We start from the raw sequence: 57,129 nt of genomic DNA on the forward strand, positions 1-57,129 counted from the left end.
TTTTACTTTCAGAGCTTCTGCGGTTCGAAGCTCTGAAAGTAAAAGCAGAATGTCCCCATTTAATTCGGTAGCTGTCCCCTTATTGTTCTAGGGCTTCGGGGGCGCCTTCTTGACCGGCACCTGGCGATGATCGCCGGCCGCTGCGGGAGGTACGTTCGCCGCCGCCTGAGCCGGGGGCGCGAACGACGGATCGAGGATGGAGATCCTCGCGGTCTTGCTCAGCTCCTGGACCTTCGCGTTGACGACGTTCTGCTCGAACATCTGCCCCATCTCGAGCATGAGCTGCGTCTTGATCTCGTCGAACGGCCGGACACCCGGCGGCTTCAACTCGACGAGCTTGAGCACGTTCCACCCGGTCGGCGTCTGGAAGACCTGCGAGACCTCGCCCGGCTTGAGCGCGAAGGCGATCTCCTCGAACTTGGGGAACATGACGCCGCGCGGGAAGAAGCCGATGTCGCCCCCGCGGGAAGCGGTGCCGTCCTGCGAGTACTGCTTCGCGAGCGCGCCGAAGTCCTCGCCCGCCGTGGCCTTCTTCTGGGCCTCTTCGGCGCGGCTCTTCGCGTCCGCACGCACGCTCTCGGGATCGCGGTCGGTGCACTTCAAGAGGATGTACTGCGCGTGCGCCTGCTCGGGAACCTTGAAGACGTCGGGATTCTTCGCGTAGTAGTCCTTCGCCTGCTCCTCGGTGACCCCCTGGCCGGCCGCGAGCGACTTGCGGTACTTCGTCGTGATGAAGTTCCGCTCGAGCTCGTGCCGGATGTCGGCCTCGGTGAATCCGGAGGTCTTGAGGAAGCTCTTGTAGTTGTCGTCGGAGCCGACGCGCGTGCGCCACTGCTTGAATTCGGCGTCGACGTCGGCGGGTGTGGCGGTGATGTGCTGGGCCGTCGCCGTCTGGTAGAGCAGCTCGTCGGCGACGACGACCTGGAGGCTCTGCGCCTTGAGCATCTGGTCTTCCTGCGGGTTCAAGGTGCGGCCGCGCTGCTGGAGCATCATCTTGTTCATCTGCCAGACCGAGTAGACCTTCTCGGCCTGGATCGGCTTGCCGTTGACCATCGCGACCGGCTTCTTCGGATCGACGCCGGGGGGAACCGGGCTGTCGGGGGGCGCGGCCTGCGCGCGCTGCGAGGGCGGCGGCGCCTCGCCGGCGGCGGGCGGCGGTGCCTGAGGAGGAGCGCTCGACGGCGCCTGCGCAGCGGCGGCCGGGGCTGGAGACGCCGATTCCGGGGCCTTGTCCTTCGGGGAACCGCCGCACCCGGCGGCTACGCCCAGCAGGGCGGCGGTCGCGATCGTCATCGTGAGGCGCGCGGACGTCGGCAAACGCATCGAATCTCCTCGTCGGGAAACCTGAAAACAGAAGAACGCATTGTAGCAGCGAGGGAAAGGACGGGATCACAGTCGACCTTCTTACAGCACCACCCTCCGTGCCCCCCGTTTCGCCAAAAACGCGACGCGCGCCAGCAGGATCGCCGCGACGACGGCGAGACCGAGGACGAGACCGCTCCACACGCCGCCGACCCCTCGATCCAGCGTGAACGCGAGGATCCAGCCCGCCGGGAGTCCCAGGACCCAGTAGCCGATCACGTTCGCCGCGGCGGGAAGATGCGTATCTCCGGCGCCGCGCAGCACGCCGAAGGCGACCGCCTGGATGCCGTCGAAGAGCTGGAACGCCCCGGCCAGCGGGAGGATGATCGCGGCCGCCGCGAGCACGGCGGCGTCGCCCGTATAGAAGGATGCGAGCGCCCGCGGAGCGAAGATGAAGAGTGCCGCGGGCACGATCATGACGAGCGCACCGAGCCCGATGCCGAGCGCCGCGGAGCGCGGCCACGCGTTTCCCGAGCCGACGAGGTGTCCGATCCGGGTCGCCGCCGCGGCGCCGATCCCCGCCGGGACCATGAACGAGATCGTCGCGAGGTTGATCGCGATCGCGTGCGCGGCGAACGCGGTCGTCCCGAGGCGCCCCATCATGAATCCGGCGGCGTGGAACGCCCACACTTCGAGCGCGAATTGCGCGCCGAGGGTCACGCCCAGGCGCGTGATCCGGCGGAGCGGCCCCGCGTCGAAGGCGCCCGCCCATCCCGGCCAGTACGTCTTGAGCGTACGCCGCGAGAAGAAGACGAGCAGGCCGAGCATCAGCCACTCGTTGATCGACGTGGAGATCGCGCAGCCGGTGACACCGAGAGCGGGGAGACCGAGCTTGCCGAACATGAGGACGTAGTCCAGGCCGGCGTTGGCGAGGTTCGCGATGAGGATCGCGTAGCTCGCCGGCCTCACGACGCCGACGGCCTGGAGGAAGTTGCGGAGCACGATGAACGCGAAGATCGCCGGCAGACCGGGGATGAGCCCGAGGCAGAACGCCCGCGCCATCGGGACCAGCTCGCCGGGCTGGCCGAGGGCGCGGAGCACCGGCCCCGCGAACGCGTAGAGACCGGCGACCGGGATCGCGAGGACCGCCGTCATCGCGAGACCTCGCGTGAGCCCGAGCCCGGCCCCGCGCACATCTCCCGCCCCTTGAGCCTGCGCGACGACAGGATCGAGCGCACGACCGGCGCCCCACACGAAGATCGCGGCGGTCACGCTCCAGGTATGGCCGAGCGCCGCCGCCGCGAGCGCCTGAGCCCCGAGGAGACCCGCCATCTTCATGTCGACGGTTCCCATCGAGATGGTCCCCAGGTAGGCGATCATCACGGGCCCGGCGAGCTTGAGGAGGCGGCCCGTCTCTGCCCGCAGCCCGGCGACCGGCGCGATCGGAGTGGGCGTGGCGGAGGTCACGGCTTCGCGCATGATACCAAGCGTGAGCGACGAGGAAGTCCGCCTCCCGATCGAGGACTCGATCGATCTCCACGCCTTCGCGCCCAGGGACGTCCACGACGTCGTCCTGTCCTACCTCGAGGCGGCGCACGAGGCCGGGTTCTCCGAGGTGCGCATCATCCACGGACGCGGGATCGGCGCGCAGCGCGAGATCGTCCGCGCTCTCCTCGCGCGCCACCCGCTCGTGCGCTCGTTCGCCGATGCGGACCCGGCGCGTGGAGGATGGGGCGCGACGATCGCGATCTTCGAAGGGCCGCATCCGCGCGGTTGATTCGAATCTCCCGGCGCGCGACAATGGTCGCGTGAGCGGCCCTGGGAAGAACGTCCTCGTCGACTGCCCCTGCTGCGGCACGAAGCTCGTCGTCGACGCCGGTACGGGAACGATCCTCTCGGAAGAGAGGCCGAAGACCGACCCGGGGGCGTCGTTCGAGCAAGCGATGACCGAGGTGAAATCGGGCGCGGCGCGCCGCGAAGATGCGTTCTCGAAGGCCTTCGAGCGGACCAAGAATCTCGACGACCTCCTCCAGAGGAAGTTCGAGGAGGCGAAGAAGAAGGCCGCGAGCGATCCCGGCAAGAAGCCCCGCAATCCCCTCGACTTCGACTGAGTCCCGACCTAACTTCTTGATGGCTTCATGAACCTTCCAGGAGCACTGCTTTGACCTTGACCGGACGTCGTCTCGCCCTCGCCCTCCTGATCGCCCTCGCCTTCGTCCATCCCTCGGAAGCCGCCGCGCCCGCGCGGCCCGCGAAGAACACCCGGCACGCCACGCACCGCGCGGTGAAGCCGCCCGCGATGGTGTGGCACGTCGAGTCGATCGACGGCACGGTCCTCGACTCGCGCGACGCCGACGCGCCGATCAACCCGGCGTCGGTCATGAAGGTGGCCACGTCCTGGTGGGCGCTCGAGAAGCTGGGCCCGGACTACCGCTTCACGACGAGCTTCTACGCCCGCGGCACTCTCGAGCCCGAGAAGGGCCAGCTCCGCGGCGACCTCGTGGTGAAGAGCAACGGCGATCCGGACTTCCAGGCCGAGAACGCGTTCCTCGTCGCGCAGTCGCTCAACAAGATGGGGATCAAGCGCATCACGGGGTCGGTCGTCGTCGACGCGTCGTTCTGGATGGGCTGGGAGAACGGCTCCGAGGGACGGAACCCCGACGAGGACGCGCGCGCCGAGACGATGGCGGCGCGCCTCCGCTCGGTCCTCGACGTCCGCCGCTGGACGCGCCACACACGCTCGGCCTGGATCGACTACGTCGCCCGCACCGGCACGCCGCGCAATCCCGTCCCGAGCGTCCAGGTCATCGGCGGGATCAAGTACGAGCGCGAGCCGGCGACCACGACGCTCCTCTTCGAGCACCGCAGCAAGGCCTTGGCGGACACCCTCCGGCGCTTCAATTGCTTCTCGAACAACGACATCGAGCGCGTGGGGATGTCGATCGGCTCGCCGAGCGATCTCGCCGTGATGCTCGCCGACCGTCTCGTGGCGGCGAATGCCCCCGTCCTCGTCGACACGACCTCGGGGCTCGGCGAGAACCGCCTGTCGCCCCGGCAGATCGTCGCGATGCTCCGCGGATTCCGCGCGACGGCTTCGGGAATCGGCCTCCCGGTCGAGCAGCTCCTCCCGGTGTCCGGATGCGATCCGGGAACCGTCACCGGCGCGTTCCCGCGGCTCGCGTCGCCGCCGTACGCCAAGGCGCTCGTCGCCAAGACGGGGACGCTGACGTCGACCGACGGCGGGATCACGGTGCTCGCCGGGTTCCTCAATACCGCCCAGGGCGAGGTGGTCTTCTGTGTCGCGGTGCCGCACGCGGCCGGACGCATCCACCAGGCGCGCCGGACCGAAGAGAGCTTCGTGCTCGACCTCATCGCGCAGCACGGCGGAGCGATGCCGCGCACGTGCGGGCCGCCGCTGCTCGCCCCCGACGAGCAGGCGACGATCATCACCGCCGCCTCCGCGTCGTCGCACGGCTCCGGCAACGTGACCTCCGCGCGCTGATTCCGTTCTCGTATTTGACAGGTCGCGTGACGGCCAGCACAATGCCGTCGCTCCACGAACGGACCCGCTGCCCGGCTTCGCTCCGCGGCTCCAACCAGCCCTCGCTCGACATGAAAGGGAAACTCATGCGTCTGTTGAATCCCCCCCGTTGTGCCGTCGTCCTCGCCGCCGCTCTCGCCGCCTCCGCGGCCGCCGCTCAAACGACCCCGGCCGCGTCGCAGCGGAACGGCACCACCGACCGCCTCTTCCTCTCGTTCGCGCAGGAGGCGGCGATCGTCCCCTCGCAGTGGTGGGAGGGCCAGATCGAGTACCTGAACGGAGGCGACAAGCTGCCTTTCGACGCCCTGCTCTTCCGCGGCGTCGTCGCCTTCCAGCCGGTCAAGAACCTCGAGCTCGGCGGCAACTTCGGCCTCGCCAACACGAACGCGGACCCCGGGATCGACGACGGGACCGGCGCGACCGATCTCGAGGTTTACGGTAAGTACTTCTTCCCGAACGTGAGCGACGGCCTCGATTTCGCCGCCGGTGTCCTGGCGACGATCCCGACCGGCGACGACAGCATCGGCCTCGGCTTCAACTCGTTCGGCGCGCAGGCGTTCGGGTCGATGCGCTACAAGATGGACAGCATGTCGGTCGGCGGCAACGTCGGCGTGCGCTTCAACGGCACGGGCCGGGTCTTCGGCGCCGATCTCAGCGGCAAGACCTCGTTCCAGCTCGGTGTCAACGCTCTCTTCCACTTGGCGAACTCGGTCACGATGACCGCGGAAGCCCAGGTCGAGACCGAGCGCTTCGATGGGATGGACTCGGTCGCTCAGCTCGTCGGCGGCGTCGATTGGCACGCTTGGCAGCGCGGCCAGCTCCGTGCATCGCTCTCCGCGGGCCTCACCGACGCGGCGCCGAACTTCACGATCCTCGTGGGATACGCCTACGCGTTTTGATGCGGACGGGGGCGAATGCGCGCTGGCCTCTCCTCGTCGCCTTCGCCGCCCTCCTCGTCAATCTCGGCACGCTCGGCAACGGATTCGCCCTCGACGACGTCGCGCTCGTCCGTGACAACCCGGCGGTCGCGACACTCGAGGGGGTCCCTCGCCTCTTCGTTCAGCCCTACGGCGCCAGCTCCGGGGAGAATTCCGGCCTCTACCGCCCGCTGACCCTCGCGAGCTTCGCTGTGAACCGCGCGGTGGCCGGCGCTGGTCCGCGCGGCTACCACGCCGTGAACATCGTGTTGAACGCCGCGGTCGCGGCGCTCGTCTGGTTCGTGCTGCGCCGCGCAGGCACGCACTACGGGACGGCTCTCCTCGGCGGGGCGCTCTTCGCCGTGCATCCGCTCCACGCGGAGGCGGTGGCGAATGTGGCCGGCCGCGCCGAGCTTCTCGCCGCGCTCTTCGTCCTCGGCGCGTGGCTCGCGCACGGCTCCGGGCGGCGCGTCGCCGCGGCCCTCCTCTTCCTCGCGGCGGTTCTGTCGAAGGAAGGGGTCGTGCTCGCGCCGGTTCTGTTCTGGGCCGACGACCGCCTCCGGGGCGAGCGACGACCATGGTCGTCCTACGCCGGCTTGGCGGGAGCGATCGCGGTGCTCTTGGTGCTGCGCGTCATCGCGCTCGGGCCGCACCAGGGCGCCGGGTCGGCGATCCCGCTCGACAATCCTGCCGCGGCGGCGGGAGTCATCCCCCGCCTTTTCACCGCGACGTGGGTCCAGTTGAAGTACGCGCTCCTCGCCGTATGGCCACACCCCCTGTCGTGCGACTACTCGTTCGACGTCATCCCGGTCGTGCGCTCCGTGGTCGACCCGCGCTTGCTCGGCGGCCTCGCCTTCCTCGCTGCCGTCGTCTTCGCCGTCATGCGGCGGAACCGGCCGGTGGCCCTGGCGGCCGCTCTGTGGCTCGTCTTCTTCCTTCCAGCGTCGAACCTCCTGTTCCCGACCGGCACGATCATGGCCGAGCGCCTCGCCTATCTGCCGTCTCTCGGCGTCTGCCTGCTCGCGGGGCACATCGGCGCGTCGTTCGCCTCGCGCAAGACGATCGTGGTCGCGGCCTCGATCGTGGCGGCTGCCTCGCTGGCGACCCTGACGTGGCAGCGAAACTCCGTCTGGAAGGACAACCTCACCCTGGCGACGACCGACGTCGGGACTTACCCGTCGTCCGCGAAGCTGCAGGCGGGCGCCGGGATCTTCCTCGCGGCCGCCGGCCGCGACGCGGAGGGCGAGGACCACATGCGCCGCGCGCTCGAGATCTACCCCGACTACGCGCAGATCCACTACAACCTCGCGGTCCTTCTGGTGAAGCGCGGTGCGCGCGACGAGGCGACCTTGCATCTCGAGCGGGCTTCGGCGCTGGCGCCGGACAACCCGCGGCCGAGGAAGCTCCTCGAGCAGCTCCGGAAGAACTAGAGCGACTGGACCATCCCCGGGAAGTCGCGGATGGACGTGACGCGCCTGGCTGTCGCGTCGGCGTAGAGGTCGTGCCGGTCGAGGAGGACGGCGCGAAGGCCCGCGGCTTCCGCGCCTGCGACGTCGACCGCGGGGACGTCGCCGAGGAAGAGCGCCGTTTCCGCCGGCGCCTTCAGCCGCTCGAGCGCGATGTGGAAGATCTTCGGGTCGGGTTTCTCCACGCCGACGAGGTGCGAGTCGACGACCGTCTCGAATAGACCCGCGAAGCCGGCGCCGGAGAGATCGCGCTCGACCCGGCCTTCCGCGTTGCTGACGACGCCGAGGCGGTACCCCGCGCGCTTCAGCTTTGACACGGCGTCCACCGCGCCGTCGATCGCGACGGTCCAGAGACCGACGCGCTCGTGGGCCTCGGCGAGGGTGTCGATGATCTCCTCGGTCCATTCCGGCGGGACGCCGACGCGGGCGAGGAGGATGCGGAAGTAGTCGCGCCACGCATCCGAAGTCCGCCCGCCTTCACGTACGCGGCGGTCGATCGCCGTGCGTGCGATCGACTCGGCGAGCGACAGCTCGCCCACCGCCGTCTTCACGTGACGTGCGTCGAGCAGTCTCTGAAGAAACGCGTAGTCGAGATCGAGCAGCACGCCGCCGGCATCGAGAAGGACGGTCTCGATCCGGCGCGGGCTCATTCCTCGAAGCTCAGGCCGCACCCCGGGCACTGGGCGTCGCTCGCGTGCACCGTCGCGCCACAGGCCGAGCAGTTGAACGTGTCGTCGTCGGTCGATACGGGCTGCGGCGGCTCGTAGCCGATGAGCTCGGCGACGGCGCGAAGGTCCTTGGGGGCGACGCGCAGCCAGTATTCCTCTTTCAACGGCTCGCTGAGCTTCGCGCCCGGCGCCTCGCAGATCACGATCTCGGCGCGCCGGTTCGAGGCGCGCACGGAATCGCGTGCCGCCCGGGCCTCCTCGAGATTCATGAAGCCGCAGAAGTTCGTCATCCCCTCGTCGGCGGCGACCTCGGCGATCACGGCCGCCGGCGGCTTCGCGCGGGGCGTCGCCCCCTGCGACTCGACGAGGTCGACGTCGCAGGTCGCGCAGCGTGTGAACCCGGGGCGGTATTCGTCTCGGCAAACGGGGCAGATCATCGGCTCAGGATAACAGGGTGCGCCGCACGTGGCGGAGCGCCGGAAGCTCGCGGCGGATCTCGGCCTGGCGATCGAGGTCGATGCTCGCCACGACGACGCCGTCCCCGCGTGCCTTCTCCGCGACGACCTCCCCCCACGGATCGACGATCGCCGTGTGGCCGTAGGAGACGCGGCCCGGATGGTGCGTGCCCCACTGCGCCGGGGCGATGACCCACGCGAGGTTCTCGATCGCACGAGCGCGGAGGAGCGCGGTCCAATGGAAGCGGCCCGTGTAGGCGGTGAACGCCGAGGGGACGAGGAGCACCGTCGCCCCGCGCAGCGTGAGGCGCCGGTACAGCTCCGGAAAGCGAAGGTCGTAGCAGATCGAGAGGCCGAGCGGGCCGAGGGGAGTGCGCGCCACCACCGGGCGCTCGCCGGCCTGAACGAACGCCGACTCACGGAAGACCGCCTGGTCGCCGATCGCGACGTCGAAGAGGTGCATCTTCCGGTACGCGGCCGCGGCGCGGCCGTCGGGGCCGAAGAGGACGGACGTGTTGTAGACGCGGCCACGGCGCCCTCCCCGTTCCGCGATCGAGCCCGCGAGCACGTGAACGCCGTGCTTCTTCGCCATCGCGGCGAACCGCCTGAACGTCGGACCGGACCGAGGCTCGGCCGGCGGCGCGGCTTCGCCCTCACGGCGGAGATAGGCGACGTTCTCGGGGAACGCGATCAGCTCGGCCCCGGCCGCGGCGGCACGCGCGGCCAGGCGCTCGGCCAGGGCGAGATTCCGCTCACGATCGGTCGTCGAGCGCATCTGCACCGCCGCGGCCGTGAAGACCTGGCGCCGCCTCGGGCTCAACGCAGGTGGCCGAGCTTGGCGATCGCGGTCGCGACGCGCTTCTTGTACGTCTTGAGGTCGCCGCCGGAGAGCGCGGTGCGTGCCTCGCCGACGATCGAGGCGACCTCGTCGTGACCGAGCCCCTCGAGCACGCTCTCGGCCTCGGCGAGTCGCGCGCGGATCGCGTCGAGGTCGCCGAGGGTCAGAGCATTGAGGAGGGCGATGAGCTGGGAGGGCGTCGTCACGGACGCAGGGCCCCCTCGGCGACCGCGCGGACGAGGTCGAGCGAAGAAACCATGCCGACGAAGCGCCCGTCGCTCACGATCGGGATCCGGTGGATCCGCATCCCCCACATGAGGCGGCACAGCTCGACGACGTCGGTGTCGCCCGTCGCGCAGACCGCGGGGGACGTCATGATGTCCCGGACGAGGAGCGCGGGGTGGCCGTCGCCGTTGTCCCCTCCCATGGTGCCGTAGAGGACGTCCTGCTCGGTGACGATCCCGACCAGCTCGCCCCCGTCGTTCAGGACCGGCAGGCCGTTGACGTGCGCCGCCTGAAGGACGTCGCAGAGGTCCTCGACCGGCAGGTCGTCTTTGACGGTCGCGATATGGGTCACCATGAGGCTTTTCGCTAGCATGACGATGAAAACATACCGAAGCGGAGGCGGCCGTTCAACGGAAAGACGCCTCGGAATGCTTTGACGGTCCCGCCGGGGCAACGTACCTTCCCGACGATGCCTCGCGCGCTGCGCGTCCTCGCCGTCGGCCTGTCGATCGGCCTCGCCGCCGCCACCCGGGGCTTCGCGTCGGAACCGATCCTCGAGCGGTTCGCAGTGGACGTGTCGATCGATCCCCAGGCCGGCACGCTTCACGAGACGGCCGCGGTGACGGTGCGCGCGCCGGGGGCGACGCACCTCGTGTTCGCGATCGACGAGGGGCTCGCCGTCAAGCGCTCGTCGGCGAGCGAAGGGGTCATCGAGCATCGCCAGGCGGGGCCCGAGATCATCGTCGACGTCGATCCGCCGATCGCGGAGACCCGCACGCTGACCTTCGCGATCGCCGGCGCCCCGGGCGGCCACTCCGACTCCGAGATCGGGGAGCGCCGCGCCGTGCTCGCCCCGGCAACACCGTGGTATCCGTCGCTCCCGTCCACGTGGGCGACCGGCACGCTCGCGGTCCATCTGCCGAAGGGCTGGCGCTCGGTGGCGACCTCCGCCGCGAAGCCGGTGCGCTCGCTCGCGGTGGCCGCCGCGCCCGATCTCGCCATCAAGGAGGGTGCGATCCCGGGGACCCGGTTCGTCCTCGCGGGGGCGGGACCGCTCGCCCTCGAGCGGGTCCAGTCGTCGGTCGCGCCCGCACTGAGCTGGCTCTCGGGCGCGCTGTCGCCGTACCCGTTCTCGGAGCTCGCGCTCGCCGTCCTCCCCGGATACACGGGGCGCGTCGAGGCGAGCGGAATCGTGATCGTCGGATCGGAAGCGCCGCTCGCCGGCCCGTCGGATGCCGCCGACCTCCTCGCCGGTCAGTGGTGGGGCCAGCTCATCGCCGGCGACGGCGCGTGGGTCGACGCCTTTGCGGCGTGGGAGGCGTGCGTCTTCGCCCGCGACCGCGATCTTCCCGTCCCCGGAGCGATCACCGCCGCGCGGGCCGAGTACTTCGCGCTCCGGTCGGGGGACGTGCCGATCGCGACGGCCCGGCACGACGCTCCCGCCCCGCTCCTCCGCGGGAAGGGCTCCGCAGTTCCCGACATGATCCGCCTGACGGCCGGCGACCGCGCCATGTTCGACGCCGTGAGGGAGCTCGTCGCGCACGCGGGACCCTCGCCCCTCTCGCTCGCCGCGGTGCGCGCCGTGATGGAAAAGCACGCGGGCCGGTCGCTCGAACGCGCGTTCGACGAGTGGTTCGGGCGGGCCGGGGCGCCGGAAATCGCCGCGACCCTGAGCGCCTTCCCGGCATCGTCCGGCGGCTACCGCGCCGACCTCCAGCTCGTGCAGAAGCGCGGCGTCTTTGCGCTGCCCGTCGAGGTCGTCCTCTACGGTCCCGGCGGCGAGCAGCGCGAGACCGTCGAGATCGACGACGCCTCGACGTCGGTCTTCTACATCGTTCCGTTCGAGCCGAAACGGGTCGAGATCGACCCGCTCGATAGGATCTTCCGATGGAAATGAACTGCTCCCCGCTGGGCTATAGTTTCGTCGCATGGTTCTGAAGAAGATCCGGGCGCTCCTGGGCCGCAAGCCCGGGCGAGCGGCGGCCGCCGCGGCCGAGGCCGCGCCCGCCGCGCCCGCTGCAAACGTACCGGCCGTCGTGCCGGTCCACCGCGGCCCGGAAGTCGTACACCACCCCGTCGCCCTCCAGGACCTCGACGCCGACGCCGTGCGGATCGTGAAGCGCCTCGCTCGGTTCGACCACACCGCGTATCTCGTGGGCGGCTGCGTGCGGGACCTGCTCCTCGAGCGGAAGCCGAAGGATTTCGACATCGGCACTTCGGCGACGCCGCGCCAGATCAAGCGCCTCTTCTCGAACTGCCGGATCATCGGCCGCCGGTTCCGGCTTGCGCACATCTATTTCCAGAACGGCAAGATCATCGAGGTCGCGACCTTCCGGGCGAAGGATAACGGCGCCGAGGCGGACGAAGCCGCTGCCGCGGCGACGGCAGCGCCGGCGGTCGAGGCCGACGACATTCTCATCCGCGACGACAACGTCTTCGGCACCCCCGAAGAAGACGCCCTCAGGCGCGACTTCACCATCAACGCGCTCTTCTACGACGTCAACGCGGAGACGGTCATCGACCACGCCGACGGTCTCTCCGACCTCCGCCGCAAGCTCGTCCGGACGATCGGCGACCCGGCGGTGCGGTTCCGCGAGGATCCGATCCGCATCCTCCGCGCCATCAAGTTCGCCGCGCGCCTCGACTTCGCGATCGAGAGCGGGACCCTGGCGGCGCTCACGGCGACGCGCGGCGAGATCCCCAAGGCGGCGCCGCCGCGCGTGCTCGAGGAATTCAACCGGTTCTGCCGCGGGGGCGCCGGGCGCCGCTCGTTCGAGCTGTGCTTCGAGACCGGCGTCTTCGAGATCATCCTCCCCGAGGTCGCCTCCCTCTACGCGGAGAACGGCGCGGAGCGACGGGCGCTCCTGGCCCTGCTCGATGCGATCGACCGGCGCTGGGCGGCGGGCGCCGCGGTCGGCACCGCCGAGATCTTCTCCGCTCTGCTCTTCGCCGCGGCGGCGCCGCAGCTCGGTTGGCCGCTCGGCGGTGAAGAGCGGCGAGAGCCGCGCGGCGACGTGCGCGGCATCATCGAAGCGGTGCTCCGGCCGATCGCCCTGAGGCTGCGGCTCTCGCGGCGCGACCAGGAGCACACGCGGCAGACCCTCATCATCCTTCAACGGATGGTCCCCTGGAAGCCGCTCCGCCGCGGGACGCGTCATACGCTCATGCGGCGGCCGGCGTTCGCCGACGCGCTCGCCATGCTCGACGCCCTGGGCCCGGTCCTGGGAGGGATCTTCGCGGAGTCGGCGACGGCGTGGCGCGAGTCGCTCGACGAGCCCGGCGCGCAGGCGGTGCCCGCGCACGAGGCCGCACACGAGGCCGCACACGAGAGGCCGGCCGAGGGAACGAACGGCGGCGAGCGCCGGCGACGCGGGCGGCGCGGCGGGAGACGCCGGCATCGCGAGCGCGAGGAATCGCCGTCGGCGCCGGCATCGTCTCCCGCACCGGCGCCGGTGCGCGCCGCGACGATGCCGCCGGTGTGGGACGACAACTATTTCTTCGCGGCGCTCCCGTCGGTCCCCAAGCGCCACACCGAATCGAGCGACGGCGACACCGATCGCTACGGCGCAGACGTCGTGGCGGCGAGTCCGACGCCGGTGGAACCGCATACGAATCCGTCCCCACGCAAGGCGAGGCGGCGCCGCGGCGGGCGGGGCCGTCGCAAGCCGGGGCCTATACTCCCTGATGGCGATTCTTCCTCGCCGGATGGAGGCGAATCATGAACAGCGCGCGCGTGGCGTCTCGCGTCGCTCTCGCCGCTCTCATCACGGGATCCTTGTGGGCCTTGGGGTGCGGCGGAAGCAGCGGCAGCTCCGGTATCGGCGGAGGCTTCACCGCCAGCTCGACCGCGACATCCCCCGGTCTCATCAAGCTCGTCAAGAAGTCGTCGAGCGGCTCGCACGTCGTCGTCTCGGCCGTTCTCTACGGCCCGGTCTCGGCCGATCTCTACTCGTTCGCGTTCGACGTCGTCGTCGGCAACACGACGACCGCAAAGTTCGTTCCGAGCTCCGCGTCGCCGGGCGACACGCTGATGGCATCGGGCGGGCAGACGATCCAGGCCGAGGCCGACGTGTCGGGTAGCGATGCGACGCACGTCGTCGTCGGCGTGTCGAAGCTCGGAGGCGGTACCGGGAACAGCACCACGGCCAACACGACGATCGTCAACCTGACGTTCGCCCTGCAGGCGGCGGGGACCACCTCGCTCGCGATCGCGACGAGCCCGGCGCCCCAGGCCCTGGACAGCACCGGCACGCCGATCGGCGGCGTCACGTTCGACTCGGCGGCGGGTTCCCTGAGCGGCACTTCGAGCGGCGGCGGGGGCTATTGACGGTGCGATAAACTGCGGGCTCCTCTTTCGGGGGTCCCCGGTGAAAGCGCTCCTGCCCCTCGCCCTCAAGGTCAACGGAGAGGCGGTCGAGGCGGCCGTCGCTCCGTACAAGACGCTCCTCGAGGTCCTCCGCGAGGACCTCGGCCTGACCGGAACGAAGCACGGCTGCGAGCTGGGCGAATGCGGCGCCTGCGCCGTGCTCCTCGACGGCACGCCGGTGCTCTCGTGCCTGGTGGTCGCGGCGGCGTGCGACGGCCGATCGGTCGAGACGGTCGAGGGGATGGCGGGCCGCGACGGCGCGCTCCACCCCCTGCAGGCGGCGTTCGCGGATCTCGGCGCCGCCCAGTGCGGCTATTGCACGCCCGGCTTCCTGCTGACCGCGAAGCATCTCCTCGAGGCGAACCCGAGCCCGACCAGGGACGAGATCGCCGACGCGCTCTCGGGGAACCTCTGCCGCTGCACCGGCTACAACCAGATCTTCGAGGCGGTCGAGGAAGCGGCGGCGCGCTTGCGGGGCGAGCGCACCGAGGCCGGGTCCGAGCGCTGGGCGAAGACCGGCGACCCGCTCGCGGCCGAAGTGCGCAAGCGATGAGCAACACGATCGGGAAGCCCCGCCGCCGCGTCGATGGGCGCGCGAAGGTGATCGGTGCGACACGCTTCGCCGACGACGTCGTGCTCCCTCGCACCGTCGTCTGCAAGCTGCTCCGGTCGAGCGTCCCCCACGCGGTCCTGCGATCGGTCGACGCGTCGCGCGCCGCGAAGCTGCCGGGCGTCCTGCTCACGCTGACCGGCCGGGACTTTCCGATCTCGTTCGGCATCCTGCCGGTCTCGCAGGACGAAGACCCGCTCTGCCGCGACCGCGCGCGCTTCGTCGGCGACCCGATCGCCGCCGTCGTCGCGAAGGACGAGGCGACCGCCGCCGAGGCGCTCGGCGCGATCGACATCGACTACGAGGTCCTCCCCGCGCGCGCGACGCCGGAGGAGGCGTACGCCCACCCGGCTCCGCGCATCCACGAGTACGGCGAGGAAGGCAACGTCCACAAGCGGGTCTCGTTCCGCTTCGGCGACACCGACGAGGCGTTCGCGTCGTCCGACCGCGTCTTCGAGGACGTCTTCTTCTTCCAGGGCAACACGCACCTGCCGATCGAGCAGCACGCCGCGATCGCGGCGCCGGACGGCGACGGCAAGCTCACGATCTGGTCCTCGACGCAGGTGCCGCATTACCTGCACCGCGCGCTCGCGCGCGCGCTCGACATGCCCGCCGCGCACATCCGCGTCATCGCCTGCCCGAACGGCGGCGGGTTCGGCGGGAAGACCGATCCGTTTAGCCACGAGATCGTCGTCGCGAAGGCGGCGATGATCCTCGGCAGGCCGGTCAAGATCACGCTCACCCGTGAAGAGGTCTTCTACTGCCACCGCGGCCGCCACCCGGTGCTCATGCGATTCAAGACCGGTGTCAAGAACGACGGCACGATCACCGCGATGCACCTGAAGACGCTCATCGACGGCGGCGCCTACGGCTCGTACGGCGTCGCCTCGACCTTCTACACCGGGGCCTTGCAGACCGTGACCTACCGGATCCCGCGCTACCGCTTCGAGGCGTGCCGGATGTTCACGAACAAACCGCCGTGCGGGCCGAAGCGCGGCCACGGGACGCCGCAGCCGCGGTTCGGACAGGAGGTCCAGCTCGACAAGATCGCGGAGGCGCTCGCGCTCGACCCGGCCGCGCTCCGCCTCAAGATCGTGGAGACCGAGAACACCGTCACCGCGAACTACATGCACGTCCAGACGATCGGCCTCGCCGATTGCATCAAGTCGGTCGTCAAGCGCTCGGACTGGGCGAACCGGTTCAAGAAGCTCCCGCACGGCAAGGGGCTGGGGCTCGCCTGCTCGTCCTACCTCTCGGGCGCGGGGCTGCCGATCTACTGGAACAAGCTCCCGCACTCGGGGGTCCAGCTCAAGCTCGACCGGAGCGGCGGCGTCACCGCCTTCTGCGGCGCGACGGAGGTCGGCCAGGGCTCGGACGACGTGCTCGTCAACATCGTCGCGGAGATCCTCGGCATCCATCCGTTCGACGTCCGCTACGTGACCGGCGACACCGATCTCACGCCGGTCGATCTCGGGAGCTATTCGAGCCGCGTCACCTTGATGATGGGGAACGCGGCGATCCAGGCGGCCGAGCGCGCGCGCGATCTCCTCGCGCAGGCGGTCGCGAAGAAGCTCGAGGTCCCGAAGGAACGTCTCGTCTTCGCCGAGCGCCGCGTGTTCGACACCGAGAATCCGGACAAGGGAGTCACCTTCCAGGAAGCGGTGATCCTCGCCGAGGCGGAGTTCGGCACGCTCGGGACGACGGGGTCGTACACGCCGCCGCGGTCGCCGGCGCGCTACAAGGGGGGCGGCGTCGGTCCGTCGCCGACCTACTCGTACACCGCGTGCGTCGTCGAGGTCGACGTCGACCCGGTGACCGGCTGGATCCACGTCCCGAAGGTCTGGATCGCGCACGACATCGGCCGCGCGCTCAACCCGACGCTCGCGCGCGGCCAGGTCGAAGGATCGGTCTACATGGGACTCGGCGAGGCGCTCATGGAGGAGCAGACGTTCCGACGCCTGCCGCCGCGGCTGTCGCACGCGCTCGTCCACAAGTTCCCGTCGATCCTCGAGTACAAGTCGCCGACGACGCTCGACATGCCCGACGTCGATACCGAGCTCATCGAGCACCCCGACCCGCGCGGGCCGTTCGGCGCCAAGGAGGTCGGCCAGGGCCCGCTCCTCCCGATCATGCCGGCGGTCGCGAACGCCGTGTACGACGCGGTCGGCGTGCGGATCGACGAGACGCCGGTCACGCCGGAAAAGATCCTGAAAGCGCTCGACGACAAGGCGAAGGGAAAGCCCGGCCGGTTCGGCCCCGACGCGTTCCCCGACATCGCCTACCCCGAGCCTATGATCGTGCCGACGCCGTGGGAAGGCGGCGACGGCAACGCCGTCAACGATCCCGATCGCAAGCGCTCGGCCAAGCTCGCCGAGAAGGTCTGACCGTGCTGCGCCTCCCGCTCTTCACGTACATGGCTCCCAAGTCGGCCCACGAGGCCGCCGCGATCCTCGCCGATCACGCGCCCGGCGAGGCGATGCTCATGGCGGGCGGGACCGACCTCCTTCCCAACATGAAGCGCCGCCAGCAAACGCCGAAGGTCGTCGTCTCGCTCGCGCATGCGGCCGACCTCCGCCACTCCGGAAACGGAAACGGCATGGTCCTCGGCGCGGGCCTCACGCTCACCGAGATCGCGCACGACGCGCGCGTGAGGGCGCACTACGCCGGCCTCCACCAGGCGGCCGCGCAGATCGCGACGCCGCACCTCCGCAACATGGGCACGCTCGGCGGCAACCTCTGCCTCGACACACGCTGCAACTACTACGATCAGACGGAAGACTGGCGCCGCGCGATCGGCTTCTGCATGAAGAAGGACGGCGATACCTGCTGGGTCGCGACCAGCTCCGACCGCTGCCTCGCCGTCTCCTCGACCGATACCGCCCCGATGCTCATCGCGCTCGGGGCTTCCGTCACTCTCGTCTCGAAGCAGGAGGGCCCGCGCGAGGTCGCGCTCGCCGACCTCTACGAGAACGACGGCATGCACTACCTCACGCGCCGCCTCGACGAAGTGCTCACGAACGTCGTCCTGCCGCCGGCCGCGGGATGGCGGAGCGTCTACTGGAAGCTCCGCCGCAGGGGCAGCTTCGACTTCCCGGTCCTCTCGGTCGCCGCGGCGGTGAAGACCAAGGGCGGCGTCGTCGAGGACGCACGCCTCGTCCTCGGCGCGGTCGCCTCGCGCCCGCTTCTCGCACCCGAAGCCGCGCAGGCGCTCGTCGGCAAGTCCCTGAAGGACGACGCCGTCATCGCCGCCGCCGCCGACGCCGCCTTCGCCCTCGCGAAGCCGATGGACAACACCGACTTTGTCCTCCACTGGCGCAAGCGCGTGACGCGCGAGTTCGTCACCTACGCTCTGCGCGAGCTGCGCGGCGACGACCTGCGCGAGACGCGCCGCAAGGTCGCGCGGCAGGATCTCGTCTGGATCGGCTGACGTGAACGTCCTCCTCTTCGGCGCCACCGGCATGATCGGCCGTGCCGCGCTCCTCGAATCGCTCCGCGACGGCCGCGTACGCTCGGTGCTCGCGGTCGGGCGCCGTCCCACGGGCGTCACGGACTCGAAGCTCCGCGACGTCGTGGTCGAGGATCTCTTCGACCTCTCCGCCGTGAAGGACGAGCTTCCGGCGTGCGACGCGTGCTTCTACTGCCTCGGCGCCGCGTCGTACGGCATGACCGAGGCCGAGTACAGCCGGCTGACGTACGACCTCACGCTCTCCGTCGCGTCGTCGATCGCCGCGGTCAACACGCGCATCGCCTTCTGCTTCATCTCGGGCGACGGCGCGGACCCGAGCGAGCGCGGCCGCACGATGTGGGCGCGCGTCAAGGGGAAGACCGAGAACGCCCTTCTGCGCATGCCGTTCCGTGCCTTCATCTTCCGGCCGGGCTACATCCAGCCGCTCGACGGGATCAGGACGCGCGTGACGCATTACCGCATCCTCTACGCAGCCCTGCGCCCGTTCTACGGACTACTGCGCCGCCTCTCTCCCCGTCACGTCACCGACACGCGCCGCGTCGGCCGCGCGCTCGTCGCCGTCGGCCTCGCGGGCCACGAGAAGCGCATCCTCGGCTGCGAGGAGATCAACGCGCTGGGCGAGCGGTGAGGATCGTCTCGGTCAACCTCGGCCGCCCTCGTGAAGTCGAGTACGAGGGCGAGATCGTCCTCACATCGATCTTCAAGACGCCGGTCGAGGGACGTGTCCGCGTCGCCCACCTCAACATCGACGGCGACGAGCAATCGGACCTCACGGTCCACGGCGGCCGCGACAAGGCGGTCTACGCCTACCCCTCGGAGCACTATCCGTTCTGGCGGAAGGAACTGCCGAGCGCGGAGCTTCCCTGGGGCGTCTTCGGCGAGAACCTGACGACCGAAGGCTTGACGGAAGATCACGTCGCTCCCGGCGACCGCCTGCGGATCGGCGACGTCGAGTTCGCGATCACGACGCCTCGCCTCCCGTGCTTCAAGCTTGGAATCCGATTCGGCCGCCCCGACATCATCAAGCGGTTCATGCGATCGCTGAAAAGCGGCTTCTACCTCGCGGTCCTGCGGGAAGGCACGATCGGTGCGGGCGACCCCATCGAGCTCGTTCCCGCCGAAGGCGATCGCGTCACGATCCGCGAGATCTTCAGCCTGTTCCTGCCGAATCCGGATCGGAGGATCGCGAAAAGAGCGAGCGTGCTCGCGGGGCTGCCGGAGAATTGGCGAGAGCGGATGCGGGAGAGTCTCTAGAGCTATCAGCGAGCCCAGCGGATCTTCTTTCCGGTTACGCGAGAGTGAAGCACGTCGGGATCGAGCTCGACCCCATTCGGCCACGCAATCGTGCGTGCGGCGCGGCTGACGCGGACTCTCGCGAAATAGTCTGGATCTTCCAGCGCGGCGAAGAGATTGGTGAATGGCTCGAGGAAGGGCTTCATGTCGATCTCGCCTTCGTCCCCATTGTCGAAGCGGAGCCACAACCTGTGAGCACCGAGGGCCTTAACCGCCCGCACCGCACGCAACTCGGATTCAATCGAGCGGGGCAATTTTCTCGAGGCTTTCATGTCGACTCGCTCGCTCCCAGTTTCGACTGATCTCGGGCAAGGCCAATCCCGCCCGAGGAGGCACTGAGAGAGTCGCAGATCACTCGACTCCGTGGACCTCTCCCAGCCCCAAAGCCCGTTGCATCCCGTTAACGTTTGACCTTTACAATTTGTCCGTTCTGTCTGTGCACTTTATGTCGCGCCCAAAACCACTCCGGTATGTAATCCATTCCTCGGTGGTTTAGGTAAACCGGCTATGCACGTGTCCGGAGTTGTTCGTAAGTGATCGCACCCCGATGGCACTCGGCTTGAAGGACCTCTGAGCGTTCGTCCGTGCTCCGTCACGCGTCTAGGAGTGAACGACTCGCGCCACCCCGATGAGTTGAACACTCCAAGCCCCGGGTCGCGTACCCCCACGCGCGACCCGGGGCTCATTTTTTATGTGGACGCGGTAGGGTTACCCCGTGGCAACCGATAGGCGCATCGCGAAGGCGCTCGCGACCGGCAAGACCCAGGCGCGCGAGGTCATGGCGCGGCGGGCCGACGCGTTGAAGCGGCGAGCGAAGGCGGTTCGGGCTCATCAACGACGGGCAGGTGCGCTGACGGCGCGCGACGCGGCCGGGCCCGGCGTGCTCGTCGCCGAAGGCGATTCGTGGTTCGACTATCCGCTCCTCGACATCCTGCGCGTGCTCGACGACGACTACGGGTACGACGTCGAGTCGGTGGCGCACAAGGGAGACCCGATCGAGGCGATGGCGTACGGTGGGACGCAGCTCGACGATTTCGCGCGGCGCCTCGAAAAGGTGCACGCGCGCGGCGAGGTGCCGCGGGCGGTCCTCGTGTCGGGAGGCGGGAACGACGTCGCGGGGACGGAGTTCGCGATGCTCCTCGACCACCAGGCGTCTCCGGTCCCCGGGCTGAACCAGCCGGTCCTCGACGGCGTCATCGATCAACGCATCCGCTTCGCGTACGTCACGATCCTGAGCCGGGTGACCGCGGTATGCCGCGCGCAGTTCGGCCGGCCGGTGCCGATCCTCGTGCACGGCTACGACTATCCGGTCCCCGATGGGCGCGGGTTCCTCGGCGGGTGGGCGTTCCTGCCTGGGCCGTGGCTGCAGCCGGGTTTTCGTCAAAAGGGGTTCGGCAACCTCGACACGACGAAGGCGATGACCAAGGCGCTCATCGAGCGGTTCGACGCGATGATCGAGAAGATCGTCGCGTTGCCGGACTTCGCGCACGTGACGTTCGTCGATCTCCGCGGATCGCTCCCGACCGGGAGCGACTACAAGACGTGGTGGGCGAACGAGCTGCACCCCACGCACAAGGGGTTCCGGAAGATCGCGGCCAAGTTCGCGGCGACGCTCGAGGCGCTGCCCTAGGCGCCGCGCCGCTCGGCGGCGGCGCCGGCGGCCGCGTCGTAGACGGCGATCACCCAGAGCACGAGCGGCGTCGCGAGGAGCGCGGCCGGTCCCCAGCCGTCCTTGATCGCGCCCGGAAGAGAGAGGCCGAGGCGTTCGAGGAGCTTGATCCCCGTGGGCGTGACGACGAGCCACGCGGTTCCGAGGAGCCAGACCCCGGTCAGGAAGAGCGCCGCGCGGCGACGGTGCCCGGCGAGGAGCTGGCCCCAGCCTGGAACGGCGATCGAGGCGATTGCCGCGACGATCGGATGAGGTGCGGTTCCGTCCTGATGCGCCGCGATCGCGTGGGCGTGAAGGACCGCGGCGACGTGCAAGAGCATCGTGAGCCCCGCGAGCGACATGAACGCGACGACGAGGATCGCCGAGGGCACGTCGAGGAGGCGCAGCGTCGGGACGATCCGCTCGAGCGTGTCGAGGAGCGCCCACAGAATCGCCGCGCAGAAGCCGACGGCGGTGAGATAGAAGAGACCCCACGCGATCTCGCCCGCGAGCATATGGCCGAGGCCGGGGACCACCAGAGAGAGGCTGCCCGCGAGCGCGCCCCCGACTCCGGGCGGCGCGGAGCTTCGAAAGCTCGAGACCGGCGCGCGGTGGTGGCCGGTCGCCGCCGCGCCGAGGACCGGCCGGCGTGCCTTGGGATCGATGTCGCCCAGGTCGTAGATCTCTTCGTGCACCATGCCCGCACCTCGCTCCTGAAGGAGCGCTCAAGCAACCGCGCGGCCATGTGAGATCGGGGCATGCGGGCGGGCTTTTCGAGCGCCGCTGACGACATCGTCAGGGCCGGATACGGATTTCGGCGGCGCCGGACGCTATGATCCTCCCTCATGTGCGGCATCTTTTGCCTGCTGAACGTTCCCGAAGGGGCCGGCGCGGGCTCGCGTGACGTCGCCGTCCGGCAAGCACGTTTGCTCCGCCACCGCGGGCCCGACTGGAGCGGGGTCTGGGCCGGCCCGCGCGCCGTCCTCGCGCACGAGCGGCTCGCGATCGTCGATCTCCTCCACGGCGCGCAGCCGCTGCGCTCGCGCGACGGCGCGCTCGTCCTCGCGGTGAACGGCGAGATCTACAACCACCGGGAGCTGCGCTCGGAGATCGGGATCAGAGACGCCTTCGGCACAGATTCCGATTGCGAGGTGATCCTGCCGCTCTGGAGGAGCGACGGTCCGCGCCTCGTCGAGCGCCTGCGCGGGATGTTCGCGTTCGCCCTCTACGACTCCGCCACGAACGACTGGCTCATCGCGCGCGACCCGATCGGCATCGTCCCGCTCTACGTCGGGCGCCGCCCCGACGGCGCGCTCGCGGTCGCGTCCGAGATGAAGGCGCTCCTCGAGGTCTGCGACAACGTCGAGCCGTTCCCTCCCGGCCACTATCAGACGAGCCGCGACACCGCTCCGGTGCGCTACTGGAACCGCGATTGGTTCGACTTCGACGCCGTTGCCGACCGCGACGTCCATCCGAAGGAGATCCACGACGCGCTCGCCGATTCCGTCCACGCGCACCTCATGACCGACGTCCCGTACGGCGTGCTGCTCTCGGGAGGGCTCGACTCGTCGGTCATCGGCGCGCTCGCCGCCGGGTTCGCGGGGAAGCGCGTCGAGTCGGGCGATCGCGAAGGGGCGTGGTGGCCGCGCCTCCACTCGTTCGCGATCGGCCTCGCCGGCTCGCCCGACCTCGCCGCCGCCGCGCGCGCCGCCGAGGGAATCGGCACGGTGCACCACGGCTTCGAGTTCACGGTGCAAGAGGGTCTCGACGCCCTCCGCGACGTGATCTGGCACATCGAGTCGTTCGACACGACGACGGTCCGCGCCTCGACGCCGATGTACCTCATGGCGCGCCGCATCCGCGCGACCGGCGTCAAGATGGTCCTCTCCGGCGAAGGCTCCGACGAGATCTTCGGCGGCTACCTCTACTTCCACAAGGCGCCGAACCCGCGCGCGTTCCACGAGGAGCTGGTTCGCAAGCTGCAGCTCCTGCACCTCTACGATTGCCTGCGCGCGAACAAGTCGATGGCCGCCTGGGGGATCGAAGCGCGCGTTCCGTTCCTCGACACGCGCTTTCTCGACGCCGCGATGCGCGTGCACGCGCGTCACAAGATGGTCGAGGCCGGCGGCATCGAGAAGCGGATCGTCCGCGAGGCGTTCGCCGGCATGCTCCCCGAGCCGATCCTGTGGCGGCAGAAGGAGCAGTTCTCCGACGGCGTCGGCTACTCGTGGATCGACTCGCTCAAGGCCTATGCCGAAGCGCGCGTCTCCGACGCCGACTTCGCCGGCGCCGCCGAGCGCTTCCCGATCGGCACGCCGCAGACGAAGGAGAGCTTCCTCTACCGGGCGATCTTCGACGAGCTGTTCCCGGGTGAGTGGGCCGCACGCACGATTCCTTCGGGGCCGAGCGTGGCCTGCTCGTCACCCGCCGCCATCGCGTGGGACCCCAGCTTCGCCGCCAACGCCGACCCGAGCGGCCGCGCCGTGAAAGGTGTCCACAAAGAAGCGGTGTAGGCCTCTACGGCGCGCACGTCAGATTCGCCGCCGGCTGCGGCGCGCCTTGCGAGTTGTAGCCGCTCGCGCTTTCCTGGCAGAGATCGTAGCTCGTCACCAGGTAGTACGACGATCCGGCGGCGGGCGTGATCTGGACGGAGCGGCGGCCGGCCGAAGCGGGGGGCGTCTGCTGGCACGCCTTCGCGCCGTGCGAGTACCACGCGCCGAGCGACCCTTCGTAGACGTTGTAGCCGCCCACCTGGCCGCCGAGGTCCTGGAACGAGATCGAGAGATCGCTCCCCACCTTGTCGACGCTGAGCGGTGACGCCGAGGCGGACGACGAGACCTCGGGCGGCGCGGCGCTCGACGTGGGCGGGAGCGCATAGGTGATCGTGAGCACGGGGCCGAACTGCTTCAGCTCGTCCTCGCTCGCCCGGAACTTCGTCTCCTGCTGAGCACCGGCCGCGAGCTGGAGCGCGTAGCCGTAGTCGTTCGCGGGATGGGCGAGCCAGAAGCGGAACGCATCGAGGACACCGGCGCCGCCGAGGACCGCCGGACTCACGATCGAGCCCATCGTGACGACGGCGTCCGGATCGAACGCGGTGTCGCGCGCGCCGAAGTAGTCGGCCGTCGACGTTCCGTTGACGCCGGCGGCGCGCGCGGCGGCGTTCGGCTGGTTCCACGCCTTCACGTTGAACTCGCTGTCGCGGTACGTCGCGCCGCCGTGCCCGTTCGTCGGGTTCACCGGGTTCTGCGTTTGATCGGGGCCGCCGTAGTCCCACCAGCGCTGGAGCACGCGCCGCGCCTCGACCGTCTGCGCATCGCCCCAGAACGGCGCCAGCGCGACGCTCGCGGCGGTCAGGCTCGATGGATTCGAGACTCCGGTCGCAGCGAAGGCGTTCTCCCATTCGAAGCGGACGAAGTCGGTGTTCCTCTGCGTGCCGCCGTTGTTCGAGCGGAGCCAGACGGAGCCGTTCGCGCCGGCGACGCTGCCGTACACCGTTCCGGAGTCGTGCACGGGGACGGTGAAGTTCTCGTACCCTGACGCGCCGAAGGTCACGGTGAGCGTGTCGCCGACGACGAATGTCTTCGCGTTCTGCGGATCGCTGACGTCGAGGAGGTTCGCGACCCCGCCGCTCGCGCGGTCGGCGACATCGGCGATCGGCCCCAGCGGAACGAGCTGATAGGTCGCGGGGCCGCAGTCGTGATGCAGGCCGGCGACGGTGAACGTGATGCGATCGCCGTTCTGCGGGTCGAGGACCGCGCCGGTGATCGCGACGTCGGCGCCGCCGACCGCGTGCAGGCGCCACGCGGCCGGGCTCGCGGCGGCGGCATTCACGCTCTCGCTGAGCCACGCGTCGACGCGTGTCAACGACGCCGGCTCGACTCGCACGACGCGCGGCGGCGCCGTGTCCAGGGCGGCTCTCGCCTCGGCGGCGGTCGTCGTCCCGTCGATCGAGGCGACGAACTCCGCGAGATCGACGAGCTGGCGGTTCGTGAGCCCGCCGGGCGTTCCATGAGGCTGCGTGCGCCCCGGCGTGCGGAAATCGATCATCGCCTCGAGGAGCGTCTCGGCGTCCTTGGGCTTCGCGACCCCGACGTACGGCGGCGAATCGAAGGCGCCGAGAAGCGACGGCGTGTTGACGCCCCACAGCGGCGCCCGCGTGTTCAGCTCCGCCTCTCCGGCGTCATGCCGCTGCCCGACGTCGTGGAACGTGAAGTCGGTCCATCCGGTCTCGGGGACGTGGCAGGTGGCGCACTTGCCGTCGGCCGGCTTCCCGCCATTCCCCATGAAGAAGGTCGCGCCGCGGATCGCCGCCTCGGAGAGCGTGCCGTCGGGGTTGCGGTGCGGGCTGTGCGCGAGCGCCGGGAGGTTCAGGCAATAGGTCGCGAGGTCGTCGAGGTCGGCGCTCCGCCCGGCGTTCGGCGGCCCGAGCGGCGGCTGGAGCTGGGCCGCGGGGATGTAGCCGGTTCCTCCCATCTGGATGCCGCGGAAGGTGTGGTCGAAGTCCTGGACCTCGTCGCGATCGCCCGAGCGGTGGAGCTGGCCGAGGCCGGTCGCCGGGTCGATCCCGCCGAACGACGCGCCGAGGCCGAGGATCGACTGCGTCTGCCGAGGCCCGTGCGCGCCCGGCAGGAACTGGAGATCCCACTGACGGCCATCCTCTTCTCCGTAGATGTGGCACGAGCCGCACGCCACCTTGCGATTCGACGACGCGCGCGGATCGACGGCCCCGTGGAACACGCGCTCGCCGTTCAGGAACGATGCCGAGAGCGGCTCGGGGGTCCCCGGCGTCACCGCGATCCGCTTCAGCTCGACAGGCGACGACCAGGTCGTGACGTCGACCTTCGAGACGTCGCGCGAGAGGAGGTTCGCGACGTAGGCGATCTGCTTGCCGCCGATCGCGACCGGAGCCAGCGCAATGCCGGTCGGGCGGCGGCCGACGCCGACGGCGACCGGATGCGGTGCGACGCCGTCGTCGTACGCCGGCGTCGTCGCCGGCATGACGAGGAGGTTCTCGCTCAGCTCGCCCACCATGAAGACGGTGGCACCGTCACCGGTGAACGCGAGATCGGCGGGGCCCGAGACCGGCATGTTCCAGCCGGGGCCGATCCACGCGGAGGTCGCCGGGTCGTGGACCTGCATCGCCGTCACGATGACCTTGTCGGTGATCGTGTTCGGGATGCGCCGCGTCGTGAGGTCGATCTGCCGGAAGACCGCCTGGATGATCGAGTCGGGCGTGATCACGGTCTGGTTGCGGTTCGAGTACTGCGTCGCGACCCAGACCCTCGTCGTCCCCGGCCGCTGCGCCAACCCGCCGCGGAAGTTGAGGTAACCGCCCTCGGCGACGTTGTGCGCGGGGATGGGATCGTGGAGCGAGGCGTTGTCTTGCGGCCCCGCGCCGTCGGTGCGCTCCTCGGTCGTCACGCGCGGCGTGCCGCCCGAGACGTCGATCCGGCTCACGCGCGGAAGGCGATCCATGACGTGGAGGTGCGTCACCCACGCCGAGACGCCGTCCTCCAGCCATGCGATCCCGAGCGGCGTGCGGAAGGTGTCGAGCCGTGCCGTCACCGTGCGCGTCGCGCGGTCGATCACCGCCACCTGCGCGCCGCGGAGGAGCGTGACGAGCGCCTTCGACTGGTCGCGCGAGAGCGCGACACCGTACGGGCCGCTCCCCCACGGAAGATCGATGCGCGCGAGGACGGCGCCGGCGCCGCTCAGGACGTAGACGCGGTCCGAGTCGTGGCAGGCGACCCAGACCTCGCTGCCGTCCTCGGCGACCGAGAGGCCGTGCGGCGCGTGGCGCACCGGCGGACCGACGGGCGGCTGCGGCAACGGGAACTCGACGACCGCATCGGTCGCCGTGTCGATGCGCGAGATGGAATCGTGATCGGGGTTGACGACCCAGACCTTCGAGCCGTCGGCGGTGATCTGGATCGGCCCGCTCTTGAACGAGCGCGCGCCCGCCGCCGAGGCGGTATCGAGTGCCAGGAGAAGGAGCGCCGCCGCGCACAACGGACGCATGACGTCCGTGAAGCTACGGGGATCGGCCTGGTTTGTCGAGCGTGGGTGGATTACGCTTCGCGCCATCGCACGGAGGGAGCCGTGATCCGGTGCTTGGTCGGGGCCCTGGCGCTCGCGTCGTCGTGCGCCGCCTTGCAGTCGGCCCGAGCCGTCGAGCCGCCGGCGACGGTGGCGCCTTCGCTCACGTCGCTCTTGAACGAGTGCGCGGATCCGCAACTGGGCGCCGAGGCGATCCCGATTCGAGGGGCGACGATCGCCGTCGGCAATTTCGAGATGTCGTTGACCGATGGCTGGCTCGTCCCGGTGATGGGAGGGAGCCGCGTCTTGGGCGCGTACTTCGAAGGCCACGGGCGGTACCTCTACGACGTCCGAGAGCCCGCCGATCAAGAGGCGCTCGCGCTGAACCTCGCGCGGATGACGAACAGCCTCCGCGTCACGGCAAGCAAGGTCGGCGACGAGCTCACGAGGGCGCTCGTTCTCACGAGCGATCCGAGCCTTCTCGGCCTCGACGCCGGACAGGGCGGCGATCATTCGTGGCCGCGATCGATGGACGACGGATTCCGGACCATGCTGACCCGGGCGCGCGCGACCGCGACGAGCTCCGGTGAGTTCGATTTCCGTCTCGCCTCGGCGCTCCTCAACGGCGGCCGCCGGTGGACGTACGTCGAGCTCTCCGGCGGCCGCCTCCCGGTGGGCTACGTCTACGACGACGCTCTCGAAGGGTTGGAGCGGCTCCTCGGTTTCCGCAAGCTCGTCCGCTACGACGTGCGCTTCGCTCAGACGCTGAGCGAGCACGGACTGCCGGGCTGGGATGCGGGGCGCCGGCTGAACGTGGTGTTGCGCCACGCCGACATCTCCCTCGTCACGATCGACAACCGATCGGCGACAATCGACAGCGACGTCACCCTGCGCATCCCCGAGGCGAGGACGCGCGTGATCGACATGATGCTCATGAACAACCGCGACCCGGACTCAGCGAACTGGAGCTCGACGCGCCAGCAGCTCCGGGTGATGCACGTCCGCGACGCCGACGGCCGCGACCTCCCGTTCTCGCACAAGTATCACGAATTGATCGTCGAGATTCCGACAACCTCCACAGCGGATTCCGAGCTGCACCTGCGGTTCGAGACCGAAGGCGAGATCCTGCTCGATGCCGCCGGACGGCACACCGACGACTACTTTTCCATCTTGAACTACCCCTGGTACCCGAGTCCCGGCAGCCCTGCGGGTCAGCAGTTCACGTACACGCTCAAGGTCAAGGTCAAGAAGCCGTGGGAGCCCGTGACCTCCGGACGGGAAGTCGCCCGCATGGACGACGGGACGTTCGTCACGGTGCAGTCGCGGTCCGATCAACCTTCGATGCTGGTCGGCGTGATGGCGGGAAAATTCTTCAGCAGCAGCGTCACGACCGGGCGCACCACGGTGCGCGTTCACTCGTACGCGTGGGACCGCAAGGACGTGCTCGAGAAGCTGCCGAAGCTGGCCGGCGCCATGCTGGACCTCTATACGAAGCTTCTTGGACCGTTGCAGTCGGACGAGATCGACATCGTCGAGTACCCGGGCCGGGTGCCACGGCCCGCGGCGGGGCTGGTCGTCATCGACCCGATGGCGTTCTCGAATGTCCATACCTCGGCCGCGAGCGGGGTGAACGCCCGCCTCGCCCGCGCGCTCGCGTTCCAGTGGTTCTCGCAGAAGGCGATGCCGATGAACCCCGAGGATCTCTGGCTCGCCAACTCCTTCGCCGATTACTACGCGGGCCTCGCGCTGAGCGCGCTCGACGTCCACCACGCCGGCACCGTCTACGGCTTCGACGACCTGCTGACCGCCTGGCGCGTCGAGGCGAAGACCTGCGCCGATAGCGGCACCATCGCGACTGCCTTTTACCTCGGCGGCGAGGACGGCGCGCGAGACCGGGCGTGCTTGCTCGACAGCCGTGGGCCGCTCGTCCTCCACATGCTGCGGACGATGATCGGGAACCAGAAGTTCTTCGACGCCACACGCAAGTACCTGGATGCGGCGAACTACGGGCCAGGGACGACGGATGGATTCACCGACGCTCTCTCGAGGGTCGCCGGCGAGGACATGCGCTGGTACGTCGACCAGTGGGTCCGGCGCCGCGGCGACGCCCAGGTCACGTTCGAGCACCACGTCGACACCGGGCCGCACGGCTACCGCCTGTGGGGAACGATCCGGCAAGCGCCGGGCGCCGGCTTCAAGAAACTCCTCCTCCCCGTGGTCTGGAACGACGGCGGCAGCGAGGTCGGTAACGTCGTCCTCGTCGACGAGCCGGAGGAAAAGTTCGAGTTCACCCTAGGGGCGAAGCCGGCCTCGGTCCAGCCGGATCCCCACCATACGAACTTGGCGGTCTACAAGTGATCGCGTCGCCCGGTTGCGCTACGCTTCCGGCCATCTTGGGGGGATCGTCATGAGCCGTCGAGGCCGCCTCGCGCTCGTCGTGGGACTCATCGCTCTGGCCTCGGCCCCTTGCGCGGCCCTCGACGTCAAGCCCGCGCCGGACACCTCTCTGGCCGCCGCGCTCGAGGAGACGGGCACGATGGCCCTCGCGTCGGACGGGGTGACGATCAAGAACGAGCGCGTCGATTTCGGGCACATGGAGATCTCGTTCGCCGAAGGGACGCTCGTGCCGGTGCTCGGAAAGTCGGGCGCCACGCTCGGCGTGTACTTCGAGGGGCGGGGTGGTTACCTCTACACGACGACCGACGTCGCCGATCGCGCCGCCCTCTCGGTCAACGCCGCGCGGGTTGCGAAGTCGATCCGCACGATGCAGGGACGCGTCACCGACGACTTCAAGTCGGCGCTCATCCTGTTCAGCGAGCCCCAATTCACCGATCTCTATGCCGACGCGTCGCTGCCCCACGCGAGCGCATCGGCGATGTCCGGGAGCTTCCAGACGATGCTCGCCGGCGCTCTGAGCACCTACGGAGACTTCGGTTTCTTCACCGCGACCGCACGCCTGAACGGCCACGGGCGCTTCGTCTATGCCGAGCTTTCGGGCGGGCTCGAGCGCGTCGGATACGCCTTCGACGACGTCCACAACGGGCGAGAGCGCTTCTTCAACTTCAGGAAGCTCGCCGATTACAACGTGCGCTTCTCCGAGACGCTGAGCTACCAGTCGATTCCCGGATGGACGGCGGAGCGCCGCAAGACGATCGCGATGACGCGGGCGGAGGTCGCCGTCGACACGCCGGACAACCGGTCGGGGACGATCGACAGCGATCTCACCTTCCACGTGCACGACGCCGGCACGCGCGTCCTGCCGCTCTTGCTCCTCAACAATCGCGACCCCGACTCAGCGGACTGGAGCTCCCCCAAGAACAAGCTGACCGTGAAGCGCGTCGTCGACGCGAACGGTCGCGAGCTGCCGTTCTCGCACCGGTACGGGATACTCCTCGTCGAGATCCCGCCGACCGCCGCCGCAGATGCCGACGTCAAGATCCGAGTCGAGACCTCGGGCGAGGTCTTCGTCGACATGAAGGGACATCACGGCGACAACTACTTCAGCCTGAACTATGAGGACTGGTACCCGAGGCCGGTGTCCTGGTCGGCGCGGAGCTTCACCTTCGCCGTGAAGGTGCGCTGCAAGAAGCCGTGGAGCCCCGTGACTTCGGGGAAGCAGACGTCGAGCCGCGAGGATGGAGATTTCGTCACGGCGGAGGCGCGCTCGGACGTCAGGGTCGATACGATCGCGGTCTTCGGCGGTAAGTACGTCACGCGCGGCGAAACGGTCGACGGCGTCCTGATCAACATCCACGCGTACGCCATGGCCCGCAAGAACGTCCTCGACAACATGCCGAAGCTGGCCGGGAGTATCGCGAAGTTCTACGCGTCGCTCCTGGGGCCGATGCCGGTCGACGAGCTCGACATCGTCGAGGTCCCGGAGTACGGATTCGGGATCTCTCCCCCGGGACTGATCCTGATGACGACCGAGGCGTACAAGCCCCACGAGGAAGAGGCCAACTACTTCGTCGAGGGCGTCAACGCGCGCCTGGCGCACGAGATCGCGCACCAGTGGTTCGCGCACAAGGCCGCTCTCGCCGGCCCCGACGACAACTGGCTCTCCGAGTCGTTCGCCGAGTATTTCGCGGGCCTCGCGATGGGGGCCATGAACGGCGACGACAAGAACGTGTTCGGATTCAACAAGATGATCGCGAACTGGAAGGGCCAAGACAAGTACTGCACCGACGGCGCCCCGATCGCCGCGGCCGACTACCTGGGCGGAGAGGACGGTGACAAGGATCGCACCTGCCTCCTCTACGCGCGCGGGCCGCTCGTCCTCCACATGCTCCGGACGTCGATCGGCAACGACCGCTTCGCGGCGGCGGCGAAGAAGTACCTCGACACCGCGAACAACGGCCCCGCGACGACCGACGACTACGCGAAGGCGCTCTCCGACATCATGCAGATGGACATGCGCTGGTACGTCGACCAGTGGGTGCGCCGCAGCGGCAACGCGCAGGTCGGCATCGAGCAGCATCTCGATGCCGACGGGCCGGGAGGCTACAAGCTGTGGGGCGTGATCCGGCAGGCGCCGGGCGACGGCTTCAAGAAGCTGCTCGTCCCCTTCGTCTGGGACAACGGCGGCAAGACCGAAGCGCGCGTCGTGTTCGCGGACGAGCCGGAGAAGAAGTTCGAGTTCAAGCTGGCGTCGAAACCCGGGACCGTGAAACCGGATCCTTATCAGAACAACCTGGCGGTGTACAAGTGATGGCGTGACACAAATGCGGTACGCTCTTCGGCAAACCGCATGAGTCACGACACCGCACCTCGACGCGTCTTCGTCTCCGGGATCGGCGCGATCACGCCCTACGGGCTGGGTGTCGACGCGCTGAAGGACGGCCTCTACGCGGGGCGTTCGGCGATCGGCCCCATCACCGCCTTCGACGCGTCGCGCTTCCAGACGCGGTTCGGCGGCGAGCTGCCGGCGACGCCGCTCGCCGAGCACTTCGACGCGCGCGACCTGCCGTGGCTCTCGTCGCTTACGGCGCACGGGGTCATCGCGGCGCGTCTCGCGCTCGCGGACGCCGGCATCACGAACGGCGCGATGGGCGGCGCGGGGGTGATCTTCGGCTCGGGCTTCGGCACGATCGCGGAGGCGGGCCCACATTTCCTGAAGTGGGCGGAGGTCGGCGACACGGCATCGCGGCCGACGACGATTCCCTCCCTCATGCTGAACGCCCCCGCGGCGCAGATCGCGATCTACCTGGGGCTCACGGGGCCCTCCCTCATGGTGTCGACCGCATGCAGCTCCGGCAGCCACGCGATCGGCCAGGCGTACCGCGAGATCCGCGAGGGACGGCGCGAAGCGATGGTCGCCGGGGGCGGCGAACACGCGCTCACCGAGCTCATGCTCCTCTCATGGTCACGCCTGCGCGTGCTCTCTCGGCGGAACGACGAGCCGGCACGCGCGTGCCGTCCGTTCGATACGGACCGCGACGGCCTCGTGCTCGCCGACGCGGTCGTCCTCCTCGTGCTGGAATCCGAGGCCTCGCTGGCCGCACGCGGCGGGCGCGCGCTCGCCGAGATCGCGGGGTACGCGAGCAACTGCGACGCGTCGCACCTCACCGCCCCGAACCAGGCGACCGAGGTGCTCGCGATCCGTGAGGCGCTCGTCGACGCCGGGTCCGAGCCGGGCGACGTCGATCTCGTCGTCGCGCACGGCACCGCGACGCGCCTCAACGACCGCACGGAAGGCCACGCGCTCCGCGAGGTGTTCGGCGACAACGGCGCTTTCCCGGTCGTCACCGCGCCGAAATCGATGCTCGGCCACGCCATGGGCGCGTCGGGCGCGCTCGGCGTCGCCGCCGGGGTCTTCGCGCTGCAATCGGGGAAGGTCACCCCGACGACCAATCTCGACCACCTGGACCCCGACTGCGGCATCCCCATGCCACCGGCGACCGCGGAAGCGATCGACCCCGAGGTCGCCATCGTCGACGCCTTCGCCTTCGGCGGCCACAACGCCGTCGTCGTGCTGAAGAAATAAGAGGGGACAGCTTCCGAAACTCGAACTGCAGAGTTTCGGAAGCTGTCCCCTCTGGTCTCTCCTCAGTAGTCGAGCTTGAGGAAGACGCGGAGGCGATCGTTCGAGCGCCAGACTCCCCAGAACGACGTCGGGCTGCCGCCGATGAGATCGATCTCGGCGCCGGCACGCGCGTGGCCGGCGAACGGGTACGAGCCGTCGATGCGGACGAACGAGTCCCAGTCGCGCGTCCCGACCGTGGCCGTCACGTCGACGCGCCATTCGGTCGCCTCGCCGTACGTTCCGCTGAGGAAGATCGCCGGCAGGTAGGCCGCGTCGAGAGAGGTCGCCGCGACCGCGAGGCTGCCGCCGCCCACGGTGTCGCCCCATCCGGCAATTGCGCGCCACGGACCCTGCGACCACTCCGCTTCGACTTGATAGAGCGCGTAGCCTTCCTGACCTCCCGGGTAGTGGAAGTAGCCCCCCTCGCCGCGCACGATCCACGCGCCGAGCAGGACTTCGCCGTCGACGCCGGCGACGTCGAGGCGCGGAAACGTACGGTCGAGCGTCACCGGCACGAGGCCGGTCACGGGATCGGGAAGACCGGGAATTGCGGTGATGCGCGGCGCGTCGTCGTACCCGCGGAAGTACGACACGGTGACCTCGCCCCGTGATCCGCGGTAGCCGCCACGCACCGCTCCTTGAAGCGTGTCCCACGTCACCGGCGGGAACGAGGCGCTGCCCCACTGAAGCTCCGTCCCCGGCGGTGCCGCGAACCATCGCTCGCCGATCTGCGGCAGGCGCGACGGCGCGTACTGCGGGACGAGCGCGCCCTCGACGTGCCAGCGCTCGTGCTCCCATACCGCGTCCGCCGACCACGGCGAGAGACGCACCTCCGCGAGCGGATCGGTCCAGTCGCGCGGCGTCAGATTGTCGGTCGCGTTGACGAACGTCGTGCGCCCCCACGTCAGCCGCTGCTTGCCGAGCACCACGGTGACCTCGCCGGCGCGGAACCCGACGGCGAGGTCGCGGAAACGCAGCGCCGCGCGGGTCAGATCGCGATCGTCGGCGTCGTAGAGGACGTCGCGCGACACGTCGCCGTGCGACTCGTGCTCGAGGATCGCCGCGACCTTGACAAACACGCTGCGGTTCAGGCGTGCGTCGAGCGCGTAGGTGAGCCGGAACCAACCTTGGACCGACGGCTCCCCGTCCCGGTACGCGTCGCCCCACGTCTCGACGGTCACGCCCTGATCGACCGCGTGCGCGGGGAGCACCGCCGCGAGCGAAAGCAAGGCGACGGCGAGACGGCGGCGCATCGCGCGTGATAATCTCACAGCGATTCGTGAGGGAAGAGGGCCCACCATGAAGCGATTGCTCACAGTCTCGCTCGTCTTGGCTGCCGTCCCGACGCTCGCCGCCGCCGGCGAGGTGTTCGGCAAGATCACACTTAACGGCGCCGCCGCCGAGGGCACGACCGTCGCGGCGAAGTGCGGCGACAAGAGCTACCCCGCCGTCACCGCCGACAAGACCGGGACGTACCACATCGTCATCGCCGGCGCCGGCAAGTGCACCTTCACCGTGACGAGCAAGGGACAGTCGGCCGACGTCGCCATCGTCTCCTTCGACGACGCCGCACAGGCCGATCTCGTTCTCGAATCGAAGGACGGCAAGCTCACCGCCCGCCGCAAGTAGGCCAACCGGTACCGATGGCCGACGGAGGGAAAGACCGCTGGGACAAGCTGGGGGTCTTCCTCCATCCGATGGGCGGACTCCTCACGGCGCTGGCCGTGGCCGTCGTCGGGATGCGCGGCTCCCAGGTGCTCGACCGGCGGCAGTCGGTCGACACCAACGCGCGCCTCTACTCGGAGCTGATGAGCCGCCGCGAGGAAGCCGACTCGGGCCTCCGGAAGGACATGTTCGTCTCGATCATCTCGCAGTACCTGCGCCCCTCCGATAACGATCTCGACGCGAAGGTCCTGAACCTCGAGCTGCTCGCCTGCAACTTCAACGACGCGCTCGACCTGCGGCCTCTCTTCTTCGACCTCCAGCGCCGCATCAACAAGATGAAGGACTGGAACGAGCGAAGGCAGCTGCTCAACCGCATCGAGACCGTCGCCAAGGAGACCACCGCGAAGCAGCTCTTCTCGCTCGAAGGTCACGGCAGGAGCTTCCGCCGCACCGTCGACTTCGAAGAGCTCGCGAAAGCCGACGGCGGAATGCCGCTCGACGGCGAGGCGATCACCGTGGGCGGCGTGAAGTGCCAGGTCAACCTCCGCGCCCTGAGCATCGATAAGGATCAGGAGACGGTCACGCTTCGCCTCGTGGTCAAAGCGCCGCCGGATCGCCCCGATCTCACCGACACGAACGCCAAGTTCGAAGCGAGCTACTTCGACTTCCCCATGATCGACAACACGCGCCTCTCGAACGGCCTCCGCTGCGCCGTCACCCTCGCCAACTTCAACGACTTCGCCGCCGAGCTCGTCACCGTCTGCTTCCCCGGCGAGTACGGCAGCATGAAGGACCGCCCGTACTACGACGAGGTGATCCTGAAGCTGCACGAGACGACGGACAACGACGGCAGCGGCAGCGGGTCCACGGCTGCGCCTCCGCCGGATAACGCCCAGGGGAATCCCAAGTAGGCGTCGAGTATTCCGTGGCCTCTCTCATTCAAGCCTCCACTCCGGAACACTGGAGCTCGGCCCGCCGCCTCATCGAGGCGTACGCCGCGTCGCTCGACGTCGATCTCTGCTTCCAGGGTTTCGACGAGGAGCTGCGTGAGCTGTCGACGCGATACGGCCCTCCGGAGGGCGCACTGCTCTTGGCACCCGGCGAATCCGCCTACGTCGGTTGCGTCGCCCTCCATCGCTGGTCGGCTGACTCCTGCGAGATGAAGCGCCTCTACGTCGCACCGGAGGGTCGCGGCCATGGCCTTGGCCGCACCCTCACGGAAGCGGTCATCGCGGAGGCACGGCGGATCGGGTACGCGCGTATGCTGCTCGACACGCTGCCGTCGATGAGGGAGGCGCAGGGGTTGTATCGCTCGCTGGGATTCGTTCCCGTGACCGCCTACCGGCCCAATCCGGTGCCCGGGAGTCTCTTCCTGGAGCTGGCGCTGTGACCACCGCCCACTGCTGCGCCGCCGATCGCGAGTTCGATCCGAAGATCGCGCGGCGCGAGCTGAAGCGCTACCGGAAGCGCGGACCGGTCTCCCCGACGAAGGAGATGCTGGAGCTCGTCACGCCGCGCCTGCCGGCGGAGGCGACGCTCCTCGACATCGGCGGCGGCGTCGGGATGATCCATCACGAGCTGCTCGACCGTGGAGCGCGATCGGCGGTCCAGGTCGATGCGTCGTCGGCGTATCTTGCGATGTCGGAGGAGGAGTCGAAACGCCGAGGCCACGAGGGGCGCGTCACGTTTCGCCATGCCGATTTCCGGTCGGTCGCTTCCGAGATCGCGCCCGCCGACGTCGTCACGCTCGATCGCGTCGTCTGCTGCGACCCGGACTACGAGAGCCTGCTCGGCCTTGCCGCCGCGCATGCGAAGACGGCGCTGGCGTTCAGCTATCCGCGGGCGCGTTGGGCGGCGCGCATGTTCATCGGCGGGTTCAACGCGTGGCGCCGGCTCACCGGGCTCCCGTTTCGCGCGCATGTGCATCCGCCGGCAGCGATGGCGGCGGTCGTCGAGCGTGCGGGATTGAAGCGGCAAGGCTCGGCACAGGGATTCATCTGGGCGGTCGAGGTTTTCGTTCGGGCAAGCTGACGCATGTTCCGACTCCGATTCGCTCCGTCCCAGTTGAAGGCGCTCGCCGCGCGATTTCCGGCGCTCGCGGACGATCCGGTGCTGGCAATTGCCGGCCGCGCGCGAGCGCGTGGCTATCTCACGAAGCGCGAGTTCATGGCGCTCGGCGACTGGAAGACGCCGCGGAGCCGCCCGCGCCGGGCGGGGAACACCGCGGCGGTCGTGCACGAGGCGACACGGCTGGCCCTCGGGGCGACGAGCGTCGAGCTGAAGATCGGCATCCTGCGGACGCTCGAGGGCGTCGAGTGGCCGACGGCTTCGGTCATCCTGCATCTCTGCGATCGAGCGCCGTTTCCGATCCTCGACGTGCGCGCGCTCTGGTCCGCGGGACTACACGGCACGCCGCGGTATACGACGGCGCTGTGGGTCGAGTACGTCACGTTCACGCGCGGGTTGGCGCGCCGCGCCCGCGTGTCGATGCGCGATGTCGATCGCGCGCTCTGGCAATACTCCAAGGAGAATCAGCGTTGACGGACCTGCGCCCGGCACGACGCGACGACCTCGAGGCGATGATCGAGACCGCTCGAAGGTCGTGGCTGAGCGCGTTCGCGCAGACGGCGCCCTTCGAATTGATCGCATGGTGGACGGCGACCGATCGCGCGCGCGCGCTCTACGAGGCGAGCTGGAACGAGATGCACGTCCTCCGCGACGGTGGTCTCGTCGCCGGCATCCTTCACGTCAAGGACGCCGAGATCAACGGGCTGTGGGTGCATCCCCTACTGCAGGGGCGCGGCATCGGCGCGGCGCTCCTTTGCTCCGGCGAGGGGATGATCCGCGCGGCCGGTCACGATCGCGCGTGGCTCACCTGCTCCGGCTTCAACGAGCGCGCGCTCGCTTTCTATCGCCGCCACGGCTACGGCGAGAAGCAACGCGAGCGCACCGTCCATGCGTCGGGCGTGTCGCTCGAGGACATTCGCATGGAACGCACGCTCGACTAGGATGATGCCCCGGAAGGAGCCTCCATGAAGATGACGATCGCCGCTCTCTCGCTCGTGACGGCCTTCTCCGTGCTCGCCGCGACACCGGCCTCGGCGCCGGATCCCGTCCAGGTCAACGCGAAGTACATCCAGGTCAAGCTGGACAACCCGAAGGTGCGGGTCTTCGAGTCGGTTCTCAAACCCGGCGAGAAGGAGCAGCGCCACGGGCATCCGGCGACGGTCGTTTACGTCGTGTCGGGCGGCAAGGTAAGGAACCACATGGACGACGGCACCGTGAAGGAGATCGAGTGGAAGACCGGCGACACGGTCTACCGTGAGCCGCTCGTCCACTGGGCCGAGAACATCGGCGACACGACGCTTCGCGTCCTCGTCGTGGAGCTGAAATGAGCCGCGTCCGCGTCGCGGCCTTCGGCGTCTCGATCGACGGGTTCGGCGCCGGGCTGAGCCAGAGCCTCGAGAATCCGATGGGAGTTCACGGCCTCGAGATGTTCGAGTCGTTCTTCGCCACGCGCACGTGGCAGCGCATGCACGGCGGCGAAGGCGGCGAGGCCGGGATCGACGATGCCATGGCCGCGAAGAGCTTCGAGGGGATCGGCGCGTGGATCCTCGGGCGGAACATGTTCGGCCCCGTGCGCGGCCCCTGGCTCGACGAGAGCTGGAAGGGCTGGTGGGGGGACGAGCCGCCCTATCACACGCCGGTCTTCGTGCTCACGCACCACGCGCGCGCGCCGCTGGCCATGCGGGGCGGGACGGAGTTTCGGTTCGTCACCGACGGGATCGAGTCGGCGCTGACGCAGGCGAGAGCGGCGGCGAGGGCCCTGGACGTCCGCATCGGCGGGGGCGTCTCCACCGTGCGCCAGTACTTGCAGGCGCGGCTCATCGACGAGCTGCACCTCGTCCAGGCGCCGGTCGTCCTCGGCGGCGGCGAGCCGCTCTTCGCCGGGCTCGATCTGCGCGCGCTCGGCTATCGCTGCACGGATCGCGCGACCGGAGAGCGAGCGACTCATTTCACGCTGACCCGATCATGAGGACTTCGGTCTTCTGCGGCGTCAGCGTCGACGGCTATCTGGCGCGTCCCGACGGAGCGCTGGACTTTCTCGATGAAGGCGGCAACGAGCCCCACGGCTACGAGGAGTTCTTCGCGTCGGTCGACGTGCTCGTCATCGGCCGCAAGACGTACGAGACCGTGCTCGGATTCGGGACGTGGCCCTACGGCGAGAAGCCGGTCTTCGTCCTCTCCTCCCGGCCGCTCGTTCCACCACCCGCGGGATCGCTCGTCGAGCGGCTTTCCGGTACCCCTCGCGAAATCGTGGCGACGCTCGCGGCGCGCGGTTCTCGCCACGCGTACGTCGACGGCGGGATCACGATCCAGCGGTTTCTCGCCGCGGGCCAGATCCAGCGTCTCACCGTCACACGCGTCCCGGTGTTGATCGGGAGCGGGATTCCCCTCTTCGGCACTCTTCCCGCAGACATCCGCTTGAAGCACGTGATGACACGCTCGTTCAGGAACGGACTCGTGCAGAGCGAGTACGAGGTCGTCCTCGTCGAATGATCAGTGGCAGCTCGAGGCGACGCGCGCCTTTTGCGCTGAAGGCTCGCCGTACGACGACTCTTTGACACCGTCGAAGTACTGGACGAGGTAGAAGAACACCTGGCCGGGAGCGGGAATCGCCTGGTCGGCCTGTCCCGCTGCGCTCAGACCGGTCGCGCCGAGACAGACCGTCGTCCCCAGGTCGACGTTCGACCCTGCGACGCGAAGCTGGTCGAGGCTTCCGCGCACCACGTCGAAGTGCTGCGCTTGTTGGACCGGATTCCACGTCACCTGCGTCAACGATCGTCCGGAGACGTGCAAGGTGATCGGATCCACGACCCCGTTCTGATCGTGCGGAACGTTGACGACATCTCCGGCGGTCGCGGAGTTGCCCGAGGCATCGGTCGCGCGGTACCGGATCGTGTAGTCCCGCCCAGGGCCGTCTCCGGCGCGCTCCGCGCGCAAGAGCACGTCGAGATCCGTCGTCCCGATCGCAGCGCCCTGGATGTCGTCGGTCGTCTGACCGTCGCCGTTGCCCGCCGCATCGTCGGGCTCGCTCGAGAGGACCGCATCGAGCGTCAGGCGTGGAGCGGGATCGCAGAGATCGTGAACGGTCACCGTGCTGTGGACCGCCTGCATGGCGTGATTCGGCGGCCACAATTGGCGCGGGCTCGTGTCGACCGTCAAGACGGGGGCGATCGTGTCCACGACGTCGACGAGGACGTCGTCGGTTCCCGTCTCGCCGGACCGGTCGGTCACGCGAAGCGTGATGCGGTGGACTCCGAGCGACATCGGAAGATCGAGCGTCACGCCGGTTCCGAGCACGCGTTCCGAGGGAGAGCCGAGGCCCTCGAGCCACTCGAACGAGACGATGTCGTCGTTCGTCCCGGGGGTCGAGTCGTCGTCGGTCGACGCCAGGCCGCTCAAGTGCACCACGCTGCCTCCGGGTCCGGCACACTCCAGCGTCTGATCGGGCCCCGCCTGCGCGACCGGTGCGTGGCACGGGGACCGGCTCTCGATCACGAGGTGCACGTCGTCGAGGGCGGCCATGATGAAGTTGATCGAGCCCTCCTGTTCGAACACGATCGTGATCGCCTGTCCTTCGAGCGTCTGGAGGAGGCCGGTGACGTCGACCGAGCGTGCGTTCGGGCCCGGCTGCATCGGTGGATCGCCGGGCCTCGTGACGAAGACGTCCGTGGCAGTTCCTCCAGCAGTGATCTGCACGCGCCATTCCTGCGATGGGTGCGTGAAATTGGATGCGTAGTTGTACACCCGGTCCGACCAGACGAGCGTCGCACGATCGACCTGCGCCGGAACGGTCACGACCTGACTCAAGCGGACGGGCCCGAGCCGCAACTGGAAACCCAGAGCGTCGTGGGATCCGGAAATTGGTGGGATCGGGCCGGTCGGCACGGGCGGACGGATCGTCCCGTCGTTCAGCCGGAAGCTCCCAGCCGGCGAGCTCGGAACCGTCCACCCGGTGAACCCGTTCTCGAACCCGCCGTTCTGCACGAGATCGGTCCTGACCCGATTGGGGACGTGGGGACACGAATCGCAACGGTCGCCGTACCCGTCGCCATCGAGATCCGATTGGTCCGGGTTCGCCACGTCGGCGCAGTTGTCGCATGCGTCGCCGACGCCGTCTCCGTCCCGGTCGGATTGATCTCCGGTCGCGAGCAACGGGCAGTTGTCTGCACCGTCGAGGACGCCGTCGTGGTCGGTGTCCGGATCCCGCGGATTCGTCCTCGTGACGGCGATCTCGACGCCGTCGCCGAGGCCGTCATCGTCGGTATCGGCGTTGAGCGGGTCGGTGTGCGCGGCCTGTTCGGCTAGGTTGTCGAGCCCATCGCCATCCGGGTCGGCGTGCTGCTCGCCGGGAACGAGGGGATTGAAGCCGTGAGCGACCTCGAACCCGTCCAGCAAGCCGTCGCCGTCGGTGTCGGGGTTGTCCGGATCCGTCCCGTGGATCGCTTCGTCGTCGTCGCTGAGTCCATCGCCGTCACGATCTCGCGGCGTGCGGAAACAGATGCCGGTCGGTTGGATGTCCCCCACGGTTAGCCCGCGAAGCTCGGCGCCGGTCATCGCATCGAAGACGCGGAGCTCGTGATACGACGGGACGTACAGCCGCCGTCCCTCGTAATCCAAGGCGATGAGATCGTAACCGTACCAGGTATCCACGGTCCGCGTGAACGCGGGCGCCGTCCGGAACTCAGCGGTGACAGGGTCATACACGAACGCTTGGACCGAACCAGGGACCGGTGTCGTGGAGCCGCCATCGGACCGCACGTAGTACCGCGTGCCGTCGGTAGAGAAGACGCCCGAATTGCCTCCAGGACTGGCGAGAGCCCGTTGGCTGACCGGCGTGATCCCGGGGATACGGAACGAGAGCGCTGCGGCGGAGGTGCTCCCGCTGACGGTCAGGATCGCTACTCCCGATCGCGCATCCGGCGCGCAGTTCACGTTCACCGGATACGACGTCGTGCTGAGGACCTCGCCGGTATCGCTCACATGTCCTTGATCGTCGATCGTGAGCCGGCGGACCTGGTTCGGGGTGAACGTCGTGACCAGGATGGAGCCGTCGCGGCACACGTCCACCGCGTCGCATTGCGCCGTGCCGAGATCGAATGTGCCGATCTCCGCTCGGGCTGCCGTGTCGACGATCGAGAGCGTTCCCGACGGGTAGTAATAGCTGCAGGTCAAGAGGAAACGGCCATCGGCGGTGGCCGCGAGGTCGCCGCCCCGGCTCGTGATCGGGATCGGATTGGTTCCCGGGGCGAACGCCGGCGGGTTCGCTGCGGGATCGACGACCCAGATGTGATTCTGTGAGTCGGTCATGTAACCGAGATGGCCGTCGGGCGCCATGACGCAATCCGCGTTGCCCGAGTTGCCGGCGTAAACCCTTCCCGCGGTCGCGTACGCGTGAGAGTCGACGACCGTCGTGTAGAACGTCTCGGCCACCATTCCGTATTCAGGGCGATGGTCGTCGGCGGGATCGAGAGGGTTCGTCCCCTGATAGATCTCGTTTCCGTCGGTGGTCCCCCCGCCGTCGGTGTCCGGCTTCAACGGATCGGTTCCGTACTGGTGGACCTCGGCACCGTCGTCGATGTCGTCATGATCGGTATCGGGGTCGCGCGGGTTCGTACCACGCGCCACTTCGTCCGCGTTCGTGAGGCCGTCGCCGTCGATGTCGCCACCGGGGTCGCCGAGAAACTCGATCGTCTTCGCCGCGCCGCGGATCGCGAAGTCGTCGAAATACCACCACGCATCGGAACGGAAGGTGTTGACGGTGAAATAGACTTCGATGACCGAGCCGGCGAACGCCGAAAGATCGAGCGAAACCGGCGTGTAGCCGCCCAAGAGGCCCCGGAACTCCGCGAGCGAAGCTCCCGTCGTCGCATTCGACACGACGATGCTCCCCGACGCGGAAGTCGGTGAGCCTGAGTACCAGTTATTGAGCTCGAGCCGAGGCGAACTGCCCGCAGCGAGGCCGAATCGCTCGGAGACGAGTGCCGAACTGAAGCCATAGAAGGAATACGGTGCGTAGATCCCCCAGGCGTTGACGCCGGAAGCCGCTTGGTACGGGCCGCTTGTCGGCGGGCCCCAGGTCCAACCGCTGCTGTCGTCCGCGAGATGAAACGGCCCCGGGCTCGATTCGAAATCGTAGACGACGTCGCCGGGAACCCCGATCCCAATCTGCTCGGTGTCCTGGCCACCGCAATGCACGACTTCCGCGGAGGGGTCGACAACGCTCAACGTGACGAGCCCGTTCACGAACTCGACGAGCGCGCGGTTCGTACCGCCGCCTTGGACGAGAATGCCCTGGCCTGCCGAAGCACCGAAAACCGCCGAGCCATCGACCGTCAACGTGACGCGCACTCCGGTCAGCTGATCCAGCAGCCGACCGTTGCGCTGATCCACGAGCCGATAGGTCACCTGCGACGGCTGTCCCGCGATCGAGAAATTCGACCCGCTCGGCATCGCTTCCAAGGGAAGGTGAGGCGTCGGGTCGCACGCGTCGCCGATCCCATCGCCTTCCGCGTCGGCCTGATCGGGGTTCGGCACGTCGGGGCAGTTGTCGGTCGCGTCGAACACGCCGTCGTGATCGGGATCATCGCAGGCGTCGCCGATTCCGTTCGGATGGACGACGTCGGCCTGGTCGGCGTTCACCGTCAACGGGCAGTTGTCGGAGCCGTCGGGGACGCCGTCGCCATCGGAGTCGGCGACGTAGGGATCGGTTCCTTGTGCGACCTCCTGGGCGTTCGTCGCGCCGTCTCCGTCGGGGTCGTCGCCGGGGACCAGGAACTCGATCGACTTCCCGTTGCCGCGGATCGCGAAGTCGTCGATGTACCAGCCGGGTGCGGTCTCGCCGTAGTAGCTCCGGAACGCGAATGCGATCTGGATCTCTTGGCCCGCGAAGCCGGCGAGGCTGAGAGACTTCCTCTGATACCCGCCTTCGGAACCCTGGAGGATGTCGAGATACGTCCAGCCGCTCGAGAAGTCCGCCGACGCCTCGATGTCCCCCTCGTCATTCCCCGCCGCGCTGAACCAGCTCCGCAACTCGACGCGTGGAGTTCCCAATTGATCGAGGCGGATCCGAGGCGAGGTGAGGCGGGCGTTCATCCCTTGCGGGTAGTCGCCGGCCAGGTTCGTCGCCCAGACGTTCGTTCCAGAGAAAGCTTGCCCCGGTCCGGACGTCGGCGCGCCGAGCTCCCACGCGTCGTTCGTCCCCGAGTGCGTAAACGAGCCACCGCCGCTCTCGAAGTCCTCGAAGATGTCGAGCGGAATCGCGATCCCGTTGTGCTCGGTATCTTGTCCGCCGACGACCACGACCTCCGCGGTGCCGTCGCTCACGGACAGAGTGACGAGCCCGTGGACGAACTCGACGAGCGCCCGGTTCGTGCCGCCTCCGCTCAACAGGATTCCTTGGCTTGCAGCGTTGCCGAAGGTCGCCGATCGGGCGAGGGTCAACGTGACCCGCACGCCTGCGAGCTGGTCGAGGAGATGACCGTCCGCCGGATCGACGAGCCGGTAGGTCACCTGGACAGGCTGACTGGTGAGCGCGAAATCTGCGCCGGTCGGTTTGCATTCGAGCGCAATCGTCGGATAGGGATCGCACGCATCGCCGAGCGAGTCGCCGTCGGTGTTGACCTGGCTCGGATTCGCCAGGTCCGGGCAATTGTCGGTCGCATCGAAAACGCCGTCGCCGTCGGGGTCGTCGCAAGCATCGCCACGCCCGTTGGGGTGGACGAGGTCGGCCTGCGTCGGGTTCGCAATCGTCGGGCAGTTATCGCTCCCGTCGAGGACACCGTCGTCGTCGGTGTCGGGAAGCGTGGGATCGCTGCCGGTGGTGTGGACCTCCGTCCCGTCGTCGAGGCCGTCGCCATCCGTGTCCGCGTTCGTCGGATCGGTGTGCGCCGCTTGCTCGGCAAGATTGTCGAGCCCGTCGCCGTCCGGGTCCTGCGCTTGCTCGCCGGGGACGAGGGGATTGAAGCCGTAGCGGATCTCGAACCCATCCAGCAGCCCGTCACCGTCGGTGTCCGGGTTCGTCGGGTCCGTCCCGTGGTCGAGCTCGTCGACGTCGTCGATGCCGTCGCGGTCCAGATCGGTGTAGGGCCGGAAGCAGATCCCGGTGGACGCCGAAAGTGGCGCGATGGCGATCGGCGCCTGAGCCTCGCCGGTTGCGGCGTCGAAGACGCTCACCTGCTGGAACTCCGGCACGTAGAGCCTGTTCCCGGTGTGATCGAGCGCGAGCTGCTGGATGCCGATGTACGAGTTCGTGGCGCCGACGAAGAGGGTGAACTGCGGCGTGTCACCGAGCCGACTGGTCCTTTGATCGTACGTGTACGCCTCGACGCTCCCGTAATACTCGCGGACATAAAACCTCCGACCGTCGCTCGACATGGCACCTGTTCCGGCGCCGTACTCGGTCAGGGATCGGCTTGTCACCTGGCTCAACCCAGGCACGCGGAAGGCCACAATGGAGTCCGCAGATATCGCCACCCCTGAATGCGCGTCCGGCGAGCACTTCACATCATAAGGAGCGAACAACGACAGGAAATCGGATGTGGGCTGGAGGTGGCCGGAAGCGTCGAGGACCAATCGTTTCACGCCGTAAACATCGGCCAGGAGCACCGTGCCGTCCGAGCAAACGTCAACCGAGAACGGGCTGCCGCCAGGTGAGTACGTACTGCGCTCGACCCGTGCGGCAGCGTCGACTACGGAGAGCGGTGACGTGCCGAAGGCGTTGTTGATCACCAAGAACCGCCCGTCCGCGGTCGCCGCGATATCGCCGCTCCTCATCGAGATCGGAATGGGATTCGTACCCGACGCGAGCCGCGGCGGCGTCGTCGAGAGATCGAGGACCCAAAGGTGAAAGTGACCATCGGTCACATAGCCCAGCCTGCCATCGGGCGAGACGACGCAAGCGCCGGAGGTGCCGGCATCGAGGATTACGCTTCCTCGCGCCGACGGGGGATTCGCCTCGAGGGCGAACGCCGTCGCCCCGGCGTTCAGAACGATCCCGGGATCGGGCTGCGAGCTGGGTGTGACCGGCAGCACCTTGCGTTGATTGAGGCCGGCCCGCGCGGCCGTCGCGCAGACGACGCCGGCGATGAGCATGGCGGTGCGACGGTTCATCTGCAGTCCCCCCCCCAAGAATGCTGGCAGGAATATACGTTGAGCGGGCGGCGCCGTGGACCCGAATGGTCCTGATGAGGCCCCATCGATTACCCGTTGCCTTCCGCTCCTCGCCTTCTGCACAATGAACGCCCTCCCCACAGGAGATCGTCCATGCGCCTCGCCCTCGTCCTCGCCGCGGCCTTGTTCCCGGCCGGTCCGTTCTTCGCCACCGATCAGGCCGACGTGATGGCCGTGGCCCAGAAGTTCGTCGACGGCTTCAACAGCGGCGACACGAAGTCGGCGCTGGCGACGTGCGCCGAGAACGCGATGATCATCGACGAGTTCCCGCCCCACGCGTGGACCGGGTGCGGCGCGTGGGCCGCCGCGTACGACGCCGATGCGAAGAAGAACGGGATCTCCGACGGCGTCGTCACGCTCGGAAAGCCGAAACATGTCGACGTCAGCGGCGACCGGGCATACGCCGTCTTTCAGGCCGACTACGCGTACAAGCAGAAGGGAAAGTCGATCATGGAGTCCGGGTCGATCTACACCTTTGCGTTCCAGAAGAGCCCCAGCGGCTGGCGGATCGTCGGCTGGACCTGGGCGAAGTACTGAGCCGCATCTTTTGGGTACGCACGGCATCGGCCCGTTCGAAGGCGACGACGCGGCGGACTGGGCCGCCGGTCTCGTCGAATCCGACACCATCGACTCGGTGGCGGAGGCGCTCATGTCCCTTCTCTTGAAGAAGGATGAGCCGCCCGAGGCCCCCGCCTGCGCGCGGGCGATCGCGGCCGCCGAGATCGTCGCCGCCCTCTCGGGCCGCGGTGCCGACGATCTTCCGGAAGAGATCCGGCGCTGGGCGGCGTACCGCCTGGGGACCGCCGACCCCGAGCTGGTGTCGGCCGCTGCCCGCGCCATCGACGCCGTCCTCATCGGCTCCGAGCTCGACGAGCTGTGGAAGGACACCGATCACTACGCCGCCTGGCGGGCGCGGCTCGCCGACCTGTCGCGGCGGCTCCAACCGTGATCCTCGCGGCCGTTCTCGCCACGGCCGCCCTCGCAAGGGAGCCGGTGGGCACGACGCCTCACTTCGCCTTCTACAGCGACTTCCAGACGAATCTCAACGACGCCCTCGTGGCGGCAGGTCTCGCAAGGAAGCGGCACGAGCCCGAGGCGTTCCAGAAGGGCGACGAGGCGGCATGCTTCGCGAAGCTCTCGACGCAGGAGCGCGCGGCGTGGGACGCGGCGGTCTCGTACTACGAGACGGCGGTGTCCTCGTCGTCGTGGGACGCGCGCGAGCAATACCTGATCCGGATGCAGCTCGCCGGCTACGACGGCGAGATCAAGACCGGCGACGACGCGCGCCTCGTCGGGCTCGCCCGCTCCATGCGCGAATCCGCAGCTCCCGCCTACGAGGCGTGCCGGTGGAAGGCGCAACAGGCGGCGAACCACGGGTGGATCGATGCGCTGCGAGCGCAGCTCACGAAGGACGAAGCGCGAATCGCGGCGCGGCTCGAGAAGCTCTACGGGAAGACGTGGCCGAAGCTGCCGATCCCGGTCGACGTCGTCCAGGTCGTCAACTTCGCGGGCGCGAACTCGATCATCGATCCGCCGCACCTCCTCGTCGCGGTCGAGAACGAGGGCCTATCGGGACTCGAGGTCGTCTTCCACGAGGCGTCGCACATCCTGATGGCGCGCGGCGATCCGGTGCAGAAGGCGCTCGCCGATGCCGCCGCGGCGTCGGGCAAGCGGCTCCCGCCGGACCTCTGGCACGCCGTCCTCTTCTTCACGACCGGCGAGGCGGTGCGCGCCGTTCTCGCGGAAGACGGCGTCGCATACACACCGATGGTCGAAGCGCTCTACAAGCGCGGCTCATGGGCCGAGGACAAGGACGCGATCGAGAAGGCGTGGCGCCCCTACGTCGAGGGGAAGCGCGACCTGGCATCCGCCGCGTCGGCGCTCCTCGCGGAGATGCCGGCGAAATGAAGTAGAAGCGTGTGGTCGCAACTCTCGACGCCGGAGCCCGTAAGAAGATAGTGACGGAGGCACACCGATGCGTAGATCCTGGCAGGGGCTCGTTCCGGCGTTGGTGATCGGGTTCGGAATCGTCGCCGCGACGTTCGTGGCGAAGCACGCCGCCGACTGGGGGATCACCGTTCTCGTGGCGCCGGCGGTCCTCGGTACCATCACCCTGATCGCGGACGCGCTCGCGGGGCGCCGCCGCCCATCGCTCGGCGCGTGGATTCTCGCCGCCACGTGCATCTTCGTGAGCTTGATCGTCGGGCCCGAGGCACCTCGTGTGGCGGAGTCGATGCCGCTCATCGGCACCGTCACCTGGCTCACCCTCCTCCTGCCGAACAGCCGCCCGCAGCCGTGCTCACCGCCGCGCTCCTGATCGCGGCGGCCGCCCTTCCCGTCCAGACGCTCGACGGCGTTCTGCGCGCGTATCCCGCCGACGCGGCAGCGCCGAGGTCGATCTTCGTGGTCTCGTATTCGAAGGCCGGCTCGAAGCAGGCATCGGCCTGGACGAAGCGCCTCATGGACGAGCGGGCGGGAATCGCGGCCTCGCTCTTCCAGGTCGCGGTGATGGACGACGTCCCGAAGCTCTTTCGCTCCATGGCGATCTCCGGGATGTCTCACGACGTCCCGATAGCGATGCACGATCACTTCTGGATCGTCTCGACCGGTGGTGCCGATTGGCGGGCCCTGGCCGAGCCGCCCTCCACGAAGGAGGCCTCGGTCTTCGTCGTCGAAGGACGCGAGAAGGTCGTGTGGAAGGGTCACGGTGAGCCGAGCGAGGCGGCGGTTCGAGAGCTTCTCGGGCTCTTCCCTTAGGTCCGATGCGCATCCGGCTCGCCGAGACCTCGGACATCCCCGCTCTCGCGTCGGTCATCGAGGCCTCGGCGCGCGGGCTCAGCGACGGCTTCTACACGCCGCGGCAGGTCGAGTCCGCGATCAGGTACGTCTTCGGCGTCGATTCGCAGCTCATCGCCGACGGGACCTACTTCGCCGCGATGAACGGCGAAGAGATCGCCGGCTGCGGCGGGTGGAGCAAGAGGGCGACGCTCTACGGCGGCGACCAGGCGGGAACGCGGTCGGCACGGCTCCTCGATCCGTCCCACGAGGCCGCGAGGATCCGCGCCTTCTTCGTGGCCCCGTCGCATGCGCGCGCCGGTGTCGGCACCCTGCTCCTCGAGGCGTCCGAGGACGCGGCGCGCACCGCCGGGTTCCGCCGCATGGAGTTGATGGCGACCCTTCCCGGCGTACCCTTCTACGCGGCGCGCGGGTACGCCGCCTCGCCGCCGACGCGCGACACACTTCCCGACGGCACGACGATCGCGTTCGTGCGGATGGAGCGCCTCCTGTGAGCCGAGACCGGATCGACCAAGCCCGCACACGGATCGCCGAGATCGACCGCGAGCTGATCGCGCGCGCCGCCGAGCGCCTCCGCCTGGGACGGACGATCGGCGAGCTGAAGCGCGGCCTCGACCTTCCCACGGTCGACTACACGCAGGAGCGCGCCGTCCTCGATCGCGCGCGCGCCGTCGCGGCGGAGCACGGGGTCGATCCCGAGATCGCGGTCGACCTGTGCGCCGTCCTCATCCGCGCCGCCGTGTCGGCGCAGGACGAGGACCGCGTGCGCTCGTCCGCGACCGGCAAGGGGCAGCGCGCGGTCGTCCTCGGGGGCGCCGGACGGATGGGGCGCTGGTTCATGAGATTCCTCTCGGCCGAGGGGTTCAGAACGGCGTCGATCGATCCCGCCGGTCCACCCGACGACGCCGATGCGGCCACCGCGGACCTCGTCCTCTGCGCCACACCGCCGGCGGCGACCGCCGCGCTGTATCGCGAGTGGTCGAGCTCTCCGCCCTCCGGCGTGATCGTCGACATCGCGAGCATCAAGTCCCCTCTCCTCGAGCCGATCGCCGCGCTTCGGCGCGCGGGGGCGCGCGTCGCCTCGATGCATCCGATGTTCGGGCCGTCGGTCGTGCTCTTGCGCGACGCCGACGTCGTCGTGTGCGACACCGGCGACGCTGAGGCCGGTGCGGCCGTCGAGCGCCTGTTCGCGCCGACGACCGCGCGTCTCGTGCGGATGCCGCTGGCCGAGCACGACCGGATCATGGCCGATCTCTTGAGCCTCGCCCACGCGACGGCGATCGCCTTCGCGTACGCGCTCCCCGGGGTCGATCCGCCGGTGCGCAGCACGACTTTCCAGGCGCTCGAGGCGCTCGCCGCGCGCGTCGTGCGCGAGAGTCCCGACGTCTACTTCGAGATCCAGGCCGACAACCCGCACTCGGAGCGTGCGCTGGCGCGCCTGCGCGATGCGCTGGATCGGCTCTCGAACGCGGTCGCATCGCGGAATGCGGAAGCGTTCAAGTCCGTGATGGCGCAGGGTCGGCGGCGCACGGAAGGCGGCTCATGAAGCCGGCACCGATCAAGCCTCTCGTTGGGATCGCCGACGTCGCGAATCTCGACGTCCGTGTGGGAACGATCGTGGCCGTCGAAGATGTGGCGAGCTCGTCGAAGCTCGTGCGCCTGCGCGTCGACTTCGGCGACCACACGCGGACGATCCTCGCCGGGATGAAACAGGAGCGTGCGAACCCGAAGGAGATCGAGGGCAAGCAGGCGCTCTTCGTCGTCAACCTCGAGCCGAAGAAGATGGCCGGCGAGATTTCGGAGGGGATGCTCTTCGACATCGGCTACGAGGACGGGATCACGCCGGTTCTAGGGGTCCCGGAGAAGCCGGTCCCGAACGGTTCGAGGGCCGGATAGAAGAGCTTTTGGCGCCCTTCTGGTCTCCCTTCGCCGCGGAACCTACGTTCTTGGGACGGAGGAACCGCCATGAAGGGACACCGGATCGCCTGCGCCCTCGCCATCGTCGCCGTCACCGCCAGCACGCGCTCGTGGGCCGGGCCCTACGCCGACGATCTCGCGAAGTGCCTCGTCAAGTCGACGACCGCCGCGGACAAGAGCAAGCTCGTGCAGTGGATGTTCGCGATGTCGTCCTTGCATCCGGACGTCAAGCAGCTGAGCGCGGTCTCCCCCGAGAAGCGCACCGAGCTGAACAAGCAGTTCGCCGGCATGCTCACCACGCTGCTCACGCAGTCGTGCTTGAACGAGACGCGCGACGCGCTGAACAACGAGGGGCCGCAGACGCTCGCCCAGGGGTTCACCGTCCTCGGACAGGTCGCCGGGCGCGAGCTGTTCTCGAACCCCGAGGTCGCCGCCGGGATGAACGATCTCGAGGGCATGTTCGACAACGACAAGCTCGAGGCTGCGCTCAAAACGAAGAAGTGAGCTAACCTGCCTGCATGCCGGGCGAGTTACTGCCGATCGTTTGCAATCTTGACTCCCTCACCGATGCCGAGCGCGCGAGGCGCGCCGAGCTCGCGGCGCTCGTGCGCGCGGGCACCCTGCGCGTCGTCGAGAACGAGACGGGTTATTCGATCCACCTCCGGCCGGGGAACGACGTTCTCGAACGCGCCGAAGAGCTGATCGCGCTCGAGCGGCGGTGCTGCGGCTTCATGTCGTTGACGCTCAGGCGCGACGATGCCGTCCTCGAGCTCTCCGGCCGCGAGGGGACGAAGGCGTTCATCGCCGCGGAACTCGACCTCCTGTGATCCGCGTCGTGCGCCTCGGCACGGCGCGCGGGACCGGCGAGGGGGTCCGCGTCGGCACCGTACGCCACCCGCCCCGCGGGGTCAGGAAAGAAGAGCTCGCGCTCAGGAACTTCTATGACGTCTGGTTTCCGAACCTCGCGCCGAGCGCGAAGCTCGTCTCGAAGGGACGCGGCGCCGCGACCGAGCGCGCGTGGAAGGCGTTCGCGCGCGCGTACCGTACGGAGATGAAGAGCCCGGAGGCGCGGCGCACTCTCGATCTCCTCGCCGCGCTCTCCCACGAGTCCGAGTTCTCGATCGGCTGCTACTGCGAGGACGAGAGCCGCTGCCACCGCTCGATCCTGCGGGAGCTGCTCGCGGAGCGAGGCGCCGAGATCCGTTGATCGCGCGCCGCACGATGACCGTGCTCGCGTGGATCGTCGTGATCTACGCGCTCGCCCTCATCGTCGTGCCGGGGGTGCGTCCGCCGTTCCTGCGCGACCGCATCGCGATCGTGCCGGTGGCGGTCATCGCGCATCTTGCTGGAGCCGCGATCGCGCTCGCGCTCGGTCCGTTTCAATTCGATCCCGACCGTAGGGCGCGCGCGATCGCCCGCCATCGCTGGACCGGCCGCGCGTACCTGATCGGCGTCGCCATCGGCGGCATCTCCGGCCTCGTCCTTGCGCGCATCTCACAGGGCGGCGTCGTCGCTCACCTCGGCTTCGGGGCGCTCGGAATCCTCTGGCTCACGACCGCCGGCATGGCGTACGTGCGGATCCGAGCCGGGGATCGTGCGGCGCATCGCCGGTGGATGATCCGCAACTACGCGCTGACATTCGCCGCGGTGACGCTGCGGATCTACCTGCCGGCATCGCTCCTTGCGGGCATCCCGTTCGACGCGGGTTATCCGGCGATCTCATGGCTGTGCTGGGTCCCGAACCTCGTCTTCGCGGAGGCATGGATCGCAAGACGCCCCGAAGCGGAAGTAACCGTTGCATCGGAATCGTCTCCGGCGTAAGAACAGGCCAACGTCCGATCAGGGGGAGGTCTCGCTCATGCTCACCGCCATCCTTTTCGCCGCGATGTCCGCCACACTCTCGGTTCCCGCGGACTCGATCGCCCGTCCTGCGGATCCGGTGATCGCGGCCAGAAAGTTCAAACCGCAGATCTTCACCGAGGAGTTCACCGGCGGAAGCAACGAGGGCGGCTGGAGCTGGGACGGCGGCTTCCCATCGATTCCACAGAAGGGCGGGAACCCGAAGTGGTACCTGCGCACGCACAACGACGACACCTACGCACCGCAGGTCGCGACCGCGTTCGGAATCGACTCGGAATTCACGGGGAACTACCGGGCCAAAGGTGTCTTCCGGATGGGAGCCGATTTCCTCACCGAGCGGGTCGACTTCAGCGCTGCCGATCGGCCGATCTCGCTTCTCCTGACCTCCGATCCGGGCACGCCCGACGATCCTTCGGACGACTGCACGATCTACACCGTCGGCACGGCGTTCGCCCCCGTGCCTGGCGAGGGCTGGCGTCACTACGAGTTCACGCTCGATCGCCCGGATTCCCATGTGCTTCCGGGGAACTGGCAAGTGCTCGACTGCAACGAACCGACACCCGATGCGGCGTGGAACCGTGTCTTTGAGGACGTCGACCAGGCGAAATTCTTCTACGGCGACCCTACATACTTCTTCGAGTTCCAGAACTTCACGGTGGGCGTCGACAACATCTTCTGGTTGAAGTTCAGCGAGGATCTTCCGTAGCGATTTCGTCCCTCAGTGGATCACACGCATCCCCTGGACCGTGAAGATCGGAGGATCGACGGCGGGGTTGATCTTCACGTTCGCGAGCGTGAGCTTGGTCGTGCCCTCTCGCTTCGCGTCGGTGAGCGTCCACGAGTGGACGATCGGGATCCCCGAGACGTCGCGCACGTCGGCGCCGATGAACGTGCGGCGCTTCTCGCCGCCGACGTACGCCTCGATGCGGATCGTGACGTAGCGGTCCTCGAGGACCCAGAAGACGAGCTTCGAGTACTGAGATTCCTTGCCGGGTGCCGGCACCGCCGTGACCTTGAAGCACGACGCACCGTCCTGCGCCTCCTCGCCATCGAGCGTGTAGGTGTAGGCGTCGACGTCTCGCTCTTCCATGTCCTCGTAGGTGAAGTGCGTGCCGAGGAAGCGCGTCGTTTTTTCCTGCTTGGCGACGCGGCGGTCGCGATCGATCGCGGGCGCGTAGAACCACTGCTCGGCGGGAAGCCCGGTGTGGGAGACGGTCAGCAGGCCGACGCCCTTCACCTCCGCGGGCTCGAGGAACTGGATGAGGCCCTTTGCGTCCGCGCCCCAGCCGAGATGCCACGAGCGCCACGACTTCGACTTCGTCTTCCCTTTCTCCTCGACGACGATCAGCCCTTCCGAGTACTCGCTCTTCGTCTTGCGCCTCTTGTCGACTTCGTCCATGACGGCGCGGCCGTCGGCGGGCTTCGGCGCGGGCACCGCGAGAAGGAGGAGCGCGAGGAGGGGCGCGAGTTTCATTCGAACTCCAGCGCCTCGGCCGGCGAGACCGAGAGCGCGAGCTTGGCGGGATAGAGCGCCGCGACGATCGTCACGACGACGAGGAGAGGCAGGAGCGCCGACGCGATCCCCCACGGAAAGGTGTACGGGAGCGTCCAGCCGGTGTTCGCGGCGCCGATCGACTCCGAGGCGTACTTGATGAGATACGTCCCGAGCGCGTAACCGATGAGGCTGCCCGTCACCGAGATCCCGAGCGCCTCGAGCACGATGAGGGCCGCGACCTGGCGCCGCTCCGTCCCGAGCGCTTTCAGGATCCCCAGCTCGCGCCGGCGCTCGGCGACCGAGATGACGAGCGTGTTCGTGATCCCGAGCACCGCGACGAAGAGCGCGATCACGAGCTGGATGTACGAGAGCGCGAAGAACTGGTCGAGGAGGCGATGGATGTTCTCCTTCATCTCGGACGCGGTCATCACGAAGAGCCGGTCGGTCTTCCCGGCGAGACGGCTGCGGATCTCGCGCGCGACGGCGTCCCGTGAGGCGGCGGGCTCGAGGAGGATGTCGATCGTGTCGACGCCGGTGTCCTTCCAGTACTTCAGGTAGACGCTTCGGTCCATCCAGACCGTTCCCTGGTCCGACGAGTAGTCCATGACGATCGCCGCGATCGGCAGGGTGAGAGGGCCGCTCGGCGTGTCGATCGTCACCGGATCGCCGAGCTTCTTCTTGAAGATCGCGGCGAAGTTGTCGGACACGGCGAGGCCGCGTCCCGCGGGAACCTCGGTCACGAGGCGGTCGCGCGTTCCCTGGACGAGCGGCATCTGGAGGCGCTTGAACGTGCGCGCGAGTGGGAGCGTGGCGAGGAACGGTCGCTTCTCGCCGTACTTCAAGTGGATCCCGCGGAACTCCTCCACCCAGCGGACGCCGGGGATCTCCGCGATCGTCTCGGCGAACTCCGGCGGCAGGCGGTAGGCCTTCGCGAAGAAGCGCTGGGAGGCCGTCACGTAGAAGTCGGCGTTCAGGACGCCGTTCATCCAGGTCGTGTAGGACACGCGGAAGGCGTGCGTGAGACCGGCGAGCGTGAGCACGAACCCGAGCGAGATCATGAGCGCGAGCACCGTCGCCGACGTGCGCCGCGGAGCCTGGAGGAGCGTGTCGGTCGCGATGCGGCCTTCGGCACCGAACAGGCGCTCCATGATCGGGCGGCCGAGACGGACGATCGGGCCGATGAGCGTCGGCGCCAGGAGCACCGCCGCGCCGTTGATGAGGAGGAGGCCGAAGACCGCCCACGCGAAGCTTCTGGTCGAGAGCAGAACGACGACTGCCACCGCCGCCGCGGTCATTCCGATTCCGGCGAGAACGCGCAGCCGTTCGGAGATCGGATCGAACCGCTGGAAAGTCCCGCGGGCGAGCGCCTCGACCGGCTGGAGCCTCGACGCGGCGAGCGCGGGAAAGAAGGCGGCGGCGATCGCACTCAGGAGGCCGAGCGCGCCGCCGATGACGAGGACGCGCGGATCGACGACGACCGTCGAAGCCGAGTGCGTCAGTCCGTAGGCGACTTCGGTGAGCCCCGCGATGAACCGCGTCGTCCCGCGCGCGAGGATCATCCCCGCGCCGAGACCGATCGCCGAGCCGACGAGGCCGATGATCGCGCCCTCGACGAGGAAAAGCGCGAGGATCGTCCCCCGCGCGACGCCGAGCGAGCGCAGGATCCCGATCTCGCGGCGCCGGCGCGCCGCCGCGACGGCGAAGACGTTGAAGATGAGAAAGACGGCGATGAACATCGCCTGCCACGACCCGAGCGTCAGCGTCCGCCCGAAGTTCTCGATCAAGACCTCCATCTCGGCGCCGCGGCGCGACGGCGGATCGATCGCATAGCCGGGGCCGAGCGCCTCGGCGAGCCGCTGGGTCCCTTCGGCGACCGGGAGGCTCGCGTCGAGCATGACGTCGACGCGGTCGACGAGGCGCCCGCGCGCGAAGACGAACTGCGCGGCGTAGAGATCCATGAGCGCGATGTTCCCGCCGAACGCGGTCGCCGGCCCCTCGGGCTTGATCAGGCCGCGCACGGTGAACGTCTTGTAGCCGTGGCCGGTCTCGAGCCGGAGCGTGTCGTCGATCTTCAGGTGCTTGCGCGCCGCGAACTCTTGCGTCACGCAGATCGAGTCGGGCTGCGCCAGGAAGACGAGCGGATCGTCGAGGACGTCCTGGTCGCCGAAGTCCCAGTCGCGGATCGCGCGGTCGCCGAGGAAATCGACGCCGAGCACCATGAGCGACTGCTCGCCTTCGCCCTCCGGCTTGACGACCGCCTCGATGATCGGCTGCGCCGCCGCGACACCCGGCACGGCGCGCACCGCATCGACCGTGGTCTCGGGAACTCCGGCCTCGCTCGACGAGACCTCGAGCTGCGCCTTTCCCGCGATCTTGTCGACCGTGCGCCTCAAGGACACGCGCAGGGACGCCGACGACAGCTCGATCGCGACGTAGACACCGACGCCGAGCGCGACGCCCGTGAGCGTGAGGAGCGTGATGACCCAGTGCTTTTTGAAGTACGGCCAGGTGACGCCGCGGAGAAGGAAGAGCATCGCTACGTCGCGGCGGCGGCCCGCACGTCGCCGACGAGGTGCCCGTCTTGAAGCTTCAGGATTCGGTCGCACGCGGCGGCGGCGCCCGCGTCGTGCGTGACCATGACGAGGGTCGAGCCGATGTCGCGGTTGACCGTCCGCAGGAGCGCCAAGATCTCGGAGCCGGTCTTCGAATCGAGGTTGCCGGTCGGCTCGTCGGCGAGGAGCACCCGCGGCGCCATGACGAGGGCGCGCGCGATCGCCACCCGCTGGCACTCGCCCCCCGACAGCTCGTCGGGAAGGTGCTCCGCGCGCGGTGCCAGGCCCACGAGATCGAGGAAGCGCCCTGCCGTTCCCCGCACCTCGGCCATCGGCCTGCGCCGGAGGCGCAGCGGCAGGGCGACGTTGTCGAACGCCGACAGCGTGGGCAAGAGGTTGAAGAACTGGAAAATGAAGCCGATCTTGTCGCGCCTCACCCGCGTGAGCGCATCGTCGGCGAGACCCGTCAGCTCGATGCCGTCGACCTTGACCGAGCCGGACGTCGCCTGATCCAAGCCACCGAGAAGGTGCAGCAACGTCGACTTTCCCGAGCCCGACGGCCCCATCACCGCCACCATCTCGCCGGCGGCGACCTCGAAGCTCAGGCCGTCGAGCGCCCTGACCTCGCGTTTTCCTCGGTAGATCTTGACGGCGTCGTGGACGGAGATCATGGGAAGTTCACAGTTTACAGTTCACGGTCGACAGTTTCAGAACTGTGAACTGTTGACTGTCGACTGTGAACTCTCCGCAAGAAGC

General features: G+C 68.7%; 55 protein-coding genes and 2 pseudogenes. 40 read left to right on the forward strand and 17 right to left on the reverse strand.

Annotated elements, in window-relative coordinates; all coding sequences use genetic code 11:
• Window positions 1-87: 87 nt before the first annotated feature.
• Entirely contained in the window at window positions 88-1,323 is a 1,236-nt protein-coding gene (locus tag VFV19_12185; protein ID HEX4825057.1) for a peptidylprolyl isomerase, read from the reverse strand.
• A gap of 81 nt (window positions 1,324-1,404) precedes the next feature.
• Entirely contained in the window at window positions 1,405-2,769 is a 1,365-nt protein-coding gene (locus VFV19_12190) for an MATE family efflux transporter (protein HEX4825058.1), read from the reverse strand.
• Window positions 2,770-2,791: 22 nt separating this feature from the next.
• Here VFV19_12190 and VFV19_12195 point away from each other — a divergent pair, with 22 nt between their 5' ends.
• From VFV19_12195 to VFV19_12215, 5 genes are all read left to right on the forward strand, one after another.
• Complete coding sequence (locus VFV19_12195; GenBank protein HEX4825059.1) at window positions 2,792-3,079, forward strand: Smr/MutS family protein; 288 nt, start codon at window positions 2,792-2,794, stop codon at window positions 3,077-3,079.
• Window positions 3,080-3,110: 31 nt separating this feature from the next.
• Window positions 3,111-3,413, forward strand: a complete 303-nt coding sequence (locus tag VFV19_12200; protein ID HEX4825060.1) for a hypothetical protein — start codon at window positions 3,111-3,113, stop codon at window positions 3,411-3,413.
• Window positions 3,414-3,469: 56 nt separating this feature from the next.
• On the forward strand, window positions 3,470-4,804 hold the full coding sequence (locus tag VFV19_12205; GenBank protein ID HEX4825061.1) for a D-alanyl-D-alanine carboxypeptidase: 1,335 nt from the start codon (window positions 3,470-3,472) through the stop codon (window positions 4,802-4,804).
• Window positions 4,805-4,929: 125 nt separating this feature from the next.
• Window positions 4,930-5,742 carry a hypothetical protein gene (locus tag VFV19_12210; GenBank protein HEX4825062.1) on the forward strand — a complete coding sequence of 271 codons (813 nt, stop codon included), beginning with the start codon at window positions 4,930-4,932 and terminating at the stop codon, window positions 5,740-5,742.
• Window positions 5,742-7,190, forward strand: a complete 1,449-nt coding sequence (locus VFV19_12215) for a DUF1736 domain-containing protein (protein HEX4825063.1) — start codon at window positions 5,742-5,744, stop codon at window positions 7,188-7,190. The genes VFV19_12210 and VFV19_12215 overlap by 1 nt, the downstream gene beginning before the upstream one ends.
• Here the strand turns inward: VFV19_12215 and VFV19_12220 are convergent.
• The 5 genes from VFV19_12220 to VFV19_12240 are packed head-to-tail and all read right to left on the reverse strand — an operon-like array spanning window position 7,187 to window position 9,785.
• Window positions 7,187-7,876: an HAD family hydrolase gene (locus VFV19_12220; protein ID HEX4825064.1), complete on the reverse strand. Its 690-nt coding sequence runs from the start codon at window positions 7,874-7,876 to the stop codon at window positions 7,187-7,189. The genes VFV19_12215 and VFV19_12220 overlap by 4 nt on opposite strands.
• The gene (locus VFV19_12225) at window positions 7,873-8,331 is read right to left on the reverse strand and encodes a hypothetical protein (GenBank protein ID HEX4825065.1); all 459 of its coding nucleotides are present in this window, start codon (window positions 8,329-8,331) and stop codon (window positions 7,873-7,875) included. The genes VFV19_12220 and VFV19_12225 overlap by 4 nt, the downstream gene beginning before the upstream one ends.
• Before the next feature lie 4 nt (window positions 8,332-8,335).
• Entirely contained in the window at window positions 8,336-9,169 is an 834-nt protein-coding gene (locus VFV19_12230) for a carbon-nitrogen hydrolase family protein (GenBank protein HEX4825066.1), read from the reverse strand.
• On the reverse strand, window positions 9,166-9,393 hold the full coding sequence (locus tag VFV19_12235; GenBank protein ID HEX4825067.1) for a hypothetical protein: 228 nt from the start codon (window positions 9,391-9,393) through the stop codon (window positions 9,166-9,168). Before VFV19_12235 ends, VFV19_12230 begins: the two co-directional genes overlap by 4 nt.
• Window positions 9,390-9,785, reverse strand: coding sequence for a CBS domain-containing protein (locus VFV19_12240; protein HEX4825068.1), 396 nt, complete (start codon window positions 9,783-9,785; stop codon window positions 9,390-9,392). Before VFV19_12240 ends, VFV19_12235 begins: the two co-directional genes overlap by 4 nt.
• Window positions 9,786-9,881: 96 nt before the next feature.
• On the opposite strand from VFV19_12240, the gene VFV19_12245 reads away from it, so the two are divergent.
• Genes VFV19_12245 through VFV19_12280 form a run of 8 tightly spaced genes read left to right on the forward strand, consistent with a single transcriptional unit; the run spans window position 9,882 to window position 19,108 of the window.
• Complete coding sequence (locus VFV19_12245; GenBank protein HEX4825069.1) at window positions 9,882-11,309, forward strand: hypothetical protein; 1,428 nt, start codon at window positions 9,882-9,884, stop codon at window positions 11,307-11,309.
• Between the two features lie 31 nt (window positions 11,310-11,340).
• On the forward strand, window positions 11,341-13,134 hold the full coding sequence (locus VFV19_12250) for a CCA tRNA nucleotidyltransferase (GenBank protein ID HEX4825070.1): 1,794 nt from the start codon (window positions 11,341-11,343) through the stop codon (window positions 13,132-13,134).
• Window positions 13,131-13,739, forward strand: coding sequence for a hypothetical protein (locus VFV19_12255; GenBank protein HEX4825071.1), 609 nt, complete (start codon window positions 13,131-13,133; stop codon window positions 13,737-13,739). The genes VFV19_12250 and VFV19_12255 overlap by 4 nt, the downstream gene beginning before the upstream one ends.
• Before the next feature lie 40 nt (window positions 13,740-13,779).
• Complete coding sequence (locus tag VFV19_12260; protein ID HEX4825072.1) at window positions 13,780-14,331, forward strand: (2Fe-2S)-binding protein; 552 nt, start codon at window positions 13,780-13,782, stop codon at window positions 14,329-14,331.
• Window positions 14,328-16,772, forward strand: a complete 2,445-nt coding sequence (locus VFV19_12265) for a molybdopterin cofactor-binding domain-containing protein (protein ID HEX4825073.1) — start codon at window positions 14,328-14,330, stop codon at window positions 16,770-16,772. The genes VFV19_12260 and VFV19_12265 overlap by 4 nt, the downstream gene beginning before the upstream one ends.
• Window positions 16,773-16,774: 2 nt before the next feature.
• Window positions 16,775-17,815, forward strand: a complete 1,041-nt coding sequence (locus tag VFV19_12270; GenBank protein ID HEX4825074.1) for an FAD binding domain-containing protein — start codon at window positions 16,775-16,777, stop codon at window positions 17,813-17,815.
• A gap of 1 nt (window position 17,816) precedes the next feature.
• Window positions 17,817-18,482, forward strand: a complete 666-nt coding sequence (locus VFV19_12275) for an NAD-dependent epimerase/dehydratase family protein (protein ID HEX4825075.1) — start codon at window positions 17,817-17,819, stop codon at window positions 18,480-18,482.
• Window positions 18,479-19,108, forward strand: coding sequence for an MOSC domain-containing protein (locus VFV19_12280; GenBank protein HEX4825076.1), 630 nt, complete (start codon window positions 18,479-18,481; stop codon window positions 19,106-19,108). The genes VFV19_12275 and VFV19_12280 overlap by 4 nt, the downstream gene beginning before the upstream one ends.
• 5 nt (window positions 19,109-19,113) lie before the next feature.
• Here the strand turns inward: VFV19_12280 and VFV19_12285 are convergent, their stop codons facing one another.
• Entirely contained in the window at window positions 19,114-19,419 is a 306-nt protein-coding gene (locus tag VFV19_12285; GenBank protein HEX4825077.1) for a DUF2442 domain-containing protein, read from the reverse strand.
• A gap of 443 nt (window positions 19,420-19,862) precedes the next feature.
• On the opposite strand from VFV19_12285, the gene VFV19_12290 reads away from it, so the two are divergent.
• A complete protein-coding gene (locus tag VFV19_12290; GenBank protein ID HEX4825078.1) occupies window positions 19,863-20,777 on the forward strand; it encodes an SGNH/GDSL hydrolase family protein in 915 nt (304 codons plus the stop codon).
• Here VFV19_12290 and VFV19_12295 read toward each other — a convergent pair.
• Window positions 20,774-21,493, reverse strand: coding sequence for a hypothetical protein (locus tag VFV19_12295; GenBank protein ID HEX4825079.1), 720 nt, complete (start codon window positions 21,491-21,493; stop codon window positions 20,774-20,776). The genes VFV19_12290 and VFV19_12295 overlap by 4 nt on opposite strands.
• A gap of 147 nt (window positions 21,494-21,640) precedes the next feature.
• Between VFV19_12295 and asnB the strand changes: the two genes are divergently transcribed.
• Window positions 21,641-23,308 (forward strand): asparagine synthase B, encoded by a 1,668-nt coding sequence (asnB, locus tag VFV19_12300; protein HEX4825080.1) that lies wholly within the window; start codon window positions 21,641-21,643, stop codon window positions 23,306-23,308.
• A gap of 4 nt (window positions 23,309-23,312) precedes the next feature.
• On the opposite strand, the gene VFV19_12305 is transcribed toward asnB, so the two are convergent.
• The gene (locus tag VFV19_12305; protein HEX4825081.1) at window positions 23,313-26,813 is read right to left on the reverse strand and encodes a hypothetical protein; all 3,501 of its coding nucleotides are present in this window, start codon (window positions 26,811-26,813) and stop codon (window positions 23,313-23,315) included.
• Between the two features lie 81 nt (window positions 26,814-26,894).
• Here VFV19_12305 and VFV19_12310 point away from each other — a divergent pair, with 81 nt between their 5' ends.
• From VFV19_12310 to VFV19_12320, 3 genes are read left to right on the forward strand one after another with little or no spacing between them, the layout of a single operon-like run.
• Entirely contained in the window at window positions 26,895-29,189 is a 2,295-nt protein-coding gene (locus tag VFV19_12310) for a M1 family aminopeptidase (GenBank protein HEX4825082.1), read from the forward strand.
• Between the two features lie 49 nt (window positions 29,190-29,238).
• Window positions 29,239-31,539 (forward strand): M1 family aminopeptidase, encoded by a 2,301-nt coding sequence (locus VFV19_12315; protein ID HEX4825083.1) that lies wholly within the window; start codon window positions 29,239-29,241, stop codon window positions 31,537-31,539.
• A gap of 39 nt (window positions 31,540-31,578) precedes the next feature.
• Window positions 31,579-32,814 (forward strand): beta-ketoacyl-[acyl-carrier-protein] synthase family protein, encoded by a 1,236-nt coding sequence (locus tag VFV19_12320; protein ID HEX4825084.1) that lies wholly within the window; start codon window positions 31,579-31,581, stop codon window positions 32,812-32,814.
• 62 nt (window positions 32,815-32,876) lie between these two features.
• Here VFV19_12320 and VFV19_12325 read toward each other — a convergent pair whose 3' ends face one another.
• Entirely contained in the window at window positions 32,877-34,106 is a 1,230-nt protein-coding gene (locus VFV19_12325; protein HEX4825085.1) for a hypothetical protein, read from the reverse strand.
• A gap of 46 nt (window positions 34,107-34,152) precedes the next feature.
• Between VFV19_12325 and VFV19_12330 the strand changes: the two genes are divergently transcribed.
• Genes VFV19_12330 through VFV19_12370 form a run of 9 tightly spaced genes read left to right on the forward strand, consistent with a single transcriptional unit; the run spans window position 34,153 to window position 39,078 of the window.
• A complete protein-coding gene (locus VFV19_12330) occupies window positions 34,153-34,482 on the forward strand; it encodes a hypothetical protein (GenBank protein HEX4825086.1) in 330 nt (109 codons plus the stop codon).
• Between the two features lie 14 nt (window positions 34,483-34,496).
• The gene (locus tag VFV19_12335; protein ID HEX4825087.1) at window positions 34,497-35,429 is read left to right on the forward strand and encodes a hypothetical protein; all 933 of its coding nucleotides are present in this window, start codon (window positions 34,497-34,499) and stop codon (window positions 35,427-35,429) included.
• Between the two features lie 14 nt (window positions 35,430-35,443).
• Window positions 35,444-35,908 (forward strand): GNAT family N-acetyltransferase, encoded by a 465-nt coding sequence (locus VFV19_12340; GenBank protein HEX4825088.1) that lies wholly within the window; start codon window positions 35,444-35,446, stop codon window positions 35,906-35,908.
• Complete coding sequence (locus VFV19_12345; GenBank protein HEX4825089.1) at window positions 35,905-36,549, forward strand: class I SAM-dependent methyltransferase; 645 nt, start codon at window positions 35,905-35,907, stop codon at window positions 36,547-36,549. Before VFV19_12340 ends, VFV19_12345 begins: the two co-directional genes overlap by 4 nt.
• Window positions 36,550-36,552: 3 nt before the next feature.
• Entirely contained in the window at window positions 36,553-37,059 is a 507-nt protein-coding gene (locus VFV19_12350) for a hypothetical protein (protein HEX4825090.1), read from the forward strand.
• Window positions 37,056-37,526: a GNAT family N-acetyltransferase gene (locus VFV19_12355; protein HEX4825091.1), complete on the forward strand. Its 471-nt coding sequence runs from the start codon at window positions 37,056-37,058 to the stop codon at window positions 37,524-37,526. The genes VFV19_12350 and VFV19_12355 overlap by 4 nt, the downstream gene beginning before the upstream one ends.
• A 24-nt stretch (window positions 37,527-37,550) precedes the next feature.
• The gene (locus tag VFV19_12360) at window positions 37,551-37,913 is read left to right on the forward strand and encodes a cupin domain-containing protein (GenBank protein HEX4825092.1); all 363 of its coding nucleotides are present in this window, start codon (window positions 37,551-37,553) and stop codon (window positions 37,911-37,913) included.
• Window positions 37,910-38,554, forward strand: a complete 645-nt coding sequence (locus VFV19_12365) for a dihydrofolate reductase family protein (protein ID HEX4825093.1) — start codon at window positions 37,910-37,912, stop codon at window positions 38,552-38,554. Before VFV19_12360 ends, VFV19_12365 begins: the two co-directional genes overlap by 4 nt.
• Window positions 38,551-39,078: a dihydrofolate reductase family protein gene (locus VFV19_12370; protein ID HEX4825094.1), complete on the forward strand. Its 528-nt coding sequence runs from the start codon at window positions 38,551-38,553 to the stop codon at window positions 39,076-39,078. Before VFV19_12365 ends, VFV19_12370 begins: the two co-directional genes overlap by 4 nt.
• Here the strand turns inward: VFV19_12370 and VFV19_12375 are convergent, their stop codons facing one another.
• The 3 genes and pseudogenes from VFV19_12375 to VFV19_12385 form a co-directional block, all read right to left on the reverse strand.
• Window positions 39,079-43,035, reverse strand: a complete 3,957-nt coding sequence (locus VFV19_12375) for a thrombospondin type 3 repeat-containing protein (protein ID HEX4825095.1) — start codon at window positions 43,033-43,035, stop codon at window positions 39,079-39,081.
• 24 nt (window positions 43,036-43,059) lie between these two features.
• A pseudogene (locus VFV19_12380) lies at window positions 43,060-43,167 on the reverse strand (thrombospondin type 3 repeat-containing protein).
• Between the two features lie 48 nt (window positions 43,168-43,215).
• A pseudogene (locus VFV19_12385) lies at window positions 43,216-45,693 on the reverse strand (thrombospondin type 3 repeat-containing protein).
• A 153-nt stretch (window positions 45,694-45,846) separates the two neighbouring features.
• Between VFV19_12385 and VFV19_12390 the strand changes: the two are divergent.
• The 13 genes from VFV19_12390 (at window position 45,847) to VFV19_12450 (ending at window position 53,032) form a co-directional block, all read left to right on the forward strand.
• Complete coding sequence (locus VFV19_12390) at window positions 45,847-46,290, forward strand: nuclear transport factor 2 family protein (GenBank protein ID HEX4825096.1); 444 nt, start codon at window positions 45,847-45,849, stop codon at window positions 46,288-46,290.
• 10 nt (window positions 46,291-46,300) lie between these two features.
• Window positions 46,301-46,702, forward strand: coding sequence for a DUF4259 domain-containing protein (locus VFV19_12395; protein HEX4825097.1), 402 nt, complete (start codon window positions 46,301-46,303; stop codon window positions 46,700-46,702).
• A complete protein-coding gene (locus tag VFV19_12400; GenBank protein ID HEX4825098.1) occupies window positions 46,699-47,661 on the forward strand; it encodes a hypothetical protein in 963 nt (320 codons plus the stop codon). The genes VFV19_12395 and VFV19_12400 overlap by 4 nt, the downstream gene beginning before the upstream one ends.
• A gap of 67 nt (window positions 47,662-47,728) precedes the next feature.
• A complete protein-coding gene (locus VFV19_12405; GenBank protein ID HEX4825099.1) occupies window positions 47,729-48,070 on the forward strand; it encodes a hypothetical protein in 342 nt (113 codons plus the stop codon).
• Window positions 48,049-48,510, forward strand: a complete 462-nt coding sequence (locus VFV19_12410) for a hypothetical protein (GenBank protein HEX4825100.1) — start codon at window positions 48,049-48,051, stop codon at window positions 48,508-48,510. The genes VFV19_12405 and VFV19_12410 overlap by 22 nt, the downstream gene beginning before the upstream one ends.
• Window positions 48,511-48,515: 5 nt before the next feature.
• Window positions 48,516-49,043, forward strand: a complete 528-nt coding sequence (locus VFV19_12415) for a GNAT family N-acetyltransferase (protein ID HEX4825101.1) — start codon at window positions 48,516-48,518, stop codon at window positions 49,041-49,043.
• Window positions 49,040-50,095, forward strand: a complete 1,056-nt coding sequence (locus VFV19_12420) for a prephenate dehydrogenase/arogenate dehydrogenase family protein (protein HEX4825102.1) — start codon at window positions 49,040-49,042, stop codon at window positions 50,093-50,095. The genes VFV19_12415 and VFV19_12420 overlap by 4 nt, the downstream gene beginning before the upstream one ends.
• The gene (locus VFV19_12425; GenBank protein ID HEX4825103.1) at window positions 50,092-50,445 is read left to right on the forward strand and encodes a hypothetical protein; all 354 of its coding nucleotides are present in this window, start codon (window positions 50,092-50,094) and stop codon (window positions 50,443-50,445) included. Before VFV19_12420 ends, VFV19_12425 begins: the two co-directional genes overlap by 4 nt.
• 69 nt (window positions 50,446-50,514) lie before the next feature.
• Entirely contained in the window at window positions 50,515-50,970 is a 456-nt protein-coding gene (locus tag VFV19_12430; protein ID HEX4825104.1) for a hypothetical protein, read from the forward strand.
• A 14-nt stretch (window positions 50,971-50,984) separates the two neighbouring features.
• The gene (locus VFV19_12435; protein ID HEX4825105.1) at window positions 50,985-51,293 is read left to right on the forward strand and encodes a hypothetical protein; all 309 of its coding nucleotides are present in this window, start codon (window positions 50,985-50,987) and stop codon (window positions 51,291-51,293) included.
• Window positions 51,294-51,301: 8 nt separating this feature from the next.
• On the forward strand, window positions 51,302-51,673 hold the full coding sequence (locus tag VFV19_12440; protein ID HEX4825106.1) for a DUF488 family protein: 372 nt from the start codon (window positions 51,302-51,304) through the stop codon (window positions 51,671-51,673).
• Window positions 51,670-52,287: a DUF2306 domain-containing protein gene (locus tag VFV19_12445; GenBank protein HEX4825107.1), complete on the forward strand. Its 618-nt coding sequence runs from the start codon at window positions 51,670-51,672 to the stop codon at window positions 52,285-52,287. The genes VFV19_12440 and VFV19_12445 overlap by 4 nt, the downstream gene beginning before the upstream one ends.
• Window positions 52,288-52,324: 37 nt before the next feature.
• The gene (locus VFV19_12450; GenBank protein HEX4825108.1) at window positions 52,325-53,032 is read left to right on the forward strand and encodes a hypothetical protein; all 708 of its coding nucleotides are present in this window, start codon (window positions 52,325-52,327) and stop codon (window positions 53,030-53,032) included.
• A 12-nt stretch (window positions 53,033-53,044) separates the two neighbouring features.
• Here the strand turns inward: VFV19_12450 and VFV19_12455 are convergent, their stop codons facing one another.
• From VFV19_12455 to VFV19_12465, 3 genes are read right to left on the reverse strand one after another with little or no spacing between them, the layout of a single operon-like run.
• Window positions 53,045-53,800, reverse strand: coding sequence for an outer membrane lipoprotein-sorting protein (locus VFV19_12455; protein ID HEX4825109.1), 756 nt, complete (start codon window positions 53,798-53,800; stop codon window positions 53,045-53,047).
• Window positions 53,797-56,355: an FtsX-like permease family protein gene (locus VFV19_12460; protein HEX4825110.1), complete on the reverse strand. Its 2,559-nt coding sequence runs from the start codon at window positions 56,353-56,355 to the stop codon at window positions 53,797-53,799. Before VFV19_12460 ends, VFV19_12455 begins: the two co-directional genes overlap by 4 nt.
• A gap of 2 nt (window positions 56,356-56,357) precedes the next feature.
• Window positions 56,358-57,044: an ABC transporter ATP-binding protein gene (locus VFV19_12465; GenBank protein ID HEX4825111.1), complete on the reverse strand. Its 687-nt coding sequence runs from the start codon at window positions 57,042-57,044 to the stop codon at window positions 56,358-56,360.
• Window positions 57,045-57,129 lie beyond the last annotated feature (85 nt).

It is taken from the genome of Candidatus Polarisedimenticolaceae bacterium, from assembly GCA_036275915.1.
Taxonomy (GTDB): Bacteria; Acidobacteriota; Polarisedimenticolia; order Polarisedimenticolales; family DASRJG01; genus DASRJG01.

Excerpts from the sequence above, each read along its gene's own strand:
- VFV19_12185 (HEX4825057.1), bottom strand. The coding sequence starts at position 1,323 with ATGCGTTTGCCGACGTCCGCGCGCCTCACGATGACGATCGCGACCGCC.
- VFV19_12210 (HEX4825062.1), top strand. The coding sequence starts at position 4,930 with ATGCGTCTGTTGAATCCCCCCCGTTGTGCCGTCGTCCTCGCCGCCGCT.
- VFV19_12215 (HEX4825063.1), top strand. The coding sequence starts at position 5,742 with ATGCGGACGGGGGCGAATGCGCGCTGGCCTCTCCTCGTCGCCTTCGCC.
- VFV19_12220 (HEX4825064.1), bottom strand. The coding sequence starts at position 7,876 with ATGAGCCCGCGCCGGATCGAGACCGTCCTTCTCGATGCCGGCGGCGTG.
- VFV19_12225 (HEX4825065.1), bottom strand. The coding sequence starts at position 8,331 with ATGATCTGCCCCGTTTGCCGAGACGAATACCGCCCCGGGTTCACACGC.
- VFV19_12240 (HEX4825068.1), bottom strand. The coding sequence starts at position 9,785 with ATGCTAGCGAAAAGCCTCATGGTGACCCATATCGCGACCGTCAAAGAC.
- VFV19_12245 (HEX4825069.1), top strand. The coding sequence starts at position 9,882 with ATGCCTCGCGCGCTGCGCGTCCTCGCCGTCGGCCTGTCGATCGGCCTC.
- VFV19_12250 (HEX4825070.1), top strand. The coding sequence starts at position 11,341 with ATGGTTCTGAAGAAGATCCGGGCGCTCCTGGGCCGCAAGCCCGGGCGA.
- VFV19_12255 (HEX4825071.1), top strand. The coding sequence starts at position 13,131 with ATGAACAGCGCGCGCGTGGCGTCTCGCGTCGCTCTCGCCGCTCTCATC.
- VFV19_12265 (HEX4825073.1), top strand. The coding sequence starts at position 14,328 with ATGAGCAACACGATCGGGAAGCCCCGCCGCCGCGTCGATGGGCGCGCG.
- VFV19_12285 (HEX4825077.1), bottom strand. The coding sequence starts at position 19,419 with ATGAAAGCCTCGAGAAAATTGCCCCGCTCGATTGAATCCGAGTTGCGT.
- VFV19_12295 (HEX4825079.1), bottom strand. The coding sequence starts at position 21,493 with ATGGTGCACGAAGAGATCTACGACCTGGGCGACATCGATCCCAAGGCA.
- asnB (HEX4825080.1), top strand. The coding sequence starts at position 21,641 with ATGTGCGGCATCTTTTGCCTGCTGAACGTTCCCGAAGGGGCCGGCGCG.
- VFV19_12305 (HEX4825081.1), bottom strand. The coding sequence starts at position 26,813 with ATGCGTCCGTTGTGCGCGGCGGCGCTCCTTCTCCTGGCACTCGATACC.
- VFV19_12315 (HEX4825083.1), top strand. The coding sequence starts at position 29,239 with ATGAGCCGTCGAGGCCGCCTCGCGCTCGTCGTGGGACTCATCGCTCTG.
- VFV19_12320 (HEX4825084.1), top strand. The coding sequence starts at position 31,579 with ATGAGTCACGACACCGCACCTCGACGCGTCTTCGTCTCCGGGATCGGC.
- VFV19_12325 (HEX4825085.1), bottom strand. The coding sequence starts at position 34,106 with ATGCGCCGCCGTCTCGCCGTCGCCTTGCTTTCGCTCGCGGCGGTGCTC.
- VFV19_12330 (HEX4825086.1), top strand. The coding sequence starts at position 34,153 with ATGAAGCGATTGCTCACAGTCTCGCTCGTCTTGGCTGCCGTCCCGACG.
- VFV19_12335 (HEX4825087.1), top strand. The coding sequence starts at position 34,497 with ATGGCCGACGGAGGGAAAGACCGCTGGGACAAGCTGGGGGTCTTCCTC.
- VFV19_12350 (HEX4825090.1), top strand. The coding sequence starts at position 36,553 with ATGTTCCGACTCCGATTCGCTCCGTCCCAGTTGAAGGCGCTCGCCGCG.
- VFV19_12360 (HEX4825092.1), top strand. The coding sequence starts at position 37,551 with ATGAAGATGACGATCGCCGCTCTCTCGCTCGTGACGGCCTTCTCCGTG.
- VFV19_12365 (HEX4825093.1), top strand. The coding sequence starts at position 37,910 with ATGAGCCGCGTCCGCGTCGCGGCCTTCGGCGTCTCGATCGACGGGTTC.
- VFV19_12370 (HEX4825094.1), top strand. The coding sequence starts at position 38,551 with ATGAGGACTTCGGTCTTCTGCGGCGTCAGCGTCGACGGCTATCTGGCG.
- VFV19_12375 (HEX4825095.1), bottom strand. The coding sequence starts at position 43,035 with ATGCCGAGCGGGTCGAATTTCTCGATCGCGGGACAGCCGTCGCAGGTG.
- VFV19_12390 (HEX4825096.1), top strand. The coding sequence starts at position 45,847 with ATGCGCCTCGCCCTCGTCCTCGCCGCGGCCTTGTTCCCGGCCGGTCCG.
- VFV19_12405 (HEX4825099.1), top strand. The coding sequence starts at position 47,729 with ATGCGTAGATCCTGGCAGGGGCTCGTTCCGGCGTTGGTGATCGGGTTC.
- VFV19_12415 (HEX4825101.1), top strand. The coding sequence starts at position 48,516 with ATGCGCATCCGGCTCGCCGAGACCTCGGACATCCCCGCTCTCGCGTCG.
- VFV19_12425 (HEX4825103.1), top strand. The coding sequence starts at position 50,092 with ATGAAGCCGGCACCGATCAAGCCTCTCGTTGGGATCGCCGACGTCGCG.
- VFV19_12430 (HEX4825104.1), top strand. The coding sequence starts at position 50,515 with ATGAAGGGACACCGGATCGCCTGCGCCCTCGCCATCGTCGCCGTCACC.
- VFV19_12435 (HEX4825105.1), top strand. The coding sequence starts at position 50,985 with ATGCCGGGCGAGTTACTGCCGATCGTTTGCAATCTTGACTCCCTCACC.
- VFV19_12450 (HEX4825108.1), top strand. The coding sequence starts at position 52,325 with ATGCTCACCGCCATCCTTTTCGCCGCGATGTCCGCCACACTCTCGGTT.
- VFV19_12455 (HEX4825109.1), bottom strand. The coding sequence starts at position 53,800 with ATGAAACTCGCGCCCCTCCTCGCGCTCCTCCTTCTCGCGGTGCCCGCG.
- VFV19_12460 (HEX4825110.1), bottom strand. The coding sequence starts at position 56,355 with ATGCTCTTCCTTCTCCGCGGCGTCACCTGGCCGTACTTCAAAAAGCAC.
- VFV19_12465 (HEX4825111.1), bottom strand. The coding sequence starts at position 57,044 with ATGATCTCCGTCCACGACGCCGTCAAGATCTACCGAGGAAAACGCGAG.